Annotated in this window: 58 protein-coding genes and 1 pseudogene (1 of these 59 cut by a window edge); 11 read left to right on the forward strand and 48 right to left on the reverse strand. The window is 50.9% G+C overall.

Annotated features, from left to right (window positions below):
- Positions 1-135: 135 nt before the first annotated feature.
- The 4 genes from ACE5LO_RS00005 to ACE5LO_RS00020 are packed head-to-tail and all read right to left on the reverse strand — an operon-like array spanning position 136 to position 4,179.
- Positions 136-1,086, reverse strand: a complete 951-nt coding sequence (locus ACE5LO_RS00005) for a hydroxyacid dehydrogenase (protein WP_375518028.1) — start codon at positions 1,084-1,086, stop codon at positions 136-138.
- A 9-nt stretch (positions 1,087-1,095) separates the two neighbouring features.
- On the reverse strand, positions 1,096-2,151 hold the full coding sequence (locus ACE5LO_RS00010; RefSeq protein WP_375518029.1) for a tripartite tricarboxylate transporter substrate binding protein: 1,056 nt from the start codon (positions 2,149-2,151) through the stop codon (positions 1,096-1,098).
- 46 nt (positions 2,152-2,197) lie between these two features.
- Complete coding sequence (locus tag ACE5LO_RS00015; protein ID WP_375518030.1) at positions 2,198-3,721, reverse strand: tripartite tricarboxylate transporter permease; 1,524 nt, start codon at positions 3,719-3,721, stop codon at positions 2,198-2,200.
- Positions 3,712-4,179: a tripartite tricarboxylate transporter TctB family protein gene (locus ACE5LO_RS00020; RefSeq protein ID WP_375518031.1), complete on the reverse strand. Its 468-nt coding sequence runs from the start codon at positions 4,177-4,179 to the stop codon at positions 3,712-3,714. The genes ACE5LO_RS00015 and ACE5LO_RS00020 overlap by 10 nt, the downstream gene beginning before the upstream one ends.
- A 415-nt stretch (positions 4,180-4,594) precedes the next feature.
- Here ACE5LO_RS00020 and ACE5LO_RS00025 point away from each other — a divergent pair, with 415 nt between their 5' ends.
- Positions 4,595-5,848: a winged helix-turn-helix domain-containing protein gene (locus tag ACE5LO_RS00025; protein ID WP_375518032.1), complete on the forward strand. Its 1,254-nt coding sequence runs from the start codon at positions 4,595-4,597 to the stop codon at positions 5,846-5,848.
- 104 nt (positions 5,849-5,952) lie between these two features.
- Positions 5,953-6,894 (forward strand): glutaminase A, encoded by a 942-nt coding sequence (gene glsA / locus ACE5LO_RS00030; RefSeq protein ID WP_375518033.1) that lies wholly within the window; start codon positions 5,953-5,955, stop codon positions 6,892-6,894.
- 70 nt (positions 6,895-6,964) lie between these two features.
- Here the strand turns inward: glsA and ACE5LO_RS00035 are convergent, their stop codons facing one another.
- Positions 6,965-7,831 carry a VOC family protein gene (locus ACE5LO_RS00035; RefSeq protein WP_375518034.1) on the reverse strand — a complete coding sequence of 289 codons (867 nt, stop codon included), beginning with the start codon at positions 7,829-7,831 and terminating at the stop codon, positions 6,965-6,967.
- Positions 7,832-8,198: 367 nt separating this feature from the next.
- On the reverse strand, positions 8,199-8,786 hold the full coding sequence (locus tag ACE5LO_RS00040) for a TetR/AcrR family transcriptional regulator (protein WP_375518035.1): 588 nt from the start codon (positions 8,784-8,786) through the stop codon (positions 8,199-8,201).
- Between the two features lie 342 nt (positions 8,787-9,128).
- Here ACE5LO_RS00040 and ACE5LO_RS00045 point away from each other — a divergent pair, with 342 nt between their 5' ends.
- A complete protein-coding gene (locus tag ACE5LO_RS00045) occupies positions 9,129-9,293 on the forward strand; it encodes a hypothetical protein (RefSeq protein ID WP_375518504.1) in 165 nt (54 codons plus the stop codon).
- Positions 9,294-9,444: 151 nt separating this feature from the next.
- Positions 9,445-10,353, forward strand: coding sequence for an oxidoreductase (locus ACE5LO_RS00050; protein ID WP_375518036.1), 909 nt, complete (start codon positions 9,445-9,447; stop codon positions 10,351-10,353).
- A 220-nt stretch (positions 10,354-10,573) separates the two neighbouring features.
- Here the strand turns inward: ACE5LO_RS00050 and ACE5LO_RS00055 are convergent, their stop codons facing one another.
- From ACE5LO_RS00055 to ACE5LO_RS00140, 18 genes are all read right to left on the reverse strand, one after another.
- Positions 10,574-11,110, reverse strand: coding sequence for a (2Fe-2S)-binding protein (locus ACE5LO_RS00055; RefSeq protein WP_375518037.1), 537 nt, complete (start codon positions 11,108-11,110; stop codon positions 10,574-10,576).
- Positions 11,110-13,428 carry a xanthine dehydrogenase subunit D gene (pucD, locus tag ACE5LO_RS00060; protein ID WP_375518038.1) on the reverse strand — a complete coding sequence of 773 codons (2,319 nt, stop codon included), beginning with the start codon at positions 13,426-13,428 and terminating at the stop codon, positions 11,110-11,112. The genes ACE5LO_RS00055 and pucD overlap by 1 nt, the downstream gene beginning before the upstream one ends.
- A 17-nt stretch (positions 13,429-13,445) precedes the next feature.
- On the reverse strand, positions 13,446-14,318 hold the full coding sequence (locus ACE5LO_RS00065) for an FAD binding domain-containing protein (protein ID WP_375518039.1): 873 nt from the start codon (positions 14,316-14,318) through the stop codon (positions 13,446-13,448).
- Positions 14,315-14,953 (reverse strand): nucleotidyltransferase family protein, encoded by a 639-nt coding sequence (locus ACE5LO_RS00070; RefSeq protein WP_375518040.1) that lies wholly within the window; start codon positions 14,951-14,953, stop codon positions 14,315-14,317. The genes ACE5LO_RS00065 and ACE5LO_RS00070 overlap by 4 nt, the downstream gene beginning before the upstream one ends.
- Complete coding sequence (locus tag ACE5LO_RS00075) at positions 14,898-15,908, reverse strand: XdhC family protein (RefSeq protein WP_375518041.1); 1,011 nt, start codon at positions 15,906-15,908, stop codon at positions 14,898-14,900. Before ACE5LO_RS00075 ends, ACE5LO_RS00070 begins: the two co-directional genes overlap by 56 nt.
- Positions 15,909-15,946: 38 nt before the next feature.
- Positions 15,947-17,269: a 5'-deoxyadenosine deaminase gene (locus ACE5LO_RS00080; RefSeq protein ID WP_375518042.1), complete on the reverse strand. Its 1,323-nt coding sequence runs from the start codon at positions 17,267-17,269 to the stop codon at positions 15,947-15,949.
- Positions 17,270-17,305: 36 nt separating this feature from the next.
- Positions 17,306-18,544, reverse strand: a complete 1,239-nt coding sequence (gene pucG, locus ACE5LO_RS00085; protein WP_375518043.1) for a (S)-ureidoglycine--glyoxylate transaminase — start codon at positions 18,542-18,544, stop codon at positions 17,306-17,308.
- Positions 18,541-19,824 (reverse strand): M20 family metallo-hydrolase, encoded by a 1,284-nt coding sequence (locus tag ACE5LO_RS00090; RefSeq protein ID WP_375518044.1) that lies wholly within the window; start codon positions 19,822-19,824, stop codon positions 18,541-18,543. Before ACE5LO_RS00090 ends, pucG begins: the two co-directional genes overlap by 4 nt.
- Positions 19,817-21,226, reverse strand: coding sequence for an allantoinase (locus ACE5LO_RS00095; protein ID WP_375518045.1), 1,410 nt, complete (start codon positions 21,224-21,226; stop codon positions 19,817-19,819). The genes ACE5LO_RS00090 and ACE5LO_RS00095 overlap by 8 nt, the downstream gene beginning before the upstream one ends.
- Positions 21,227-21,426: 200 nt before the next feature.
- Positions 21,427-21,789 (reverse strand): hydroxyisourate hydrolase, encoded by a 363-nt coding sequence (uraH, locus tag ACE5LO_RS00100; protein WP_375518046.1) that lies wholly within the window; start codon positions 21,787-21,789, stop codon positions 21,427-21,429.
- Positions 21,789-22,316 carry a 2-oxo-4-hydroxy-4-carboxy-5-ureidoimidazoline decarboxylase gene (uraD, locus tag ACE5LO_RS00105; protein WP_375518047.1) on the reverse strand — a complete coding sequence of 176 codons (528 nt, stop codon included), beginning with the start codon at positions 22,314-22,316 and terminating at the stop codon, positions 21,789-21,791. The genes uraH and uraD overlap by 1 nt, the downstream gene beginning before the upstream one ends.
- Positions 22,317-22,449: 133 nt before the next feature.
- Entirely contained in the window at positions 22,450-24,060 is a 1,611-nt protein-coding gene (locus tag ACE5LO_RS00110) for a PucR family transcriptional regulator (RefSeq protein WP_375518048.1), read from the reverse strand.
- Between the two features lie 208 nt (positions 24,061-24,268).
- Positions 24,269-25,645: a class II fumarate hydratase gene (gene fumC, locus ACE5LO_RS00115; RefSeq protein WP_375518049.1), complete on the reverse strand. Its 1,377-nt coding sequence runs from the start codon at positions 25,643-25,645 to the stop codon at positions 24,269-24,271.
- Between the two features lie 158 nt (positions 25,646-25,803).
- Positions 25,804-26,523 (reverse strand): SDR family NAD(P)-dependent oxidoreductase, encoded by a 720-nt coding sequence (locus ACE5LO_RS00120; protein ID WP_375518050.1) that lies wholly within the window; start codon positions 26,521-26,523, stop codon positions 25,804-25,806.
- Between the two features lie 274 nt (positions 26,524-26,797).
- On the reverse strand, positions 26,798-27,811 hold the full coding sequence (locus ACE5LO_RS00125; RefSeq protein ID WP_375518051.1) for an aldose 1-epimerase: 1,014 nt from the start codon (positions 27,809-27,811) through the stop codon (positions 26,798-26,800).
- Positions 27,812-27,946: 135 nt separating this feature from the next.
- A complete protein-coding gene (locus ACE5LO_RS00130; protein WP_375518052.1) occupies positions 27,947-28,750 on the reverse strand; it encodes an MBL fold metallo-hydrolase in 804 nt (267 codons plus the stop codon).
- Between the two features lie 185 nt (positions 28,751-28,935).
- Positions 28,936-30,024, reverse strand: a complete 1,089-nt coding sequence (locus ACE5LO_RS00135; RefSeq protein WP_375518053.1) for an RNA-guided endonuclease InsQ/TnpB family protein — start codon at positions 30,022-30,024, stop codon at positions 28,936-28,938.
- A 248-nt stretch (positions 30,025-30,272) separates the two neighbouring features.
- Positions 30,273-30,554 (reverse strand): hypothetical protein, encoded by a 282-nt coding sequence (locus ACE5LO_RS00140; RefSeq protein ID WP_375518054.1) that lies wholly within the window; start codon positions 30,552-30,554, stop codon positions 30,273-30,275.
- A gap of 157 nt (positions 30,555-30,711) precedes the next feature.
- On the opposite strand from ACE5LO_RS00140, the gene ACE5LO_RS00145 reads away from it, so the two are divergent.
- Positions 30,712-31,944, forward strand: coding sequence for an aminopeptidase (locus ACE5LO_RS00145; RefSeq protein ID WP_375518055.1), 1,233 nt, complete (start codon positions 30,712-30,714; stop codon positions 31,942-31,944).
- Between the two features lie 86 nt (positions 31,945-32,030).
- On the opposite strand, the gene ACE5LO_RS00150 is transcribed toward ACE5LO_RS00145, so the two are convergent.
- From ACE5LO_RS00150 to ACE5LO_RS00205, 12 genes are all read right to left on the reverse strand, one after another.
- Positions 32,031-33,329, reverse strand: a complete 1,299-nt coding sequence (locus ACE5LO_RS00150; RefSeq protein ID WP_375518505.1) for a hemolysin family protein — start codon at positions 33,327-33,329, stop codon at positions 32,031-32,033.
- A 355-nt stretch (positions 33,330-33,684) separates the two neighbouring features.
- Entirely contained in the window at positions 33,685-34,071 is a 387-nt protein-coding gene (gene gerQ, locus ACE5LO_RS00155; RefSeq protein ID WP_375353151.1) for a spore coat protein GerQ, read from the reverse strand.
- Positions 34,072-34,389: 318 nt separating this feature from the next.
- Positions 34,390-34,812 (reverse strand): cell wall hydrolase, encoded by a 423-nt coding sequence (locus tag ACE5LO_RS00160; RefSeq protein WP_375352930.1) that lies wholly within the window; start codon positions 34,810-34,812, stop codon positions 34,390-34,392.
- A 228-nt stretch (positions 34,813-35,040) separates the two neighbouring features.
- Positions 35,041-35,448: a DUF2500 domain-containing protein gene (locus ACE5LO_RS00165; protein WP_375352926.1), complete on the reverse strand. Its 408-nt coding sequence runs from the start codon at positions 35,446-35,448 to the stop codon at positions 35,041-35,043.
- 192 nt (positions 35,449-35,640) lie between these two features.
- Positions 35,641-35,832, reverse strand: coding sequence for a hypothetical protein (locus tag ACE5LO_RS00170; protein ID WP_375518056.1), 192 nt, complete (start codon positions 35,830-35,832; stop codon positions 35,641-35,643).
- 149 nt (positions 35,833-35,981) lie between these two features.
- Entirely contained in the window at positions 35,982-37,247 is a 1,266-nt protein-coding gene (locus ACE5LO_RS00175; protein WP_375518057.1) for a WD40/YVTN/BNR-like repeat-containing protein, read from the reverse strand.
- A 136-nt stretch (positions 37,248-37,383) separates the two neighbouring features.
- Positions 37,384-38,010, reverse strand: a complete 627-nt coding sequence (locus tag ACE5LO_RS00180; RefSeq protein WP_375518058.1) for a LysE family translocator — start codon at positions 38,008-38,010, stop codon at positions 37,384-37,386.
- A gap of 46 nt (positions 38,011-38,056) precedes the next feature.
- The gene (locus ACE5LO_RS00185) at positions 38,057-39,139 is read right to left on the reverse strand and encodes a DUF3900 domain-containing protein (protein ID WP_375518059.1); all 1,083 of its coding nucleotides are present in this window, start codon (positions 39,137-39,139) and stop codon (positions 38,057-38,059) included.
- 91 nt (positions 39,140-39,230) lie between these two features.
- Complete coding sequence (locus ACE5LO_RS00190) at positions 39,231-40,220, reverse strand: DMT family transporter (RefSeq protein ID WP_375518060.1); 990 nt, start codon at positions 40,218-40,220, stop codon at positions 39,231-39,233.
- On the reverse strand, positions 40,217-40,885 hold the full coding sequence (locus ACE5LO_RS00195; protein WP_375518061.1) for a GntR family transcriptional regulator: 669 nt from the start codon (positions 40,883-40,885) through the stop codon (positions 40,217-40,219). The genes ACE5LO_RS00190 and ACE5LO_RS00195 overlap by 4 nt, the downstream gene beginning before the upstream one ends.
- Positions 40,886-41,077: 192 nt before the next feature.
- Positions 41,078-42,010 carry a tyrosine-type recombinase/integrase gene (locus ACE5LO_RS00200; protein ID WP_375518062.1) on the reverse strand — a complete coding sequence of 311 codons (933 nt, stop codon included), beginning with the start codon at positions 42,008-42,010 and terminating at the stop codon, positions 41,078-41,080.
- Between the two features lie 511 nt (positions 42,011-42,521).
- Positions 42,522-42,905 carry a MerR family transcriptional regulator gene (locus ACE5LO_RS00205; protein ID WP_375518063.1) on the reverse strand — a complete coding sequence of 128 codons (384 nt, stop codon included), beginning with the start codon at positions 42,903-42,905 and terminating at the stop codon, positions 42,522-42,524.
- A 249-nt stretch (positions 42,906-43,154) separates the two neighbouring features.
- On the opposite strand from ACE5LO_RS00205, the gene ACE5LO_RS00210 reads away from it, so the two are divergent.
- Both ACE5LO_RS00210 and paiA read left to right on the forward strand, forming a co-directional pair.
- A complete protein-coding gene (locus tag ACE5LO_RS00210; protein ID WP_375518064.1) occupies positions 43,155-43,607 on the forward strand; it encodes a MarR family winged helix-turn-helix transcriptional regulator in 453 nt (150 codons plus the stop codon).
- A 24-nt stretch (positions 43,608-43,631) separates the two neighbouring features.
- Positions 43,632-44,150, forward strand: a complete 519-nt coding sequence (paiA, locus tag ACE5LO_RS00215) for a spermidine/spermine N(1)-acetyltransferase (RefSeq protein ID WP_375518065.1) — start codon at positions 43,632-43,634, stop codon at positions 44,148-44,150.
- A gap of 327 nt (positions 44,151-44,477) precedes the next feature.
- On the opposite strand, the gene ACE5LO_RS00220 is transcribed toward paiA, so the two are convergent.
- The 3 genes from ACE5LO_RS00220 to ACE5LO_RS00230 all read right to left on the reverse strand — a co-directional run bounded on the left by ACE5LO_RS00220 (position 44,478) and on the right by ACE5LO_RS00230 (position 46,791).
- Positions 44,478-45,182, reverse strand: a complete 705-nt coding sequence (locus ACE5LO_RS00220) for an SDR family NAD(P)-dependent oxidoreductase (RefSeq protein WP_375518066.1) — start codon at positions 45,180-45,182, stop codon at positions 44,478-44,480.
- A gap of 42 nt (positions 45,183-45,224) precedes the next feature.
- Positions 45,225-45,806 carry a TetR/AcrR family transcriptional regulator gene (locus ACE5LO_RS00225; RefSeq protein WP_375518067.1) on the reverse strand — a complete coding sequence of 194 codons (582 nt, stop codon included), beginning with the start codon at positions 45,804-45,806 and terminating at the stop codon, positions 45,225-45,227.
- Positions 45,807-46,470: 664 nt separating this feature from the next.
- Complete coding sequence (locus tag ACE5LO_RS00230; RefSeq protein ID WP_375518068.1) at positions 46,471-46,791, reverse strand: iron-sulfur cluster biosynthesis family protein; 321 nt, start codon at positions 46,789-46,791, stop codon at positions 46,471-46,473.
- A gap of 162 nt (positions 46,792-46,953) precedes the next feature.
- Between ACE5LO_RS00230 and ACE5LO_RS00235 the strand changes: the two genes are divergently transcribed.
- Both ACE5LO_RS00235 and ACE5LO_RS00240 read left to right on the forward strand, forming a co-directional pair.
- Complete coding sequence (locus ACE5LO_RS00235) at positions 46,954-47,187, forward strand: DUF2249 domain-containing protein (protein ID WP_375518069.1); 234 nt, start codon at positions 46,954-46,956, stop codon at positions 47,185-47,187.
- 59 nt (positions 47,188-47,246) lie between these two features.
- Complete coding sequence (locus ACE5LO_RS00240; RefSeq protein ID WP_375518070.1) at positions 47,247-47,801, forward strand: DUF2249 domain-containing protein; 555 nt, start codon at positions 47,247-47,249, stop codon at positions 47,799-47,801.
- Positions 47,802-47,943: 142 nt separating this feature from the next.
- Here ACE5LO_RS00240 and ACE5LO_RS00245 read toward each other — a convergent pair whose 3' ends face one another.
- The 8 genes and pseudogenes from ACE5LO_RS00245 to ACE5LO_RS00280 form a co-directional block, all read right to left on the reverse strand.
- On the reverse strand, positions 47,944-48,309 hold the full coding sequence (locus tag ACE5LO_RS00245; protein ID WP_375518506.1) for an SDR family NAD(P)-dependent oxidoreductase: 366 nt from the start codon (positions 48,307-48,309) through the stop codon (positions 47,944-47,946).
- A gap of 84 nt (positions 48,310-48,393) precedes the next feature.
- Positions 48,394-49,461, reverse strand: coding sequence for an aldo/keto reductase (locus ACE5LO_RS00250; protein WP_375518071.1), 1,068 nt, complete (start codon positions 49,459-49,461; stop codon positions 48,394-48,396).
- A 175-nt stretch (positions 49,462-49,636) separates the two neighbouring features.
- A pseudogene (locus ACE5LO_RS00255) lies at positions 49,637-50,123 on the reverse strand (TetR/AcrR family transcriptional regulator).
- Positions 50,124-50,394: 271 nt separating this feature from the next.
- Entirely contained in the window at positions 50,395-50,757 is a 363-nt protein-coding gene (locus ACE5LO_RS00260) for a DUF488 domain-containing protein (protein ID WP_375518072.1), read from the reverse strand.
- A gap of 24 nt (positions 50,758-50,781) precedes the next feature.
- Complete coding sequence (locus tag ACE5LO_RS00265) at positions 50,782-51,759, reverse strand: multicopper oxidase domain-containing protein (RefSeq protein ID WP_375518073.1); 978 nt, start codon at positions 51,757-51,759, stop codon at positions 50,782-50,784.
- Positions 51,760-51,805: 46 nt separating this feature from the next.
- The gene (locus ACE5LO_RS00270) at positions 51,806-52,147 is read right to left on the reverse strand and encodes a cupin domain-containing protein (RefSeq protein WP_375518074.1); all 342 of its coding nucleotides are present in this window, start codon (positions 52,145-52,147) and stop codon (positions 51,806-51,808) included.
- Positions 52,148-52,165: 18 nt separating this feature from the next.
- Positions 52,166-52,483 carry a metal-sulfur cluster assembly factor gene (locus ACE5LO_RS00275; RefSeq protein ID WP_375518075.1) on the reverse strand — a complete coding sequence of 106 codons (318 nt, stop codon included), beginning with the start codon at positions 52,481-52,483 and terminating at the stop codon, positions 52,166-52,168.
- Between the two features lie 24 nt (positions 52,484-52,507).
- Positions 52,508-53,734 carry a cbb3-type cytochrome c oxidase subunit I gene (locus ACE5LO_RS00280; RefSeq protein WP_375518076.1) on the reverse strand — a complete coding sequence of 409 codons (1,227 nt, stop codon included), beginning with the start codon at positions 53,732-53,734 and terminating at the stop codon, positions 52,508-52,510.
- Between the two features lie 267 nt (positions 53,735-54,001).
- On the opposite strand from ACE5LO_RS00280, the gene ACE5LO_RS00285 reads away from it, so the two are divergent.
- Both ACE5LO_RS00285 and ACE5LO_RS00290 read left to right on the forward strand, forming a co-directional pair.
- Positions 54,002-54,535 carry a Crp/Fnr family transcriptional regulator gene (locus ACE5LO_RS00285; protein WP_375518077.1) on the forward strand — a complete coding sequence of 178 codons (534 nt, stop codon included), beginning with the start codon at positions 54,002-54,004 and terminating at the stop codon, positions 54,533-54,535.
- A 121-nt stretch (positions 54,536-54,656) separates the two neighbouring features.
- Positions 54,657-55,895, forward strand: coding sequence for an MDR family MFS transporter (locus ACE5LO_RS00290; RefSeq protein ID WP_375518078.1), 1,239 nt, complete (start codon positions 54,657-54,659; stop codon positions 55,893-55,895).
- Positions 55,896-55,924: 29 nt separating this feature from the next.
- On the opposite strand, the gene ACE5LO_RS00295 is transcribed toward ACE5LO_RS00290, so the two are convergent.
- Positions 55,925-56,860, reverse strand: partial view of an LTA synthase family protein gene (locus ACE5LO_RS00295; protein ID WP_375518079.1) — the 3' portion only. 471 nt of this gene lie beyond the right edge of the window; 936 of the gene's 1,407 nt are visible here — the last part of the coding sequence; the start codon falls outside the window, past its right edge; the stop codon is at positions 55,925-55,927.

Consider the following 56,860-nt stretch of genomic DNA (forward strand, 5'->3'; position numbering starts at 1 on the left):
TCGACTACGGCACTTTAAAGGGTAAAGTTACCGGGTGGATTTGAACCACCTAGATGGTGCGACTGTGAGGCGCACAAAAAATCCAATCCCCGAAAATGGAATTGGATCTTGTCGCATTTGAAAATGATCTGTTTGTCAAACAACCCTGCACAGAGACCGAATGCCTTGCAGTTCTTTCAGTAATTCAGAAGCAACAAGCGTAGAAGTACGATGGTTCGCTTCCTCTGTCAGCCCGGCTACATGCGGCGTAATTATACAGTTTTCCAGAGAAAGCAGCGGATGATCGGGGGCCGGAGGCTCAACGGACAACACATCAAGCATGGCCCCGGCAATCCTCTTGTGCAGCAACGCTTCATACAGCGCCTGTTCATCAACGACACCGCCCCGTGATGTATTGATCATATACGCGTGCGGCTGCATCTGCTCGATCGCCGCTTGATGGATAAGCCCTTTCGTTTCCGGCAGAAGCGGAATATGCAGGCTTATAAAATCAGAGCTTTGCAGCACCTCCTCCATAGCAGCCAGCCGAATCCCGGATTCAGCAGCCGCAAAATCGTATGCGGACAACTTTGGATCGCTGCCCACCACCTTCATACCGAGCGCGTTGGCCCGTACTGCTGTGCGATGGCCGATCTCGCCAATTCCGATGAGACCGAGTGTTTTGCCTGCGACCTCATGACCACCAAAGCGCTTGCGGTCCCAGTTTCCTGCTTTTACATCGTCAGATGCCGCCAGCAGCGGGCGCGTGAACGTAAAGATGGCGGCAATCACATATTCAGCTACAGATGATGCGTTGGCGTTCTTCGCACGGAGGACTGCGATTCCCCGCCGTTTTGCCTCGTCCAAGTCAATATTGTCCAAGCCCACTCCCAGTCTGCCAATGACAGCCCTTTTCTCCATGCCAGCTAACAGGGAAGCATCCACCTGCGTCTGATTACGCACGATTAGAGCCTGCGCCGAGGCTGCAGCTTCTTCCAGCCGCTCACGGTCAGCCCAGAGTCCCGGATCGTACTGCACTTCATGCCCGCTGTCCTGCAGGATACGCAAACCCGAGTCCGTTATATGTTCCGCAATGACGATCTTCATACTTGCCCCCTATTTCCGCAGCCCCAGCTTAGCCGCCAGCTCGGTGTAATAATCCGTTTCTTTCTGCAAAAATTGCTCATATTCCTGCTGATTTAAATAAGAGGGCTGCAGCTTCAAAGTCTTCAGCTTCGCGATAAAATCGGGGTCCTCAGCCAGCTCGGCCAGTGCTTCATTCCACTTTTTCACAACCTCATCCGGCGTCCCTTGTGCCATACTCACACCGGTCCACCAAAATGCGGACAGATTTTCAATTCCTTGTTCCCTGGCTGTCGGCACATTCGGGAAATAGGGGCTTCTTTCCTCACCCGAAACGGCGAGTATTTTCAGCTTTCCGGCCTCGGCCATGGCAGACACTTCACTTACCGGATGCACAGCCAGCACCGCATTGCCTCCTGCCACGAGCGGGATCGACTCTGCTGTCCCTTTTGTAACGATCATGCGGGTTTTAGAGATGTCCACACCGATTTCATTCAGCCACTCCGCAACAGCAAAGGAAGAGAAACCCGCGACGCCGGAGGTCGTCCAGGTCAGCTGCTCCGGATTGGCCTTCACCCACTCGGAAAATTCCTGAAAACTCTGCCACTGCGCATCCCCCTTCACCGTAAACGCCGGAACATCCTGCACGATCCGGGATACAAAAATCTGATCCTCCGCCTTGACAGGCGGGTTCGTATACCCGGCCGCCATCATGGAGGCAAGCGAAACCACATTGGCCATCACCGTATAACCGTCCGGCTGAGCTTGCTTCAGCGCATACTGCGCTCCCGTCGCACCTCCGCCTCCCGGCTTGTTGACCACATTAACCGGCTGTCCCCATTTCTCGCTCAGTTTTTCCGCCACTGCTCTCGCCACCAGATCCACGCCCCCGCCTGCCGCGTAAGGAACCACATATTCAATCGCTCTTTGTGGATAACCAGCCGAACTGCCTTCCGCGCTTTGCGCGCCTTCTGCGTTGCGCTCCGGCTGCTGCCCTGCTCCACAGCCCGCCAGCAGCAGTGATACTGCTGCCAAGCCTGTTAACAATATGCCGATTTTTTTCGTCACCGATGTTGTTTTCTTCATCATGTCTGTTCTCCCTCACAAGTTAATCTTATCGTCCATAACCAATATTTCAAAAATCCAGCGCTTCCGCCCCTTCTTCCTGCACTCTCCTTCTCGTCCGTCCCACCAGCCAGATGGATACCAGGAACAGGACAGCTGTTATGATAAGGAAGGTAAGCGCGAGCGGACGAGTTACGAAAATGGAAAAGCTGCCACCTGACATGGATAACGCCTGTGTGAACGACTGTTCCATCAGCGGTCCCAGAATAAAGCACAGAATGAGCGGCATCACTGGCCAGTCAAACTTGTGCATAAAGTAGCCGAGCACCCCAAAAACAACCGCAACTCCGACGTCAAAAAGACTATTGCGCACCGTATAAGCTCCGATGATGCTGAGCATCAGAATGATGGGGGCCATGATGCCAAAAGGAACACGCGTCAACCGTGCCCACAACCCCACCAGCGGCAGATTAAGGAGCAGAAGCACGATGTTGCCGATCACCATGCTGGCGATGACGGTCCAGATGAATCCGCCTTTTTGCTCAAACAGGAGCGGTCCGGGAGCCACCCCGTAGATCATCAATCCGGCCAGCAGCACGGCAAGCGGCGGAGATGAAGGAATGCCCAGCGCAAAAAGCGGAATAAAGCCGGCAGAGCTGGTTGCATTGTTGGCCGCCTCCGGTGCCGCCACGCCTTCAATCGCCCCGCGCCCAAACAGGTGGCGTCTCTTCGAAAACCGCTTCACCACATCATAGGACAGAAATGAAGTGATGGCCGCCGATATGCCCGGCAGCAGCCCCAGGACAAAGCCGATCACGCTGCCCGCCGCAATCGCGCCCGAGCTCTGGCGCAGATCGCTGCGTGAAGGATAGACACTGCCGATCCGGTCGGAGGAGACGGCTGTTTTCTTTTCCTCCATGCTTCGTAACACCTCCGTGATCGCAAACAGCCCAATAATGATGCTGATCATCTCGAAGCCGCCGGACAGGCTGCCGAGTCCGAAGGTGAAGCGAAACATGCCGGTGGAGCTGCCCAGGCCAACCATCGAGAGGAGAAAGCCGAACAAACCCATAATGAGCGATTTCAGCAATGAACCGCCCGTCAAGCCGGATGTCACCGCCAGCGCCAGCAGCATGACGCTGAACAGCTCCGGTGGTCCGAGCTTAATGGCCTGCTCTGCCAGGACCGGCGCAAAGAATACCAATCCTAATACGCCAATAATGCCTGCAATAAAGGAAGAAATCGCTGCAATGCCAAGCGCAGGCCCACCTCTGCCCTGGACCGCCAGCGGATAACCGTCAAGACAGGTCGGCACGGAGGATGCTTCACCGGGAATGTTCAGCAGTATGGCCGTCGTTGAGCCTCCATACATCGCGCCATAATAAATACCGGCAAGCATGATGATCGCCTGGGCAGGCTCAAGCACTGCGGTGAGCGGCAGCAGAATCGCTATGGCGGAGGTAGGGCCGAGCCCAGGCAATACACCCACAAAAGTCCCGATCAGCGCACCAATGGCTGCCATGAGCAGATTCATGGGCGTAAGCGCGTCCGCAAATCCATAAAGCAGAGCTGCAGCGGACTCAATCATAACCATACCCCCATCCATCTGCCGACTGGCAAAGGTGTCATGAGCCAGGTGATAAAGATAAAGTAAAGCGCGCCGGTCAGAAGAACAGCTATCAGTGCAGCCGACCACCACCGCATGGCGCCGATCCAGCGAAACAGCACCAATGAGCATACCAGAGTTGCAGCCGTGTAGCCGACGAATGTCATCAGAAAAAGGTATGCAAATAGCAAAGCAGGTACAGCCGCCAGCATAACAGCCGTTCTCCCTGTGGGAAACGGCTTGACTATTGCATGTGCAGCACTGCCTTTCACCGTTAACGCAATACCAGACAAAACAAGTCCGGCTCCGATCAAAAAGGGAAATACGTGATCCCCAATCCATAGCCCTGCTTTGTATTGAAGCAGCTTTACCGCTTCTGCCAGAGCTGCTGCACCGAGCAATACCGCTAAAGCTCCGGCTGTCCGGTCCGCTTTTTTACTCATCATGCTGTCTCATCCCTCTCCCCCTTGAATCTTGGAACAAAAAAAGAGACACGGGAAAAGCGAGCACATGTGGCCCTTCTCTTCCAATGTCTCCGGTTTGTCCGGTCGAACTTGAATTCCGATATTTTTCATGCGATTAATATGTTTATCATATTAACCATGAGACACAACCAAGTCAACCGTGGATTTTTGCAAATACATAAAGATTCAGAAAACAAGGCTATTTACTGCCGCCGCCGCGCTCCTGAAGATTTGGCAGCGGTTTTTTATCACACAAATAGTTCATATCGTAAATTATAAATCCAATGAATTCTCTTTCTTTGGTTTCATTCTCCTCTCCCAAGCAGTATACTAATTTGTAAATTATGGATTTGACAAACACATACATCTAACTTCGATAAAGGAGAATGCAGCTTCCATGCCACCCATCAAAACAAATCGTAAAGCTTTACGCAGGTATCTTCTTCATACCCAACATCTGCTGCCGAACCCATTCTCTTTGCCCGTTCCGAAAACACCTTCCTCACAAACCGTGCTGGACATGCTTCGTTCACTGGCAGCCTTACAATTGGACCCGGTATCTGCCGTAGCCCCCAATCAGCACCTCGTACTGGCAGCCCGTCTTCCGGGGTATCGGCCGGAAATGCTCGAAGAGCTGCTGGCGGAGCATAAAGTATTCGAGTATGTGTCTAACGCGGCCTGTGTAATGCCGATGGAGGATTATCCCCTTTATGAGCCTGTCCGTGAACGGAAACGCACAGCTCTTCAAGACAGATTGACAGAAATGGAAGCGGTCGTACAAGCCGTGCTTGCCCGATTGCAAGCTGAGGGGCCCCTGCCCTCCCGTGCTTTTCAATCAGCAGCCAAGGTGACGGGGTATTGGGAAAATCCGAACAACATTCCGAAGACCAAGGATACGTCCCATGCCCTGACCCTGCTGGTGGATGCAGGCATTGTGCGTGTCGTCGGGAGAAAAGGTACGGAACGTTTCTTTGCATTGACTGATATGACCGTGCCTGATGAGCTGTTGCAGCAAGCGGCTACGGCTGATCCGGCAGCCATCCGCAGCGAACTGCTGAACAAGTACATCCAGGCTTACCGAGTGTTCGACGTGCAAGATCCGCGCCTTGGCTGGGTTAAATCCACCGTGTCCGAGCGAAAAAGCTGGATCGAATCACGACTTCAAACCGGACAACTTGCGGCTCTGGAGATTGAGGGCGTAACGAGGCCGTATTACATGCCAGCCGCCGATGTGCAGATGCTGCAGGAGCTTTCCGGCCAATACGCTGCCGATGAAAACGGCGGTTGTCCAGTGATCTTTTTGCCGCCTCTGGACAACCTGTTATGGCGCAGGGAACGCCTGGCTGACCTGTTCAACTTTCACTATAGATGGGAAATTTATACCCCGGCCGTGAAACGGCGCTATGGCTACTACGCGATGCCAATTCTGTATGGGGATGAGCTGATCGGCAGAATCGACCCCCGGCTTGACCGCAAAACCGGCATATTAACCGTTCCCCTTTTGCAGTTGAACGAGCATATTCAGATCACGGACGAGCTGATTGAAGCATTGCGCAGCGGATTGGTGCGTTTTGCGACTTCTTTTCAGGCAGACCATATCATTGTGGAAAAAACAGAACCGGCCCGCTTGAAAGAAACCCTGTCCATATAACGTGTTTCATGCTTGTTGTAAAGGGGATATGGAAAGTACAATCATACTGAAGATACACGCAGAGCAGGATATATAGAAGATACTGTTCAGAACAGGAGGACATCATGTACAGCTACGAATGGGAGCAGCTTCAAACCAAGCTGCCGCAATGGGTGGAGGAAAGCCGCAAACAGCATGTTCACGGCCAGGTCGCCGCTTATATTCCCGAGCTGTCCAAGGCCCCGAAGGAGGCGCTTGGCATTACAATTATGGATGGCAGAGGACATACCATCACTTCCGGTGACTGTGGCTGTATTTTTACGCTACAGAGCATTTCCAAAGTATTTACCCTCATCCTGGCCTTGATGGATAACGGTGAGCGCCTCGTGTTCTCCAAAGTCGGCATGGAACCGACAGGAGACCGTTTTAACTCCATGCTGAAGCTGGAGCTGGTGGAGCCCGGCATTCCGTTTAACCCGTTCATCAACGCAGGGGCTATCGCCGTTTCTTCCCTGATTGCAGGCAACAGCATTGAGGAAAGATATGCGCGGATTTTGCAATTTTTCAGATTGCTCGCTCATAATGACCGGATGGACTTCGACCAGGGCGTATACGAATCGGAATCGGCCACAGGTCACCTGAACCGCTCGCTCGCTTATTTTCTGATGGAAAAAGGGATTTTAAGAGGCAAGGTCGAGGATGTGCTGGAGGTGTACTTCCGCCATTGCGCGGTCAACGCCACCTGCGCCGATCTTGCCCGCATGGGCCTTGTTCTCGCCTATAACGGTTATGATCCCATCCGGAATGAGCAACTGATCCCGCGCCGTTATGTGCAGATTGCCAAGACGTTCATGACCACCTGCGGAATGTACGATGCATCAGGCCATTTTGCCATTCAGGTAGGACTGCCTGCCAAAAGCGGCGTGTCGGGCGGCATCCTGACGATGGTTCCCGGACGTTACGGCATCGGCGTTGTCGGCCCAGCTCTGAACCGGATGGGCAATAGCACGACAGGTGTGCACCTGCTGGAGACACTGTCGGGGGAGCTGGACTGGAGCATGTTCTAGCAGTTCCAGCAAAAAAGTATCCCTTCGACCCTATCAATCCGGTTGAGGGATACTTTTTGTTTACATGGATTTAGCTGTTGGATTTAACCTCCAGCTTCATCCCGATATTAAATGGATCTTTTATAAACAGGGCGCCATCACGTTGTGTAATGGAATAACCGCTCTCCGTTAAACGGGTGACGACTGCATCCAGCTCCTTTTGATCAGGCAGCCGCAATGTAAAATAGTCAATTCCCGCAGCATTTTCGGGCACTGGCGGTACGCCAACTCCCGCCCACGTGTTCAATCCGATATGGTGGTGATAGCCGCCAGCCGAGATGAACAAAGCCATGGAGCCGTAGAAGGCTGTAATATCGAAACCCAACAAGTTGACATAAAATTGCTCCGCATCCTTCAAATCCGATACGTGAAAATGAACGTGCCCAATAACCGTGCCCGCAGGCAGACCTGTCCACTGCAAATGCTCGGAGGCCGCCAGCAGCCCCTCTACATCCACAGGATCGGTGCCCATCACATAATGCCCTCTGCTGTCGCGCTCCCAGGTTTCACGGGGCCGGTCAGCATAGATTTCTATTCCGTTATTATCCGGATCGCTCAGGTACAAAGCTTCGCTGACAATATGGTCCCCCTGCCCCACCGGCACATTATGGCGGATCAGGTTGCGGACGGCCAGACCGAGCGATGCACGATCAGGGACGAGGATAGCAAAATGGTACAAGCCAGCTCCGGAACGCTCCGGCAGAACAAGCGCGTCCTCGATTTCCCGGAGAATCAGCAGCGGTGTAACCCCATCGGCCGTCATTTCAGCCAGGCGTCCCTCCTGTTTCAGCACTTTGAGCCCGATCACCTCGGTGTAAAACGTAATGGAACGCTCCAGATTTTTTATTTTCAGACTGACCAGCCCAATATCCGTTGCCGGATGAATTTGTGATTTCATTGTTCTCCCTGCTTTCATATGGTTTACATAATTTTATTTACGTAAATTCAAAAACACTTTAATTTTTCACAAAGACACTTAAAGTATCTCTGTGCTATAAAATTACAACCTTACTATTAGAAAGTCAATTGTTTTTTGTTACACCGTTAGGATGAACAGCGAGAAACGGTTTGCCCGTCTCATCAACCGTCGCGAGCAGCTTGACTTCGCGACGCTTTCCCGTGGTTGGAACGACTCGTTGCTTCCTGCGAAGAAATCAGATTTTCCGAATCGCTTGATCACCCCGAATCATGGATTTATTCTCGAACAGTAGTGATATGGATAGACACAAAGAAAGGACAGACGCGCCGCCTGTACGCGACACTAGCTATTGCCCTATTACGGGTGCTAAACCAGCAGCAACGACCGCCAAAACATCTCGCGCCATGTCTTCAGCCGATCTATATTGCGGATGTCTACTCCACTCGACGGCCGATCCAAATATGCCCCAGCTTGCTATCAGGGCGGCAGTCTCCACCGTCTCTCGTGAAACGGAGGGTTCCGATTGTTCACTTAACCAGGTAAATAGCAGGTCATATAGTTCCTTTTGCATCGCGGCCTCAAATAAGGGTTCATACTGACGATCAGCCAGGGTCAAATACGGACGAGTACAGAAAAGAAAATCGAAAACAATTAAAATAAGCGTTCGCAGGCTCCCTGTATCGGATAAAGCCACATTAGGCAGCTCATCCTTTAGCTTCTTTTGAAATTTATCTCTCATCCAGCTCTCAAGAAATGCGAATTTATCTTCAAAATGCGCATAGAACGTGGAGCGGTTTATGGTCGCGTAGGCCGTAATATCTTGTACGGTAATGGAAGAGATATTATTCTTCCTCTGCTCAAGCAATTCCATAAAAGCTTGCATCAACAGTTGGCGTGTCCGTTTCACACGTGGATCGTTTGTATTGGTGGACATGTTACGCTTCTCCCTCTCCCTCAGGTTATATTGGTTAGCGTGCGCTTTAGGAAAGCTAAAGAACAACAAATAAGCACGTGTGTTGTATAAGCCACGAATGCGCTTGTTTAATGGTTGTATAGCCCAGACTGCTTAGATAAGATTAGCACAGACAGTGTAGATTATACTACACTGTCGGGTCAATCGTTGGTCCAAATTGATCGTTAGCTTAGCGAAATCATATACCTGATAAACCAAGGGAGGAAGATTTAAAATGGAAAACAATCCAGTAAGTAAATACGCAGGCAAGAAAGTAGTGATCACGGGGGAAGCAGCGGGCTCGGCCTCACGACAGCGAAGCTTCTGGCGGATGAAGGAGCACACGTTCTGATCACCGGCCGTACCCAGGCCAAGCTTGATTCAGCTCGTGAAAAACTTGGCAACAACGCAGTCGCATTCCTTGCATTCGACGCGACATACACAACCGGAGCCGAGTTCCCCCTGGACGGAGGCGGCTCTCAGATCTAAGATCGTGTCTTGGATCGAAGCCACATAATCAGGTAACACTGAGCTCAAGCAATTGAATTGTCCAGTAAACCGTGATTCACGGTTTACTGGACAAACATCGGAATTCTTGTACAGCTAGTTTTTGGATTGAACAGAGGAAGGACGAAACCACATGACAACACTATGGACAGAAAACCACATGCCAGATCAGACTGGACGAGTGGCCATTGTAACCGGAGCAAACAGCGGGATTGGTTGGGAAGCGGCGCGGGCGTTAGCCAGCAAAGGGGCGACGGTCATTATGGCCTGCCGCAGTATCGCCAAAGCCAAGCCTGCCGCTGACCAGATTAAAGCACCTAAGCTGCCGGGTAAGGTCGTAGTAATGGCGCTCGATCTGGGCGATCTGGCATCCATCCGCGCTTTTGCGACGGCCTTTCGTCAGGGCTACCAGCGGCTTGATCTTCTGATCAACAATGCTGGCGTGGCACATCCGCCTTACAGGAAGACGACGCAGGGTTTCGAGCAGCAATTTGGAATCAATCATCTGGGGCACTTTGCGCTGACCGGTTTACTGCTGGATCGACTCAACGCGACGCCGGGCGCACGCATTGTGACCGTAAGCAGTATTTCACATCGGTCGGGAATCATCCACTTTGATGACTTGAACTTGGAACGGAATTACAAGCCAGCGCGCGGCTATGCTCAGAGCAAGCTGGCCAATCTGCTGTTCACCTATGAGCTGCAGCGTCGACTTGCTACCACAGGCCAATCAACGCTGGCAGTAGCTGTGCATCCGGGCTGGTCAGCGACCAATGCGCTGCGGCATTCCAGCTTCATGCGACGCCTGAATCCGATTTTCGCGCAGCCCCCGAAAATGGGCGTATTGCCGACCCTTTATGCGGCAACTGCGCCAGGTGTCCGGGGTGGAGATTTCTTTGGGCCAAGCAATCTCGAATTACGCGGCTACCCCAAGAAGGTCGATTCGAGCGCGCACTCGCATGATGAAGCAGTCGCGCGGCGGTTGTGGACGGTTTCCGAGGAGATGACACAAGTGAAGTATGCGCTCGCGCCCGGTATTTGATGAAGATTTACCCGTGAAGAAGAAGGCTCTCTGATTCCGATCATAGGGCCAAGTCACACTTATGATGAGCGTTTGACTGGACATCGCATCAGCCAAGTTGAGTTTTAGTACGGATAAGGTTAGACAGGTCCTCGCCTTTGAACAAAATCTATGAATTTGCTTCATTTATAAATCTATTGAAACATCTTTTGGATTTAGAGACTTGCTCTTCCGCTTTGAGCTATGATTCCAGGCTTGATGCTGCCCGTCTGCTGCACAGCTCTGCCGCCTTCTGCACAGAACGGACGATGCCGCCGTAGCCTGTGCAGCGGCAGAGATTGCCGCACAGCGCTGTCTCGATCTCCTCCTGTGAAGGCGCAGGATTGTGGTCCAGTAGCGCTTTGGTTGAAATGATCATGCCCGGAGTGCAGTAACCGCATTGAAATCCGCCCTCTTCCACAAACGCCTTCTGAATCGGATGAAGATTGCCCAGCCTGTCATCTTGATCCCGCAGTTGCTCATCCTCTGGCCCCAAACCTTCAATGGTCGTAATCTGACAGCCCTCGCATTGGTAGGCCATCAGCAGACAGGCGTTGGCTGGCTGCCCGTCAAGCAGCACCATGCAGGCTCCGCAGCGCCCCACTTCACAGGAAATTTTCGTGCCCGTCATGTTCAAGTCCATCCGCAAAATATCCAGCAACCTTCTTGCCGGAGGAACCTGCAGCTCGGTGGGCGCTCCGTTAATCACGGCATGCCACTTATAAGTTTGCTCGTTCATCAGCGCTCCGCTCCTTCCTTGGCGGCCAGCTCAACGGGACGAAGCAGCAGCTCCCGGTTCACCGGCAGTCTGTTGACCCACACGCCTGTTGCCTGCTGAATAGCGGCTGCGATGGCCGGGGCCAGAGCAACGGAACCCACCTCACCGACACCCCGTGGCCCGTATGGATCCCCTTCAGGCAAATCCTGAATCGCTTCAACCTCCAGTGACGTATGGATATCGCTGATCGTCGGAATAAGGTACGTATCCAGATTCGGTGTCAGGTAACGGCCGCCAGCCATAACCGCATCTTCAGTCAGCGTGAAGCCGAGCGCCATAACGCTGCCCCCTTCAATTTGCCCAAGGTAACCCATCGGATTGATGACTGGGCCCGCTGCCACCACATGCTTCGTATCGAGCAGCTTCACCTCTCCGCTCAGCGTGTTCACTTCCACCTCGGTGATTACGGCTGCATAAGTATACAAATAATGACCGCCGACGACATCATCCGGCGTAGTCGGATAATCAAATTGGGTATCAAATATAAGCTCTTCATCGGCAGCAGCTGCAATTTGGGCATAGGTGACAAGCGGATTACCGCCGGGTTCCTTGTTGAAGCTGCCATCCGCTCCATGTTCCGCAGGCATTTCCCACACTCCCCCCGGCCCGGTAACCAGATGTTCCTCCGGAACGCCGCTGAGTGCGGAGGCGATGGTCTTGATTTTGCTTATAAAAGGAGCTTTCAGTCTTTGCAGCGCCATCCATGCCATCGTCGTGGACCTTGATGCCGTGCTGGATCCGCTGTGCGGCACCTTGTCCGTATCCCCGATGACAATGCTGAGATCCGCTGATGTACAAGCAAAAATATCCATGAGCATGATTTCAAGGGTTGCAACAAGCCCTTGCCCGAATTCCTCGTAGCTGAAGGCTGCTGCAATTTTGCCCACCGCTGTCAGCGACAGCCTGCCTCCGGCCGGATCGGGTATACCGTAGCCGAGCCCCGCACCGTGCATAGCGATCGCTGCTCCAACTCCTTTTTTGATCCAGGGCGGATGATCCTGCAGCTCCGGGCTGTGCTTGCGCTGCCAAAGCTCCAATTTCTCGACTGCTTCCCATACCTGTGCCAATCCTTCGGTCTGCAGGATGCGCTGTCCGAGCGGACCGGGGTCCGAGCTTGCGCGTAGATTGATGCGGCGGAATTTCCATGGATCCATGCCTAGCTTCGCAGCCAGCCGGTCCATCTGCCCTTCCATCGCGAAAATCGCCTGATTGCCGCCGAAGCCCCTGAATTCCCCGGATACCCCGTTGTTCGTATAGACGGATACCCCTTCAACATCTACATGCGGGATATTATAGGGGCCCATGCTGTGCTCTGTCGCAAAATTCAGCACCGGCGCCCCCAGGGTGGCATAGGCTCCGGTATCCGCCGTAATCCTGACCTGGTGCGCAATCAGCCTGCCGTCAGCGTCGGTTCCCGTCCGCATCTCGATTTTCATGGGATGGCGTTTTAACCCAGCTCGAACGGATTCCTTGCGCGAGTTGTGCATTTTGACCGGACGTTTGCAACGGAGCGCCAGCAATGAGCCGTAAGGCTGCACATTCAGCTCATCCTTGCCGCCGAACGAGCCGCCGATGGGGCTGGAGACAACACGGATCGACTCCTCTGGCATGTCAAGAATCCGGGACAGCTGCATTCTGTCTTTATAGCCGTGCTGTGTGGCGGCATATACAGTCAGGCGGCCATCCGCTTCCGGTACGAACAGGCCACCCTCGGTTTCCATATACGTGTGCATCTGGCGCGGAGTCCAATAAGTCTCCTCAACGATGTAAGCGCAGGAATGGAACGCTTCTTCCACTGAGCCTCTTTTCACTTCCGTCTGATGCAGAATGTTGCCTTGTGGGTGCAGATGGATCGCATCCGGCGCAAGGGCCGCCTCAGGGGAATCCATCACTGGCAGCTCTTCGTATTCCACGGCGATCAGCTCCAGCGCGGCTGCGGCGATTTGCGGGCTTTCGGCAGCAACGGCGGCTATGGCATCTCCAGTGTAACGCACCACAGTATCACAAAATACCGGCTGATCCGGCGTGGCGATGCCAAACAGATTTAACCCTGGCACATCACGGTGGGTCAGGACGGCATGTACTCCTTCAAGTCGTTCCGCCATGGATGTGTCCAGCGAAAGAATGCGCGCATGCGGATACATGCTGCGCAGCACGCGTCCGTATAACATGCCGGGAAGAGACAGGTCTGTTAAATACTGTAGCTTTCCCGCCACCTTATCCGGACCGTCCGGGCGTTGATACCAGCGCTTACCGCTGTTTTCACGATTCAGCAGCATGTGTTCACTTCCTTTCCCTAATCATGACTTGCAAGCTTATACAGCGCTGCGGCCAGCAGATTGCCTGCTGTCATGGCACGGTATTCCGCCGTAGCAAATGCGTCTGTGAAGGTTACAAATTCATCTTTTACCGTCCTGGCGAGAAGCGAAAGATCCGTGAGCCCCTTGTGCAGCAAAACCTCGGAACGGGCAAGTCTCATGGCGATACCTGATCCTCCACCTGCCGCCACATGTACATTGCTCCAGCCTCCGATACTGTCAGGCCTGCCCATAAACGCCACGGTCACCAACGAAGGGGTGAACGCTTCACGTCTGCCGATTTTACGAAAAAACACGACTTCATCACCGGATGGTAAGGGGATAAGCACCCGCTGAAGAATGAACCCCTGACATTGTGTGCCCTGACGGACCATTTGCAGCCAATCTTCGGTGGCGATCCGGACAGTTCCGTCTTCGGTATGCCACTCAAGCTGTGCCCGCAAGACGAGCAGGACAGGAATGGAATCTCCGACACCTGACGCAATATTACCCCCGAGGGTGGCGGTCGTCCGAATCGAAGGAGCACCGATCTGCCGTGCCGCTTCCGCCAGCAGCGGGGCGTTTGCAGCCACAAGCGGGCTGCGGCAGCATTCGGCCAGACTTGTCATCGCCCCAATGGACAGCATGCCGTCCTCCAGGCTTATTCCATACATGGCACGAATGCCATGCAGCGATACGATTTGCTGTGGCAAAGGAGCAGTTTCTCCCTCCCATTGGGTGCGCAAAAGGGTTCCGCCCGCAACGTAGCAGGAGGTTCCTTCTGCGGAGCTTTTCCAATGCAGCGCTTCCCCGACAGCTGCAGGAAGCCGAACAGCGGGCAGCGCACGATTTGCAAAACTTCCATTGCTCATGTTCCTTCAGCCTCCTTCGTTCTAATGAAATTGAAATCCTCAGGCGTATCTGCGTCGAGAAAAATAACTGGATGCATCGAAATCCTGATTCCCTGCGCGGAGGAGCCGTTAATCAAAGCCCCTGCCCCCTGGTCGCCTTCGAGAGACTGCAGCCTGCCGAACAAGCTGCTGGCCAGCAGCACAGGCGGTTTCGCCTTTCCTTGGTCGGAGGCTGCGACATAATCCACCTGCCGATTCGATGCAAAACGCTCCAGCAGTGTGTTGATATGCTCGCTCCTTACGAAAGGCTGGTCGGCGAGCAGGATCATCGCAGCGTCATATTGGAGAGCTTCCGCGGTTTGGAGGCCGCATCTAAGCGAATGAGCGAGCCCTTTGTCCGCATCGGGACAAGCGATATAGCGGCTTCGCTCCGGCGCAGTCTGGACGCCATGTGCCGTTTGCAGCTGTGCCGTTTGCAGCCATATTGGCGGCCGTTCCGTTCGCCCGATGACCAGAATGGTATCGAGTTGGGAAGCAGCCGCTGCTTGCACGACGCGGGCAGCCAGACTGCCTCCGTCCGCCAGTGGCAGGGCAAGCTTGTCACGTCCCATGCGCGTGCTGCTTCCGGCTGCGAGCACTATTCCGGCTGACTTCATAACGCGCTGCTCCTTTCGGCTGCACAAGCTGCTTTTCCCGCCGTACGGCGATCAGCTCGGCCGCAATACTGACGGCGATCTCCTCCGGTCCGTCCGCGCCAATGGCGAGCCCGACTGGTGAGTGCAGAGCCATTGGCAGGGCCAGTTCCTGGGTCAGCCGTGCCGTGCGGTCCCTGGAGCCCATAATGCCGAGATAGGCGCACTCGGCATTATGCAGCAGGGCGAGAAATTCCTTCTCCCGCTGGAATTGGTGGCTCATCAACAGCACATAATCGCTGCTGATAATGTCCAGCAGGGCGAAGAGTTCAGCCGGAAATCCGTAAACCAGCTCCGCTCCCGGAAACCGGTCCGCTGTCAGCATCGCCTTCCGCCAGTCCGCAACCGTAACCCGAAATCCGATGCTCGCAGCGAGACGGCATACTGGCATCGCGTCTTCTCCGGCGCCAAACAGGATGAGGCGCGGCTTCCCTTCGTAAGCCCGTGAATATACCTTCGGCCAAGGGGAGGCCTCCTGCAGTTCTGCCGTTCCGTCCAGCTCATATTCCGCCGTTCCGGAGTCCCAGTCATAACGGCGTGTCAGCATGATACGCTCTCCTGCAAGGAAGCGGAGATGCATCTCATGCATCACCTGTTCAAGCTCTCCGGTTACAGGCTCCAGCACAATATGCAGCAAGCCTCCGCAGCCGATATTTTCACCCCAGGAAAAGTCATCCTCCGGCCGCATGTCATAAGGGACCCGTTCGATTTTTCCGGAGCGAAGCACCATTTCCCCCCATGCCAAGAGGTCACTCTCCAGACATCCCGGGCTGATGCTGCCCCAGATGGAGCCCTGCTCGCCCAGCAGCATCAAAGCTCCCTCTTTGCGGTAAGCATGCCCGTCAACGTATACGACGGTAGCCAGCACCTTGCGTTCCTCACTGTTCGCTGCCGCTGCACATAAGTCTGCCATTTCCATCGCATACTCCTCCTCTGCCAGTTCGGGCTTGCTCTCAGCTACATGGTTTTCACCAAACGCGCGATTGATTTATCCGCTTCCTTCAATACAATGGAACGGTCCATCGTCATGACTTTGCGGTTCTCAAAAACGATATTCCCGTCGACCATGACCGTATCTACATTGCTTCTGGTCGCGGAATACACAACACGGGAATAAATATCCACGTCATAAGATGGGTACGTATGGTAGTCCTCCAGATCGAGCAGCACCATGTCGGCCTTCTTGCCAACCTCCAGGCTCCCGATCTCGCGGCTCATGCCCAGCACCTCCGCCCCTCCCATGGTCGCCATACGCAGCACGGTGCGTGCATCCATTGCCGTTGGTCCTTGCGGCACCTTATGAATGAGCGCCGTCAGCCGCATTTCCTGAAACATGTCGAGATTATTATTGCAGGGAGCCCCGTCAGCGCCGATGCCAACATGAATCTGCCGATTTAACAGATCCGGAATCTCGGCAATGCCTGACGCCAGCTTCAAATTTGAGCCCGGACAATGGGTGACCTTGACGCCCCGTTTGCGAATGATCTCCTTCTCTTCCTCACTAAGCCAGATGCAATGGGCCAAAATGAGTCTGGAATGCGCCAGCCCGATATGATCGAGGTACACGATATTGCGCATCCCCCGCTCCGCTTCCACCAGCGCGATTTCGCCGCGATTTTCCGAGGCGTGTGTATGCACTCTGACATGGTACTTGGCCGACAGGTCCCGCACCTGCTTCAGCAGTGACTCTGTACAGGACACGACAAAGCGCGGGCTGAACGCATACTGGATTCTGCCGCCGCCGAAGCCGTTCCATTTCTCCAGCAGATCGACACTCTCACGGATGGAATCCTCCGTCTTTTCGCGCAGTGGTACAGGGACCTCATCCCCGTGATCCATCATCACCTTGCCTGAAATGGCGCGAATCCCGCTCTGGGCAATCGCCTGAAAGGCTGATTCCGTGTGATGCACCGTCTCCATATCAAGCACGGTTGTCGTTCCGCTGGCGAGCAGTTCCCCGATGCCCAGCAAAGCGGAATAGTAGACCGATTCCTCGTCGTGGGCCGCCTCGAGCGGCCAGATTCTTTTGCGCAGCCAATCCATCAGCTCCATATCATCGGCACGCCCGCGAAACAGGGTTTGGCAGAGGTGAATATGCGTCTGCACAAAGCCGGGCAGCAAAACCTTTCCTTTCGCGTCGATGATACGGTCAGCATCCTGCTGAAGCTCCGTCCCGATCTCCGTAATCAAGCCGTTTTCAACATACAGGTCCCCGACAAAAACATCTTCATCCGCGTTCATGGAAACGATTTGTGCGCCTTTAATCAAAATACTTGCCATGCTGTTGTCCCCCTTATGAATAACCAGCGGCGTCCGTCATTGTCCGGTGTACACATCCAGTGCCGCCTGCACCGCCTCACCAGCCGGAAGCCGGAAGCCACAGCGCAGCAGAACAGCCTCCAGCGCGCCGAGCACTTGCAGCACATTCGTTTGACGGCAGCTGAAGCCCATCGTGCCAATCCGCCAGATCCGTCCCTTGAGCGGCCCGAACGAGCTGGCAATCTCGATGCCGAATTGATGCAGCAGCATGGAACGCACCTGCTCACCGTCAATGCCTTCGGGAATGAGCGGGCACGTTACGACCGGCAGCTTACTAGCCTGATCCCCATACAGCTGCAGCCCCATCGTCTGCAGACCGGCTGTCAGCGCCAGCTCATTGATGCGATGCCTTGTAAAACGCTCCTCCAGCCCCTCAGCCAGCACAATGCGAAGCCCTTCATGAAGCGCGTACAGCATGCTGGTCGCCTCGGTATGATGATTCAGGCGCATCGGACCCCAATAATCCTGCAGCTGGCTGAGATCAAAATAGTTGCTGCGGATCGAATCGGACACCGGACGTACAGCAGCTTCGCCAGCCACCGGATCAGCCAGCCCGCGTTCAATCCGTTTACGGCTCAGCAGCTGCTGCTCTACACGACTGTTATAAGTAATTGGCGCCATCCCGGAAGGGACGGAGAGACATTTCTGTGTGCCTCCGATCACCGCGTCCAGCATCCATTGGTCCGTTTCTACCGGTGTACCGCCGATCGTAGCCACAGCATCAACGACGAGCAGAATGTCCAGTTCCCTGCAAGCTTTGCCGATCTCATTCAGGGGCTGCATCTGTCCCGTGGACGTTTCCCCGTGCACGATAGCGACAAGCTGCGGCTTATGCCGGTGGATGGCCTGAATGACGATTTCCGGATCAAATACCGTTCCCCACTCCGTCTCCATGACGCTGACTTCGGCCCCGCAGCGCTCCGCAATTTCCGCCAGCAGATGACCGAAGCGCCCGAAGATCGGCACCAGCACCCTGTCCCCTGGCCGGATCAGGCTGACTAACACGGCTTCAAGCCCTGATCTGGAGGTGCCGTCCACGGGAAAACACCACTCATTGCCGGTGCGGAACACTTCCCTCAGCATGGACATCGTTTCGTTCATCAAGCCTGTGAACTCGGGATCGAATTGACCCAGCACCGGAAAGGACATCGCTCTCAGCACGCGCGGGTCCGCCTCCACGGGGCCGGGCGTCATTATCGTTCGCAATGAAGGGGACAGTTCTCTGTAAGTACTCATAAATCTACACTCCCGTAGCCGAATTGATATAGGATATCTGAAAGGATTTTAAAACCGTTCTTTAAAGCTTCAGGCTCTGTATATTCTGCAGGGTTGTGGCTGATTCCGTGACGGCTCGGGACAAAAATCATGCCTGTCGGACAAATGGCGCTCAGCATCTGCGCATCATGGCCTGCCCCGCTTGGCATCACGTTGCTGGCCAGCCCGCGCTCCCCACAAATGTGCTCCAGTTCCCGCACAATCCGGTCATGCATCGGCACCGCTGCCGCTCGCAGTCTTTCCACAGCGGTAAACCGCACTCCCTCGGTATCCGCGATCTGTGCGAAGCACTGTAAAAGCTCATCCGCGAACTTTTGCAGCACAGCATCATGCGGATGGCGGATATCCAATGTAAAAGTAACGCCCCCCGCAACAACATTAGATACTCCCGGAGAAGCATGCAGCGAGCCAACCGTCGCCACGAGTGGATCTCCTTCCCGCAGCGCCGCTTCCCTCGTCAAGGCGATCATCTGCCCGGCGGCAGCCAGCGTATCCTTCCGCCACCGCATCGGGGTGGTGCCCGCATGATTCGCTTCACCCTGCAATTGAATCTCATAGCGGTGCTGGCCCACAATGGCGGATACAATCCCTGCCTGCAAGCCTGTTCTTTCCAGCACAAAACCCTGTTCAATGTGAAGCTCCACATAAGCGTGCGGCTCCAGCGAAGGGGCTCTGTACAAGCAGTCCGGACCGAATCCGCATCGTTTTGCTGCCTCCAGCAGCGTGACGCCATCCTTGTCGGCATGGTGTCCGTCAGACTCCCAACTGCGCAAGCCAGCGATGCTGCCCGAGCCCCAATAGGTTACGGGGAAGCGGCTTCCCTCTTCCTCGCAGAGGGACAGGGCGAGCAATGTCCGCTTTGGCGGACCATACGCCGTATGCAAATACGATAAAGTCAAAGCCGCCGCCACCACCCCGAGGGCTCCGTCGAACCTTCCGCCGTTGACGACGGTATCGATATGCGAGCCTGCGGCGACCGGCGGAAGCGAAGGATCGGTTCCCTGCAGTCTGCCTGCAAGATTGCCGGTCTGGTCAAAGTCTGCCTCAAGCCCTTCCTGCTCCATCCATTGCCTTAGCGCCTGCTGAGCCTCCAGCCACGCATCGCTGTACAGCAGGCGGGTAACTCCTCCTTCCGGATCTTTTCCGAACTGCGAAAGCCAATCCAGCATTTCCGGCAATCGATCACAGTACTGCTCCAGCAATTGCGCAGCCTCTTCAGCAGGCCTCACCATGTCATGCATATGCCGTTCCCCGCTCGTAAACACCGCTTTGCTTACCAGGAATGAAGATCCCCTTGCACCCTTGAGCTTGAGCCACACCTGTGCCGTGTTCATATACTTGATGCCCTCTGCAGAAGGTTGCAGCTATCGAATGAGAAAATGCATACCCGATATAAGGACTCTGCTTGTGGCGATACAGCAGGTTCTCAGGCTGCAATACAAACCCGCTGCTGAAATCAATCAATGCAAAATCCGCATCCTTACCAACCTCAATCGAGCCCTTGCGGTAAGCAAGCCCCGTTCTGCGAGCTGGTGTGGCAGCAGTAGCTTCAGCAATACACTGCAAATCAACTCCACGCTTGATATATCCTTCCTCGATCATCATGTTCAGCGTGCTTTGTGCGCCCGAAATTCCGCCCCATATCTCGAAATTATTGTCCGACAGCTTCATTTCAGGCGGACATGGCGAATGATCTGAGGCAATGATATCAATGGAGCCCCTGCGAAAAGCTTCCCACATCAGCTCTCTGTTGTCGCGGTCCCGCAGTGGAGGAGCACATTTGGCCACCGCACCGATACGCACCGCATCCTCATCGGTAAGGCTTAGATAGTGGGGGCAGGTTTCCGCCGTGACATCCAAGCCTTCCGCCTTGGCGGCATCGATAAGCTCAAGCGCCTGCACACTGCTGATATGCACAAAATGCAGGGCACAGCCTGTTTGCCTTGCATACAGCAAAGCCCGGTTTACCGCTTCCACTTCAGCAATCACCGGCCTCGAAGCAAGATATGCCCGCATATCTATACTGTCCTGGGAGCGCAGACGTGCAGCCATCTCCTGCGTAATGGCGTCACTCTCTGCATGAAGCGCCAGCAGCCCGCCCAGTCCGGCGATTTCACGCATGCCTTCCAGCAGGGTCAGATCGTCAGCTCTTGTAAAAATGTCTTCCCCCTCGCCGCCCGGCTCGGACATGAAAGCCTTGAAGCCAACCGCTCCTCTTGCGGCCAGCCCGGCCAGCTCATCCTTGTTGCCGGGAACAAGCCCTCCCCACAAGGCATAATCAACATAAGAGGAGCTCTCCGCATGCTGCAGCTTGAGATCGAAAGCTTTGGCGCTGACGGTCGGCGGAACCCCGTTCAGCGGCATATCCACGTAGGTCGTGACCCCTCCGGCGGCGAGTGAGGCAGAGCCGGTGGCAAAACCCTCCCAGGAGCCCAAGCCCGGTTCATTAAAATGTACATGAATGTCGATCGCCCCTGGCATCACGGTTAACCCGGCCGCTTCATACACCTGCCCCGCATCCGTGTCAGGAATGGTGCCGATGGCTGTGATTACTCCGTCTTTTACGGCGATATCCGTCTCCTTGCAGCCGTCAGGCAGGACGACGGTACCTCCCTTGAGAATGAGATCATATTTCGGAGACATCCGTTCTCCCCCTTATAGTGCGTGTTCAAAAAGTCAGGTTTTCAGCACCGAGAAGGTTGAATGAAGCTAGGGACTGAGGAGCGGAGCGTACTTGGGTACGTGAGCACCGGAAGTCCCGGCTGAATTCAAGATTCGATGTCGAGTTCGCTTCCTGACTTCCTTCGTGATCAAAAGATGACTTTTTGAACTACCTCTTAAAATCAGCTTCCTCGATAAGTACTGTAACCTCCCGGCGCAACGAGCAGCGGAATATGATAATGCTGCTCTGCATCGGCAATGCGGAACCGGATCGGGATGATATCCCACAACGGCTGTTCTGAGATCCCGGAGTTATAGACCTGTTTCAGATAAACTCCAGCTCCGAATCTCAGCTCATATAGGCCTGGCACAACTTCCGGGCCTTCCAGCAGAGGAGACACGGAGCGCCCGTTTTCGTTCGTCAAGCTTTCAGCCACCAACTCCCACGTGTTATCCCCGGTTATGCAGTACAGCTCAATTTGCATCCCTGCTGCCGGCTTTCCCCGCCCGGTATCCAGTACATGGGTTGTAATCCGTCCCGCCATCAAGACCCATTCACCCCTTGATGCTTATTGAGCCAATCCTCCAGCCTGAAGCCGGCAATCCGTAACACCTGTTCTACAGCTGTTCTCCGTTCTTCCTTTTCGGAATGATGAATGCGCCGCTTGGCCGCTTCAATAATGGTTGCCGGTGTGTGCCCTTTTACAGCCAGAATAAATGGAAAAGCAAACTTCTCCGTATAACGCCGATTCAACTCTGTCAGATCCTCATATTGCGCCGGAGACAGGGAATCCAGCCCCGCCCCTGCCTGCTCCATTACCGAATCGGGACTCATGGCCATTCTGGTTCCCAGATCGGGATGGCTGTGCAGCAGCTGCAGCACCGCTTCCGGCTCCGCCTGTTCCACAATCGTCTTCATCTCTTCGAACATATGTGAAGGAGACATAAAGGGCCTCTTCTCCCATGCTTGCTCCGCAATCCACGGCGAATGCTCAAAAAGAGTGCCGAAAGCAGCTGCAAACTGTGCAAGATCAAGGCTGTTAATGTACTCCGTCACCGCCGTATCGCTCATTGTCCTGCCTCCCATGCTGCTTGATTAAACGTAATTGTAAAACCCGCTCTCTCACACGACAATGTTAATAACGCATTATTGTCACTTAAACTAACATTATGAAAAAAATTTGGTCATCGTGCATGAAGCCATGTTATTCGCCCCGCTTTTGATCAGCTGATTGCAGGAATTTACGAAATGTGAATGCCATCTTCAATTTCAAAAGGTCATTATTCTTCTTGAAATCCATCTGCAGCAGGCCCGCGATCTTATCCATTCGGTAAGTTACCGTATTCCTGTGCACGTAGAGGCGTTTGGCCGCTTCATTGATGAGCCCGTCATGCTCTATAAAAGCTTCCAGCGTAAGCATCAGCATATGATTTGCTTCCCCGTCGTGCAGCAGTGGTTCCAGCAGCTTGTCGCAGTAATTGGACATCACCTCCGCAGGCACATGCTGATACACGTATGCAAACTCCAGCGTATCAAATTGCAGCGCCGTATCCTCCATGCCGAACCTGATCGCAAGCTTGCGCGTCTCCAGACATTCCTGGTACGCTTCCCGGAGCTGGGCAAGCCCGGGCTTCATTTTGCTGATCCAGAACCGGGGCTCGGGTTCATTTTTGGCACGCTGGCTTTCGATAATATCGCTGAACCTGCTGGACAGAAACTTCACCAGCCGCTCCCCGCTGTCTTTGCTCGCCGGGCAGCTATAGATGGATAATATTCCTTGATCGACATGAAAATGATGGGCAGAGCTCAGTTGCATAAGCGGATTGTATTGCAGCTCCCTGTGAATTTGCTTCAGCAGCTTTTGGGAGGACAAAGCCGCAGGCTCCAGGGTGGTAAGCACACATTGGTAAGCTCCCTCCGCAAGGGAGACTCCTTTACCTGCAGTATAGCTGCCGAGATCGGAGGAACTGATTTTGCCGTTCAAATACTGCATCATGACCGTCTTCATCTCATCCTGAACTGTCGGGTGAATGTGCTCTCTGTAGGTCAAATCCATGTAATAAGCCAGCACCTCCGCAGCCTGCTGGTACAGCCCTTCCTCAGATCTGGGTGAATGGGGAGATTCCGTGAACACAAGCAGAAAACCGTACTCCTCCTCCTGCTGTCTGATGGGCAGGCGGTGACAGAGACCGGCACGCCATTTGGTCTTGGAATACATCGGCTTCCACGGCCACCCCTGCATCAGACCGGGCTGCGCACCTTCATCGGTGTTGGCGAACAGAACATGCCCTCTTGATCCGATCACAGCGAGGCGGCATCCAAGCACCTCAGAAAGCCCAGCGAACACATTGGGGTCCGTGCCTTTTCTCAGGGCGAATTGCATCAATCGCTTTTGCCTGTCGACAATGGACTGCAAGGCCTTGGTGCTGCGTTCATACTCGGCGCGAAACAGGGCATCTATCTGATCGGAAAACGTAAATTGAAAAGGAAGTTCAAGCAGCGGAAACTTCAGCCGGTCCGCTTCCTCAATGACCTGCTCGGGAATATGCTGCCAGAAGCGGCCCAGCTTGACGCCAAGTCCCGCACAGCCCCGTTCGTCCAGCCGCTGCAGCAGCCGCATGACCCCCTCCTGGCTATCTTTAAAAATGAAGCCTGTTGTAAACAGCATTTCACCGTTTTTTATCCAGTCCGCTATATCGGGTGCATCCATAACATTGACCGACTTCATCATTCTCATTGTTCCCTCAGAGCCGGCTACCAGCTTCGCTTCGGAGAGGGGATAAATGCTTAAAGCTTCTTTTACCGTCAGTCGCATGATGATACCTCCCTTTTAATTATCGTGTTATGTTATATATCCATTTTTAGTTTGTTAGTTATTATAACATCCTCTCTCGAGAAAAAACTGACATGAGCTCTTGAATTTTTTTCACACAAAAAAACCGTGTCACCTCTTACGGATGCACGGTTTTTAGCTTCTTCGTCATATGCTTGGCTCTCGTCCGAGCCAGAGGTTCATTCGTGAATTAAATCATTTTGGCCGGATCGACATACTGGTCAAACTGCTCTTCGGTTAACAATCCGGTCTTAAGAGCGGCTTCCTTCAATGACAGTCCCTCTGCATGAGCAAGCTTCGCGATTTTGGCCGCATTTTCATATCCGATGTAAGGATTCAATGCGGTGACAAGCATGAGCGAGTTATGCAGGTTATGCTCGATTTTCGCCATATTCGGCTCAATGCCAACCGCGCAGTTGTCATTAAAGGCAACGATGGAATCGGCCAGCAGATACACCGATTGCAGGAAATTGTAAATGATGACAGGCTTGAACACATTGAGCTCAAAATTACCCTGGCTGGCCGCAAAGCCGATCGCCGCATCATTGCCCATCACCTGCGTAACGACCATCGTTAACGCTTCACTTTGAGTAGGGTTAACTTTGCCCGGCATAATGGAGCTTCCCGGTTCATTGGCCGGAATCGTGATTTCGCCAAGGCCGCTGCGCGGTCCGCTTGCGAGCCAGCGCACATCGTTGGCGATTTTCATCAAATCGGCGGCCAGTGCCTTCACGGCCCCATGAACCGCTACGACCTCATCATGGCTGGTGAGGGCATGAAACTTGTTCGGCGCCGATGTAAACGTTTTGCCTGTGAAACCGGAAATCTCGGCGGATGTCATCGCCCCGAACTCCGGATGGGCGTTAATTCCGGTGCCCACAGCCGTTCCGCCAATGGCCAGTTCTTTCATGTATTCGACCGTATCGGTGATCATGCGGGCACTCTTGTCCAGCATCGCCTCCCAGCCGCTGATTTCTTGACCGAGGGTTAACGGGGTGGCGTCCTGCAGGTGTGTGCGGCCGATTTTGATGATGTCCTTGAACTGCTCTGACTTGCTGTGGAACGTCTCTTTCAGCTTGGCTATGGCAGGCAGCAGATGATCCTCTACAGCGAGCACACCTGCAACGTGCAGGGCCGTCGGAAACGTATCGTTGGAGCTTTGCGACATATTCACATCATCATTGGGATGCAGACGCTCTTCTTTGCCGTTCTGTTCCAGCCACTGGCTGCCAAGGCGGGCAATGACTTCGTTCACGTTCATATTCGACTGTGTGCCGCTTCCGGTCTGCCATACGACCAGTGGAAAATGATCATTCAGCTTGCCAGTCAAAATTTCATCTGCAGCATATACGATCGCATCCTGCTTGTCCGCCGATAGCTTGCCCAACTGGTGGTTGCTGATCGCTGCGCTCTTCTTGAGTACTGCAAAGGCATAAATGACCTCTATGGGCATTTTTTCCGTGCCGATCGGGAAATTCTCCTTGCTGCGCTGGGTTTGAGCACCCCAAAGACGGTCCGCGGGAACTTTGATTTCACCAATGGTATCTTTTTCAATCCGGTATTCCACTGCAATTCCTCCCTCATCGTATGTACTGCATGTTCTCTCAAAATTTATGACTTCCTGTCACATTATACCGCATCTACGATCAATCTTCACCGTTTTTTGCAAGCGCTTTTTTGTATAAGAATTAAGTTTACATAATTATTGATATGTAAACTTAGATATCATGCATTCTCATCAAGCATCGCCGGAATGTTGATTTCTTTCACACAGGATGCTCTGGAGAGATGAATGACACATTTGACCAGTGAAACGATATCCTGTAATGGAATTTGTGTCCCCTGATAAGCTGACAAAACTTTCTCCACCCCGTCTTTATAAGGAACCTGGGTTGCAATTTCTCCCGGATTGATAACGGTTACCCCGATACCATACTTTTTCACATGCTCCCTTAAAGAGTTGCCGATACCGCGCAGTCCAAACTTGGAAGCCGTAAATGACACCTGGGTAAAATGATTGTTCTCAAGCCCGGCAGTCGAACCGATCAAGATGATTTTTGCGTTATCCGATTTTCTCAGATTGGGCAGCAGCTTTTGAATACAATTAATGGCGGATACGATATTAACATTTAGAATATTAACGATTTCAGCAGTATCATCCTGCTCAAAGTCATAGTCTTCCCTGAAGCCATTGCTCTCCCATATCCCAACGTTATAAATAAGCACATCTAGAGCAGTGTCATTGAATGCATCGGCAATCTTATTACCCGCTTCGACCGAAGTCAGATCTGCTTTGATCCAATATCTGTTGACTCCATCATCAAGCTGCAACGTCTCTGGACGGCTTCTGGAAACGATCCAGACATGGTCTCCCGCCTCGGGCAATTCTTTGACGAAGGATTCCCCCAGCCCTTTACTGGCTCCGAAAATTATAAAGTTTCGCATCCTATCTCCCCTCACACTACAAGTCTGCTATTCTTCCCCCTCTAGGCTACCAAAAAATTGTTATTATCCTAGATTGAATAATATGAAAATGGGCTGCCCCAAACGAAAACCATACGGTTCGGGACAGCCCATGGCTCACATTCAGCCAAGCGGGTGAATTTCCGGATATTGAGCCTACCAAACGGTCTCGTCTACAGCTCTTTCCACATCCTGCGCCCGCAGCCCGCTTGAAGCAACGCCTTCATTGCTGCCTCTTCCTTCCCAACTCTCAACTTCATCGGGAATCCGGATAAATGCAGTACAGGCTGGCGCTTTGTTCGAACCGTTCACCTGGCGATAATTGGACCAGGCCTGCTTCCTCTGGTGCAATATTGCTCAGGTTAGGAGCGTTGACCCTGTTCATTTGTGGTTCAGGACAGATAAATGAACGGCTTGCGCGGTTGTTCCAAATCATCCAGTGCTTGTAGGAAGTGCCGACATCATATACCAGTTTGACCCCTGTCCGAAGATCCGTAAGCTCCATATAATTGCGCCCATTTTGCGGAACAGCCGTGTAATGGTTGTCCATAGCCGCAAAATACGGGTTAACACCTTCCGTCTTCATGGCCTGTTCTTCTTCAGACAGCGGCAGCAGCCTGCCGGTTGGCAAGGAGCGCTCATTCAGTTCAATACGTTCGCCAATGGTAATCTTGATCCGGTAATCGTCAGGCGTGCTGCCGGCAGCAAAGGGTGCGTTAATGGCGGTATGAAACGCAAACAGGTTAGGCATCGCTTCCGTTCCCTCATTCACAATAGAATACTGTTGGTGCAGGCCAGTACCGTCCAGGTTATAACGCAGATAGACCGTGAATTTAAACGGAAGGTACCGATACATCGGATGTTGTTCATCTACCTTTTGACTGATCAATACATAGCTTTCCACATCGGTCGTGCCGGAGGCGACGACTTTCCATGGCACGTTATGCAGAAAGCCGTGCAGGTGATTATGTGTCGCTTGCTCATTGATCGGCAGCTCATACACGGTTCCTTTCCAAGGGAATTTACCATCCTCGTAACGGTTTGGCGGAAAGAGAAAAGGAATTCCGTATACCGAAGGATTGGTGATGAAGTCATTCATTGCATTTTCGTCCGGCTCCCGTAAAAAGCGGTATCCTCGCTCCGTATCCCGGAACGCCACCAGATTTCCGCCATATTCCGGAATCAACACGGCCTCGTACGTTCCGAACTTCAACCAAATTGCGTCCAGGCCATTAAACGGCTCTTGATAAACAGTGTGCTCGATAGACATGTGAAACCTCCTTGAAAATATGTATCCTGTTCTATAAACTTATGAAAACGCTAATATGTCTGTCGGCAAGACTATACCACGCTCTGTGCAAAAATTCCATTGCAAAAAGAAAACGGCCCTCCCAGGCCGCTTGATTCAGACATATTTGCCTTCCTTCGGCACCGCCATTTCCTCGAAATGCTCTGCCATCTGCTGCAGCTGGCGATCCAGTTCGGCCCCCTTCATGACAGGACCGTGACCTGTTACAACAGTGGCAGGGCGATGCTTCGCAATCAGCTCAACCGAACGCCTGGCGGCAGCCCAATCGGTAGTGAAATAAGTCGGCGGGCCATGGATCTCCCCTGCCTGCTGTACGACGGCCAGAGCCGATTCCTGTTTCACACTGATCATAGCATCCCCGGAAACGAGCATCCGATCCGCCGGCCGGAGAAGAGATACATGTCCGGGCGTATGCCCGGGTGTATGAAGCCAGCTCCAGCCTGGTGCCCCCGGTACGGTGCCGTCGGCAGGGAGCGGCTCCACACGATCATCCAGATCGATTGCTTCATTCGGGTACAGAAAGGATACGCCTGCCAGCAAGCCGCCTCCTACAGAGGGGTCTGCTGGAAGATAATCCTGCCACCCCGTGAGATAAGGAAGCTCCAGCGGGTGCGCGTACACCGGAGAACCCCAATGCTGGATCAGGCCGATTACTGTGCCTACATGGTCAAAATGGCCGTGTGTCAGGATGATTGCCGACGGCGGCCCGGGGTATCTGGCTTCAGCAACCGCGATAATGGCGTCTTGAAATCCGGGCATACCGGTATCCACCAATACCCAGCCACGGCGGCCCGGCTCACCTATAAACACCGTATTCACAAATAATGTTCGCAGCTTCAGAATGTCTGGAGCAGCCTCTTCCGTTGCTGTCAATCCATCGAAGATCAGGGAATCTGTCATATGCAAGGAACCTCCAGTATACACGGAAATATCTCAGGTGAATGCTCCCACCGCCTGAAGAGGCGGGGGCTTCTTGTTTCAATGATCGCTGCCTTTCCATAGGAAAGGTCTAACTGGATCTCCACAAGCGTTCGATGCGGCACGCATCCCGTTCGGGGCAAACCCTCCCTACGGTCTTCGGTCCATCACGCTACGATGTTCAAAGCCCGCTGCAAAATGACCTGGGCCGAAACGATGTCCCTGTCCTGCACCAGTCCGCATGCTTCGCATTCATGAAGCCGGATCGCCAACGTTTTGGGAACATCCGCACCGCATACGCAGGTTTGCGATGTGCCGTGGGCGGGCACTTGTACGAGTCGCTTCCCCTGTTTTGCGGCTTTATACGACAGATACGTGATGAACATTCGCCATCCGGCATCTAAGATGCTTTTGGACAGCCGGCGATTGCGGATCATGTTCTTCACTTTCAGTTGCTCCACCGCAATCAGGTCATGTCCCTGAACGATGCGATGCGATTGTTTGTGCAAAAAATCTTTGCGCTGCCGCGCCACTTTCTGGTGGATGTTCGCGACTTTCCGTTTGGCCTTCTGCCGGTTGCGGGAACCGCGCGCTTTGCGGGATAGCCGCCGCTGGGCGCGTCTGAGCCGCTTCTCCGCTCTTCGCAGATACCGTGGGTTGTCCACCTTCGTCTCATCGGACAGCGCCGCAAACGTGCGTAGCCCGACGTCGATGCCCACGGCTGTTTCCGCCGTCTGGCCTGCTTCCGCTGCCTCTATGTTCACGCCGATCCCCGCGATCCACCCGTCTGCATGCCGTTTCACGTTGATTTGGGTCACCTTCGCCCGGTCGAACGGACGGTGTGTCCGCATGCGGACAAAGCCGATTTTGGACAGATAGACGTATCCATCCCGGGCGAAAGTCTTGTCTACCGCACCCGGCTGAGGGTACGTGAAGGGGAGATATCGGTCGGCTGACTTATAGTGAGGAAAGCCCGCATCGCCGCGAAAGAACCGCTGATAGGCATCATCCAAACGCCGCAGGCAATCTTGCAGCACTTGCGAATGAACTTCTTTATACTCGGGAAATTCCTTCTTGAAGGCGGGCAATCCATTCTGCTGCTTGGCGTAGGTTACGGTTTTGCCCTCTTGGTTGTAGACGGTATCCCGTTGCTCCTTCGCCCGATTGTAAAGCTTCCGGCACAAGATCAACGTTCGAATCATGCGTTCTTCCTGTTCGGGGGTCGGGTAGAGGCGAAATTGATACGTGATTTGCACGAAGGGTCACCGCCTTAATAAGAACGTATATTCCCATCATACCACACAAACATTCGACTAGGAAAGCACGCGCCTCATACAATAAACAAGTGCATAGGCTTCGCCTAACCGAGAATTCATCCCCTACCTGCAGAGGAAGGGGACTTCTCACGGAAAGATGTTAAACACCTAATGGTGTTCCCGTACCCTTGTCATCATATGATGTCCAGCCTAAAGATAGTCCAACAATCTGCCTGCATAGCCTCTCTTTATTCCTGAAGAGAGGCTTGAGCCGCCTCCAGCAACAGATCGAACAGATCATCGTCTTCCTCCAGCCTCGCGTCAACAGCCAGCATCTCCTCCTCGTTGCGCAATCCTTCAGCAAAATGGAGGCTATAGTCCCAATCCTTTCCCTTCTTGCTATAGAGCAGAACTTCATACGAGGATTGATTGCCCGCGAGCGTGAAAATAACCTGGCCCATATAAACGCCATCCTCGCCCCTTTTCATTGCTGCCTGTTTAATTTGAACCTCTTGTGATAATTCTGTCATGCCCATCATCTCCCCATATGTAAAAATGCTCTGTTTGCAAAGGCTTGTCCGTTATACAACGGCGGCTGATTTGTGAACCTTATCTTTCCATTGTACAATAGAAAAGATACATACGATACAGCGAAAGCGTATCATCCTTTAAAACGGAGGAATGAACATGTCAAACTTTCAGCAAAAGCTGCAAAAATATGCCGAACTGGCCGTCCGCATTGGAGTCAATGTACAACAGGGCCAAACACTTGTCGTGCATGCGCCGATTTCGGCTGCCGAATTTGTCCGGCTTATCGTTAAAGAAGCCTATGCAGCGGGCTCCAACCTGGTCAAGGTAAATTGGAGTGACGAGACAGTTACGCGCCTGCAGTATGAAATGGCACCTGATGAGACGTTCGAGATTCCGCCAAAATGGTATGCCGCGGAAATGACCGAGCTGGTCGAAAATGGGGGAGCCGTGCTGCATGTGCTTGCAGAAGATCCTGATCTGCTGGCAGGCATCCCTTCCAGCCGCATTCAGGCGTCGCAACGCGTCCGGGCTACCGCATTGGCCAAATACCGCGCCTACCAGATGGCGGACAAGTTCAGCTGGTCAATTGTTGCCGTGCCTTCCGCCGCATGGGCCGCGAAGGTGTTCCCGGACGCTCCAGCCGCAGAGCAGGTGGACAAGCTGTGGGATGCCATTTTTAATACCGTGCGTCTGAGTGAGCCTGATCCGGTGGCGGCCTGGAACGATCATCTGCAAAACCTGCAATCCAAGTCGGATGTGCTTAACAGCAAGAACTATCATAAGCTGCACTATACCGCGCCCGGCACGGACCTGACCATCGAGCTGCCTGAAGGTCATATATGGGCGCAAGGGGACAGCATTAACGCACAGGGACATAGTTATGTAGCCAACATGCCGACAGAGGAAGTATTTACAGCTCCGCTCAAAACCGGCGTAAACGGCAAAGTCCACAGCACCAAACCGCTCAGCTACGGCGGCAATATTATCGACAATTTCACCCTTACCTTTGAGAATGGCCGCATTGTGGACGTGCAGGCACAAACCGGGCTGGAAACGCTGCAGCACCTGATTGAAATGGATGAGGGGGCCCATTATTTAGGCGAGGTGGCCCTGGTGCCGCACCATTCCCCCATCTCGGAGAGCAACATTTTGTTTTACAACACCCTGTTTGATGAAAATGCCTCCAATCATCTCGCAATCGGCACGGCGTATTCCTTCTGTCTGAAGGGTGGCAAGGACATGACGCAGGAGCAGCTGGCCGAGCACGGCCTGAACCACAGTCTGACCCATGTCGATTTTATGATCGGCTCTGCAGACATGGACATCGATGGCATCACACATGACGGACAACGTGAGCCTGTTTTCCGCAAGGGCAACTGGGCATTTTAACTCAACAAAGTAAATTGAACAACCAAAAAGGAGTACCCTGCGTCATTTGATACGGCTGCAGGGTACTCCTTTTCTGCGGGGGCCGATCAGGCCCCCGCTTCTTCAATAATAACCTCTTCTTTCATAAGCCGGACACGTGAGATCCGTTTATTCTCCGTCTCTTCCACCATAATCAGGAAGCCATTATGGGCAACAGATTGTCCCGGCTGGGGAGGAATGGCTTCAATATGCGAGTACATCCACCCTCCGACCGTATCGAGATCCTCGCTGCTCAGTTCAAGACCGAAATGGTCGTTGAACTCTTCAATCAGCATCATGCCGTCGATGGAGAATTCTTCTTCCCCGATCTGCTCCAGCACTGGCCGCTCCTGATCAAATTCATCCTGAATTTCACCCACGATTTCTTCCATAATGTCTTCAAGGGTGACGAGGCCGGAGGTCCCGCCATATTCGTCGATCAGGATCGCAATTTGCGTCTTGCTGCGCTGCATCTTTTTCAGCAAATCGCTGATCTGTGTCGACTCGGGAACAGCCAGGATCGGCCTGATCATCGTGCGGGTATCCAAAGTATCCGCCCGCAGCAGATCCTTGATATGAATGAACCCGATAATATGATCCTTGTCTTCCCCGCAGATCGGATAGCGGGTTCGCATGCTGTCCAGAGCGATGGCCAAGTTCTCTTCTGTCGAAAAATGACTGTACAGACAGATCATTTCCGTTCGCGGAATCATAATCTCACGCGCCGTGGTTGTCGAAAAATCAAATATATTATCAACAAGCGCCAATTCTGTGTTATCAATTAGTCCGCTTTTATTGCTTTCTTTCATCAGTATGCGGATTTCCTCTTCGGTATGAGCGGATCCATCATATTCAGATACCGGCTCGGTCCGGAATAACCGCAGCAGTCGGTTGGCCAGGCCGTTCAGTACCCAGATAAATGGATACATGATCTTATAAAACCATGTCATCAAGACGGCCGAGTGTAATGTAATCTTTTCTGCATTGCGGATGGCGATCGTCTTTGGAGCCAATTCACCAAGCACAATATGAAGAATGGTAATCAGGATAAAAGCAATGACAACGGCGGTTCCGTGTACATAGACGGGTCCAAGACCCGCAGACGCAAACAGCGGCTCAATCAGGCCAGCAATGGCGGGTTCGCCGATCCATCCCAATCCCAGGGATGCCAGGGTGATGCCCAACTGACAAGCGGATAAATAAGCGTCCAGATTATGAATCATGTTTGAGGCATAAGCAGCCCTCTTGTTGCCGGTATCCATCAGCATATCGATCCGGCTCCCCCTGACCTTGACCATGGCAAACTCAGCGGATACAAAAAAGCCGTTAAGCAGTACCAAAAAGAGGACTGCCACCAAATTCAAAATTATGGGTAAAGGATCACTACTCAATAAATTTCCCTATCCGTCCTCGTTGCAGACAGACAGGAGCACCTCCTTCGATTGGTTTGTACTGTACTGTGATTGAATCCAAGACTCAGCTTCAACTTCCCAACGGGCTCACTCCTCTTCTCATAAGTAAATTCTTATATTACATTATATAGTTATAGACTACACAACGAAATAGCCAGCTATGACTGCAAACACGGAAGATAACCCGATTTTATGCAGATTTTAGCTGATATCCGGTATTTTGAGGCCGAAAAGCCCGATTTTGCTCCAAAACGACAGTTAACCCTCTGCTCAGCAGAGGGTTCGTACATCATATGAGAGGAAAAATGATTTATCTCGACGTTGTCGGAGGATTGCCCATGACTCCGGGATACTGATAGACGAGCGGCTCGTTAAAGGTGGCATAGTCGAGGTTCACCATTAATAGCATAATCCGCATGCCTGACGGGTCGCTGATAATAATATGATCACGGCCGGCGGCTTCCACTTTTCCTTTGAAAATTTTGGCGTTCCAGTCTTTATTGTTCTCATAGGTCATATAAAAAGTACCTGTTTTTCCAAGATTCAAACGCAAAATGTTCTCGATGTAGGATTGTTCAAACTGCGGCGCCTGTACGACGGTTCCTGTCGGGGTCATCATGCTTCCGCTGTTAACCTGTGGCGGAACCATGCCTTGACCTGTAACGTTCATGCCCATGTTCGTTCCCATCGGCATCATCCCGGCTTGGGGCATCATCTGCACGGGTGCGGCATTGGATGCAAATCTGTACGGATCCGTGAACCCCCCCTCATATGCATATGGCGGATAAAATTGAGACATCATTGAATACCCTCCCTGAATATGTTCTTTCTTCCAAAAATGCGTGTTCAAAAAGTCAGGTTTTCAGCACCGAGAAGGTTGAATGAAGCTAGGGACTGAGGAGCGGAGCGTACTTGGGGTACGTGAGCACCGGAAGGCCCGGCTGAATTCAAGATTCGATGTCGAGTCCGCTTCCTGACTTCCTTCGTGATCAAAAGATGACTTTTTGAACTACCTCTAATAAACTGCAGGACAGTCAGCTGCTGACGGGTTATAGAAGCAATGAGCTTTAAAACGGCCTGAGTGGCTTTGGTTATACCATGTTCCGGGACAGCCGCCAGCAGGCCTGAAAAACCATAAAGCGTTGGAAGCCGGCCAAATTTTTTCTCCGTTGATGACCCGCCGGGCAAGCCGGATATCCCGTTCACGAGCCCTTTGATAAAAATACCCCTTCTGTGTTGCTTCAAAGCCGCCAGGGCTCTGAAAAACCATCTGCTTCATCTGCCGGATATCCCTGAAATCGAGGCAGTTGCCGAGAATGCGGTTCACGCCGACATTGCCGACCATCAGCATTCCCTGCTCCCCTTCGCCCTCGGCTTCCGCTCTCATCAGGCGGCCCAGCAGCTTGACGTCCTCTGAATTGGATTTGATGACAGCCACCCAATCCCCTCCTTGCTTCTGATTACATACTATATCGTATTGTGCATCCGCCTATTAGGTGACTTGTTCGGATACAAAAAAATACCTTTCCGAAACTTCTCGTTCCGGAAAGGTATAGTCCTCCGTGAAGGCATTTACCTCAATATAACGACTCCTTTCTATATTATGAAACCTTCCAGGCGGCCGCAGAAACAAGAATGAGCGATGGATTGCACGTTCCTGCTGCGCTCACCCGGACACCATGCCTCCGGTGCCCATGGAATGGGGACGATGGTCGCGCTCAAACCCGATATACCTGGTCCCCTGGAAGGTCAGCCTGCCCGAATCCCCCTCCGAGCACATCCCGTACTGCTCCCCGTTCACTTTAAACTCGAGTCTGTCCCCGCTCTCTACTTCAAAGGTTAAATAATACAATGTAGTCGTAGCAGGGGACGAATCGTCCAGCTGTCTTTGCTGTATATACATTCGTCTGGAGGCGATGCGGGAGCTTACCGTCAGCACCGGCTCTGTCCGGTTCCGCTTCCAGCCCAAAATTTCCTTCCCGGCCGACAAAATGATAATTCCAAGTATCATGACAAAAAAGACAGGAAATACGGTTCCCATCAAATCAAACATCCATAGTGATTCGAACCCCACAGAATGATCCCCCTTTACGAAGTAGAGAGCTGTTCTTCCTTCTCCCCATGTATATGCCCGAGCGGCAAATACTTGACCACGCCTGGCCCCGACTTTTACCAGCAACAGCAAAAGCCTCTCCGAAACAGCGTTCGGGAGGCTTCAGCCAAATTTGTATTTGAAATGGGGCCATGCAGCTCATGCTGTAGCACCTTAAGCGTGAACCTGCCGCAGATACCATTGGGTTTCATCGCTTTCTGCCTCCATCCGGTTTTGCTCTGCATAATGCTCAGCACAGCGTCTGCAATCATCTTCAGTCGTACATTCACTTGCATCGATACAGGTGTAGCAGAATTGAAGCAGATATGCGGTCATGTTCGGCTCGACATTCGGATTAGCTTTCAAGGGGATCACTCCTCAAGTTCTTTATGTACCCATTATAACAACAGGAGCTCGATAATATTGTGATTATTTTCACATATAAAACAAAAATTGAAGCACTACAAATTGAAAAACAAGCAGACGGCAATCACCGCTGCTTGTCCTCGTGTCTGCTATAAAACTCTCCAGGTACGGCCGCCGTCTGTCGTCTGCATCAGCAGCGATTTACGGTCCTCCGCTTTTTCAATCAATAGCCAACCCACTCGGGATGAGGCAAATCTGATTTTTACCAGCTCAGGATACTTGGCCAGCATGTCCGACAAAATCCTGTTGGGCGCAAAGCGCGTCCAGGTACGGCCTCCATCCGCCGTATAATGAACCGCCCCATTCAGCAGAATCCAGCCTTCCCTTCGGTTCAGAAAGGTTGGGACGGCTGCGCCCTCCGGATGCTCGGGCACAGCCAAAGGCATGAAGGAAAAGTCCCAGTTCAAGCCACTATCCGATGTGAAGTAGCCGCTGTATTGTGTTTTCCCGGATGTAGAGCATTTTAGCGGCAGCCAGCCGGAAAGATCGATCGCATCCGCAAACTGCGGCTTGCTGCCGGCATCTGCACTGCACGCCGCAGGCGTGTCCAGATCAGAGGAGGAGGACCAGGTCTTTCCTTCATCCTTTGTCACATACAGGGCCGGTGATCCTTCAAAATTCAAGGTAACCATCCCTTCACCGTTTTGCCTGAAGCGAATTCCGGTTACCTTGCCGGTCAGAGGCAGCACGGGAAGACGGCTGTCTTCGGCCAAATCGCCAGAATTCTGCATATACATGGCCCAGGTTGCGCCGCTGTCCTTCGTGTGATACAAAATCTTCTGTTCCCTGGTTTCGTTGGCGAAGCCAGACGCCATAATCCAGCCGGTAGACGGGTTCGAAAAAAACAGGGCGCTTACGGTTCCACCGCTTGGCAATGCGGTGAGATTCCAGGTGGTCCCTCCGTTATTCGTCCGCAGTACAATCGTTGAAGTCCGGTCCCAGGTTTGGCGTACGATCCATCCATGGTTTGCGTCCGTAAACCAAATCTCCTTGCCGTATTCCAGCTCTCCGGGAAAAGGAATATTCTCGGATGGAGAGATGTTCGTCCACGTTTCTCCCTGGTCATGGGTATAGTAGATGCGCAGTGCATTGCGTGTCACGCCCCAGGCAATCCCGCTGGTGCTGTCAAACAAATGAAAATCCGTCAATCTCGTTTGAATTTGATATTTGGTCGTATCTTCCCCTGTCTTGGCCGGCACAGCCGGTACGACAGTAATCATCTGTCCATCTTCAATATCCTGTGCATCCGTCATCGCTGGCTTGTCCTTTTCTTCAGCCGGCTCTGACGTGCAGGAAATCAGCATCATGCTGGTCAGCAGGAGCCCGGCAAGCGGCCTGCACCAACGCATTTTCATTTCATTAGTCCCTCCAGTTGCCGCCGGTTTTAAAACTGCAAACACAAGATTGGTGTTTCTGAATCTACTATTATATCATAACAAGCACGCAATCTCATCCGCCGGACTTCTTGTAGGACACTGCCCGGATTGACTGTTATGCTTTCGTAGTGATCAGTTTAATCCCAAGAAGCACAAAAATAGCAGATGCCCCACAGGCAAGCCATTCGTTAAATCGATCGCTATGCAGCAGTCTGCGGTTAAATACGCCGGCAAAATACCCGAGCAACCCGAAGATGATGGCGGTAAGCACCATAAACACAACGCCGAGCACAATCATCTGCAGAGGTACATATCCATAACTGTAATTGACAAACTGGGGCAGAAAAGCAAGAAAGAAAATGGCAACCTTCGGATTCAGAACATTCATGGTCATCCCTTTGAACAGGAGCCTGAAGCCCTGCTGTTTGGAAGCACCCGCCAAAACACTCCGGTCCTTGCGGTGAATAAAGGATTGATAGGCCAGATAAAAGAGATAACATGCCCCAGCTACTTTAAATACAGTAAACACGGTGGCCGAGGTCTGTACAATAATCGATAAACCCAATGCCGCTGCCAGCGTATGTACAGTATTGCCAAGACTGAGGCCAATGGCCGTCATGACCCCTGCCTTGCGTCCGTTCGTTATGCCCTGTGTAACCGTGAAAATCAGGTCAGGACCCGGAACCAAAATCAATAATACCGACGCGCCGATAAAGAGCATCATGGCAGATAATGAGAACAACGGGTTTCCTCCTTTAAAAAATATGGTGTACGGGCCAATCAGCTTTTCACATAATCTCCGCTTCCTCTTCTCTCTTCTGCAGCAGCCGCTCAGCCACTTCCGCAAACGACTCCGGCTGTAGCAGCTCGACTGGCGAAAAGCCTTTGTCAAACGTAAAGGAGTCCCCTTCAATAATGAGTGCATACCGATCATGCAGCTTTGCAATATGCAGCTTGCCGCCGAAGTCGGACAGCAGACCACGCACGGTCGTATCGTCAAGCTTGAAGCGGATTTCAATCTCCGGCTTGAGTTCCACGATACGCTGGGCCGCCTCGACAACCTGAACAGGCTCCCATTTTTCCTGCAAATCACGCTTCTCGCTGGACGCCCACAGCTCCAGGTCACGTTCTTCTTGCTGTCTCGCCTCGCTCTCCGCATCCGGCCACTTGGTCTCGACGTAGTCCTGTACAAAGCTCATGACATGCTCATTCACAATCTCTGGCATGGACTGCTCATAGGTCACAAATTTCAGGAAATCCTCAAAATAGCGTGCATGGGAGGATTGGTGAATCTTGAGCTCCCACTCATCTACCATGCCTTCTTCGATCATATAAGGATACATAATAGATTTCATGTTGCGGGCGGAAATGGCCATTTCCACCTCGCTGATGAGGCTGCTCTCGGAAATGCGCGCAATTTTCGGTTCAAAGTCGCATTTCAACACGAAAATAAACGGATCATCTGAATGGGTGTTCATGATGGCCTGCACGACAATCAGCGCACCACCCCGTACAGCGCTTGTATCAAGGTACATACGGACCAGATCATCGCAGGCATTTTTAAAATCTTCCTTGTCCCTTGCCGCACGCAGACGGGCAAACATGTTAAAGTTGGGGTTGCTGCTCAAATCATGCTCCAGCTCTACGATAAAGCGACCGATTTTGGTCGGAGCCTGCTCTGTGCTCGGATTTTTCTCCACCTTGCGTTTGCTGATCCGCGCGAATTCTCCGTCAAGAAATTTCTTGACATCGCTCTCTTCGTAATCATAATCGTCCATCGTGGCGTAATGCTTGTATGTTTTGCCGCCCTGTCCATCCTTGCCGTCAACCTGGATGACAAAAAAAGATAGAAATTCAACTGTAAAGTTCATAGCATCAATTAAGCTCCTTTTTCAGGCATGTACCGCGTAATTATATCACCTGGCGGGAAAAAGGAACAGCGTTCAAGAAGGAGCCTTGGGCTTAATTCGATGGTCCTGCCGATTCCGTGCGGACGGATCCTGTCTTCCTGGCCGCTTTAGGAAGTGTGGCGAAGGAGTGAATGATCATACCCCCGACGACGAGGATCAGACCGACCCAGCCTGTCATTGCGGGCAAAGGCGCAGACAGCACTATAACTTCTGCGATCAAGGCAAAAACGACCTCCAGCGATTGCGTCGCTTCCACTCCGGCCAGCCGCTGCGGGCTGCTGCGGACCATTTGGGTTGCCTGAAAAAACAGCACCGTGGCCGCCACACCGGAGAAAACGGCAACAAGCAACGAGTTATACAGCTGGCCTGCACTTGGAGGTCCGGACGTAATCCATGCATACAGGGACAGCAGCAGCCAGAACGGCAGGCTGCACAACGTCATGGCCAGCACACGCTGGGGAGCATCAAGCCGTCCGCCGCTGATTTGCATCAGCCTTCGGTTCCCTGCAGGGTATGCGGCACAGGCGACGATAATCAGCAGTACTCCCAGCAGCAATTCACGGCCGGTTATATTTGCCGTATGACCCGCCTGAACAAGAACTATACCCAATAAGATGATGAGAGATGTGTATAAAGCGGCAACGGGGATAGAGGATTTGAAGGCGGCGACCAGTCCCTGCTTCCTCCAGCCTTCCTCAAGTACGGGGGCAATCATCAAGCCGATGACGATGGTAAGCTGCCATGTGGCCGCGACCAGCCAACCAGGACCATATACGGAAGCAAAACAAATAGGAGCATAGAACAACACAAAGCCGATAAAGCTCCACAGCATCCATGCCCACGGATTGCTTCTGATTTCTCTAAGAACGGGCTTAATCCCGCCGCGCAAGGCCACGAGCCCAAGCAGCAGCGGAAGCATCATCTCATATCGCAAGGAAGCGCTCCAGGCCCAGCTGCCCCCTTCCAGATTCATAATCCGGTTCAGAATAAAAGTGAACGCAAAGAAAAAGGCTGCTAAAATCCCGATCCACAGCGGCTTCATTTGCTCCCCCCCTTCTGCCCGGCCAACAGCGCCCCCAATGTTAACCAGTTCTGTTCCGTCAGTTCCCCGGCCTTTTGTGCATTTCCCTCCCTGGCCGCTGAAATAATCTCTTTATGATCCTCCACCGAGTGAAAGCCGGTAATGGATGAAAATTTTGCCAGCGAGATGCGGCGCACTTTCGGGAGAATCCGGTCCAGCGCATCCTGCAGCTCCGGATTGGCAGCCGCTTCAATAAAAATGGAGTGAAACCGTGTATCCTCCTCCAATGCGGCTGCAGCGTCCTGCTGCTGCAAAGCCATGAGCAGCCTTTCATTGGCAGCCTTCAAACGCTCAAGATGCTCCTGGTCCAGATGCTTGCAGCCCAATCTGGCGGCAAGCCCGAACAAGGAAGCCACAACGACGAAAGCGTGGGTCGCATCCTCCTCACGGAGTGGCGCTACTTTAGTTACCGATCCTGGAAAGGACTGGATCAGCCCTTCATCCTCCAGCCGCTTCAAAGCTTCACGTACAGGCGTCCGACTGACGCCGAAGGAATCGGCCAGCTTGGCGTCATGAATCCGCTCCTCCGGAGCAAGCTCAAGCGAGACTATAGCTTCTTTTAACAACATATACACCTGATCTCTTAACGACATACGATTCACTTTGGCAATATGTAATTTATCCATAAAACCAATATATCGCATATTGATTTTTCGAACAAGATGAAAAACTTGATTTGGAAAGAAACAAGGACTTCCCACGTGAGGTTGAACTATAAAAAGCGCCGCATACCTATCAGAGTAGCGGCGCTTCATCGTTTGTTTTCCAGTCCATCTTGTATCACATTTTTAGTTTACATAATAATATTTATGAAACTACTATGAGGGGAGGTGTACATTCAACAAATTCATTGCTGTCTCTTTCTCCCGGTTGGTCACATGTGTGTAAATAGTCGTTGTCTGAATCGACGAGTGACCCAGCAGCTCTTGCACCGTTCTCAGGTCAGCCCCTTTGCGCAGCAGCATCGTGGCAAACGTATGCCGCAGCTTATGGCTCGAAAAAGCTGTTCGCTGAACAGTTCCTTTTTTCACCTGGTACTGCTCGAACGTTTCATAAGCGATCTGCTGAATGGAACGAATGGCCAGCCGCCGGCCTTTTTGCGAGACGAATAAGGCTTGTTCCTTGCTGCGCCAGGGCTGAAGCCGGGTACTCACCGCCTCCTGCAACACGCGGACCACCTCGGCCGGAACTGGCAGGGTCCGCCATTTGCGTCCTTTGCCAAATACGCTCAGCTCCCGGCGTTCCGGATTAAAATCCCCTACATTAAGCGCATGAACTTCACCGACACGCAGCCCCATATACACCATCAGCAAAAATATGGCCTGATTTCGGCTCGCATATTTCCCGGTTACAGATAATAGAAACGGCTGAATGTCGTTTTCATCCAAATAGACGGGCGATCTGTTCTTTTCGGTCTTGGCCTTCTTGATGCCAGCCGCCGGGTTGTTCGTGCTTAGCTCGAATTCCTGCAAAGCTTTGAAGAAGCTGTTGACGGCAGCATGCTTCCGGTTGCGTGTGCTGTCTCCCGCGCCGTTCTCTCTCGCTTGCGACAGATACGCCATGACATGAATCTTTTTCACCAGCTGTAAAGGCTTTTCATTCAAGGAATGGAGGAACTGGTACACATCGCTTATATAATTTTTTTGCGTATGGGCCGTAAAGCCGCTATCCTTCATCCAAATTCGAAAGGCCTGCAGCTCTTCTTCATAGATTTCTTCGATGATGGAGTGATCTGTTTTTGATTTCGGCAACTTTTTTCTCCCTTTCATCTATTGGAAACTGTTTCTACCCACACAGTGTATAGGAAGTCGGGATAATAATGCAAGTTTTTAATTTACATAATTTTAATTATGTATTTTAAATCTCTCTGATTTTATCGGGTAAGTGATCTTCCTTAACAAATAAAATCGAAATAAACAAAAACAGCGTATAATTTATGTTATACGCAATTATTTATTGTTGTTTTTCCCTTAAAATCGGCGCTGATTACCATAATAACAATGGCCGGAACGATGATGTGCGCGTTCTGGCCATTGTTTTACTTTATTCCGCTATCTTGTATGGACTTTCCGTGTTCCTGCGTCCTCTTTTCAGTCCTGTGCCACGATTCGCAAACCGCGACTCTTAATGCCCAGCCCGAGCGCTGCTTGTACAAGCTCTCTCCCCATTTCCTCCGTAACCTTCGGGTACATCATCGTATTGCCTGCAACCTTGTCTGAACACCAGGTCAACCTGATCAGGAGCATAAAAGTAATGTTCGGATTATCTCTTGGAAGCTGGAATGACCGATAGCGGCTCTCCGCTTTGCAGCTTGTATTCGATCGTCTCCCAAATTTTCTGCAAATCGCTTTGCTGCCTTTTGATCTTCTCCTGATAGCAACGCAGCATCTCTCTCATTTCCTCATCCATCACCATGTTATTGTCTCTGTAAAGCCCCAGAAAAGGACGAATTTCTTCAAGAGACATTCCTGTTTTCCTTAAGCATTTGATGACTAAAATAATTTCTTTATCCTGATCGTTGTAGATACGATGCCTGTTTTTCTTTCTTTGGATCTGGGTGAGCAGCCCGATTTTTTCATAATATCGCAGAGCATCTTCGGTCGTATCGCATAAGTACATCATCTCTTTCATTGTATAACTGTTCATTCCAATACCGCTCTCCTCTTTGCTGAAATTATAGAGCTATTTTACAACCTGGAGCCAACACCAGGTCAAGGGAATCGGGAATCAGCATCATCATGTATTCTTCCACAATCCGTCATCTAAAAAAACATAGCTCATTTTATTTGGCCTTATTATCCTTGTTTTTATTGCAAACTCAACAAAATTAGGATAAAGTTAATGCATGTCGTTTTTATTGCATTTGCAACAAAATATATGTAAATGAGGTTAGCTATGAGGGAAATTCTGAGGGAAATTGGAATGATCGCAAGGGCATTGGATTCTATAAGCAATATAGAATTTAAAGAACATGACCTTACCAAAGGGCAGTACTTGTATCTTGTCCGAATCTGTGAACATCCCGGAATCATTCAGGAAAAGTTGGCTGAAATGATTAAAGTAGACCGGACAACCGCAGCCCGGGCCATAAAAAAACTTGAAATGAATGATTTTATCGAAAAGAAAGATGATGAACATAACAAAAAAATTAATAAGCTCTTTCCAACAGAAAAAGGGAAACATGTGTTTCCCTATATAAAAAGAGAAAATGAGCATTCAAATCGTGTCGCATTAGCGGGATTATCCGAAAGTGAAGCAGAAACCATTTTCAGTCTTCTGCAAAGAGTAAGAAAAAACATAGAAAAAGATTGGGAATTTGTAAAAAAAGGAAATAAGAGAACGTATTGATTATTAAAGGAGAGACCTATTCTAATGACCATAACAATAAAAAAGTGCAGCCATGAAGATTTACAATTACTCCAAGAAATAAGTATAGAAACATTCAACGATACATTTAAAGATCAGAATTCACCTGATCATATGAGAGCCTATTTGGAAAGAGCGTTTAACTCTAAACAGTTGGAAAAGGAATTGTCCAATAACGCTTCGGAATTCTTTTTCATTTGTTCCCATGAACAACTTGCAGGATATTTAAAGGTAAATATGAATGATGCCCAATCCGAAAACATGGGTGATGAGTCACTTGAGATCGAGCGGATTTACATAAAGAACAAATTCCAAAAGCATGGGCTGGGCAAATATCTGCTAAATAAAGCTGCGGAAATTGCGCTGGAACATAATAAAAAGAAAATCTGGCTGGGCGTATGGAAAAAAAATGAAAATGCCATTGCTTTTTATAAGAAGATGGGGTTTGTGCAAACAGGAGCCCACTCTTTCTATATGGGTGATGATGAACAAATAGATTTTATAATGACCAAAACACTCATATAACATTTCCCCGAAACGATATTCAGCTAACGGTGAACATACGGCATCAGGATATAATAAGTTTAGAACGTTACATCAATAGGGCGAATGCGATAGTTCAATGATCCATGCAAAAGAAGCAATCCCACCGTTTTGCAAAGGCCGGTGGGATTGCTTCTTTTTCTCGCTTACTCTCTTTGTTTATGGTTAATGCTTATAGCCATTTTCAATGATATGCCATGAACTGGAATGTCATTAGGGATTAACGGATGGGTTCGAATCACCTCTTGTATAGAAAGGGCGTTCAAAGACGTGGAAGTAGATCAGATGTTGTACTCGTAATTATTAAAATCAGTATTCTGCTAGAGTGCCGTCGTAATTAATCACTTGTCCATTATGATTTTCATCATCCAAAACAAAGCTTACGATTAATTCCGCAGCCTGAGCAGGTGTTTTTACAAAATCTCCCGTAATATGCCCATTCAAATCCGTCGAAACCGCCCCTGGCATCACTGCAAAAATCTCCACAGGTATGCTCTCCTGCGCAAAACTCATTGCCCAAGATTTTGTCATTACATTCAAAGGTGCCTTGGCTGTTTGGTAGGCAAACGCATTGAAGTAAGGTAGTGGCTCAATAGGTATACTGATATTTTCAATAGTGCCCTTGTTGGCGATCAATAATGGTAGCAAGCCTTTAGAAAGTGCAAAAGGACCGATAAAGTCAACTTGATGGGTTGCCTGTAGTTCTTCAACCGTAAACTCCCAGCCAGGTTTATGCATATCGCCTGGAATACCCGCATTATTAACCAAGAGCGTCAACTCTGGGTAATTCTGCTTAATTGTTATCACTGCGTTATCAATACTCTCTAAGTCGGCAACGTCCAACAGCACCAACTTCGCATCACCAAATTTTCGGAGGGCAGTTACTGCCGTTTCTCCTCGCTTCTGATCACGCGCCCCAACTAAAACACGATACCCCACTTCTAACAACTGCTTCGCAATCTCAAATCCAATACCTTTATTCGCACCAGTTACTAATGCTGTCTTTGTCATCATTCATTCTCCTTTTTTTCTACATACTGTTGATAACGGGCAATCTTATTGCAAAATTCCAGACATAATGAGATTCCAAACGACATCATATTCCTGTTGAATGGTTGGTATTAGCCATTCTCGACTGTGAAGCGGGTGATGAAATCGGATGGTTGACAGATAGATTCCACGGGCAATATCTTCTGCTATTCCTTCTTTAAACTCGTGATTGCTTATCCCTGCTTCTACAATTTTGGTGATGCTACTGATGATATGATTAACAAATTCATTAGCAATATCATCTGATTCTTCAGCAATTTCAGTATAGATGGCAAACATCTCAGGGTCTTGTTGTGCTTTGGTATGTTTGATCCGGATTAAAGTATCCATCCATATACGTAAACGCTCACTGGCAGAGCATTCTAGTTGGAATGTCTTGTCCAAAGGTTCAGTGATGACATGAAACCAGCGTTTTACAACCGCAAGACGTAAAGCCGATTTACTTGGAAAATGACGATAAATGGTTCCATGTGTGACATTTAATGATCGCGCCACATCAACTACACTCGTCTTCTCTGGTCCAAACCGACGAAGAACATCTTCCGTCGCATCTAAAATGGTTTCTTTTGTTAGAAGTGAATCTGCCATTAATTAACCTCCTTATTAAGATAAATTAAGTATACTCCAATAAAATTCAAAATACAAATAACATAATTTGATTTTTGTTATTTGATAAAAATATGTCAGAATGGAAAAGGAAAGTTCCCGAAAGATCAGAAACTTCCCTTTAACATATGATTCTCGAAATTATGCACTAAAAGTATTAAAAGTATGTTGGTACATTTGTGTCCTTTTAGATGTGTTGGTTGGTGGGCCGAAGTCGTCTACAACAATTAAAAAGCACCAAAACCGGATGGACTTTGGTAACCGTTGCTGAAGATCTTCGAGCAGCTTCACAATTTGCGACTGGATGAAACGTCAAGCGCCAAGAGCGGCTCGTCACGAACAATGAATCGGGGTTCAACCGCCAGCGCGCGGGCGGCCGAAAATTCATGCGGATAGCGGTTGGTGAATGAGACATCAAGCCCGAGATAGCGCCATATCCATTAACGGTAATTGCTCTGTAAACCATTTAGGTTGTTTTCTAGACACAAAGCATTCGACACGTATTATTTTGGATAGGTGGATTGCTTGCAGCCACCGTGGTTCAACACCATTCCATACCGGGTCTCTCTAACGTTCAAAGCCTTTTTTTCATTTGCTCTATCATCCAAACGTAGGCCTCGGGAAACATCGCGAACTTTAAAATCGCCTAGGCGCGCATATTCCTTAATCGCACATTGCTGCTGTATAACGTAGAATCGCTGGACAATTTGAAGGACGGATAGTTTTCTTCTGCTTGCAAACGCAGCTTTTCTTCAAACTGCGGTTTTTGCTGGGGATCTACGAGGAACGTAAACGGCTCAGTCTGAAAAGTGATATCCGTATTATTAGGCCCACCAACGATCAGTACAACAATAACACCATTACAACCGCAGTCCTCTGTATCAATAAAAAGCTTAAAGCATCCAGGGCGGTTTCCAAGGCTATCCTTTAGCTTATCTCTGGTTAGATCATTCATTTCGATATGCATGCAATTCCCACTCCTAGGTTCAGTTACTGAGTATTATAGCAGATTTCCTTTTTGCGTCTGACCTTGAGTTTGCATTTAGTGAGTCTAATCACAGGGGTGAATCTCCGCAAATTTTATAATCAGGTTGTGAATGAAATTACAAAAAACCAGGAGGAATCAACTATGAATCAATATGCCGCAATGATTAACGCTACAGAGTACCCGCCAAAATTCAAGCACAAGGTCATTTTTGATACTTTTTCCGCCCTGCCGCCGTCCAAAGCGATGCTGCTGGTGAACGACCACGATCCGCTCCCTCTCCGCTATCAGTTTGAAGCGATGCACCCCAATGAATTCACATGGGAGTACATTGAAGAGGGGCCTGACATTTTTCAGGTCAAAATCGGCAAAGTCTAAAAAGCCTGTGAGAAGTGAAATTTCGTTAAAGCCCCAGGCCGACCGGAGGGATACACGGTATGAAACAGGAACAATTTAACATCGTAGAACTGGATGTAAGAGCGCATTTGCGCAATAAAAGCGATCCGTTTCAGATCATTATGGACGCGGTCAAAAAACTGGATAAAAACGACATGTTTATTCTCCACGCTACGATCAAACCCGCTCCATTGATCACGCTTCTAAAGATGAAGGGTTTTGTAAGTAAAACAGAGAGAAAAGCGCAGGATCATTGGGTGGTCACCCTTGTGCGGAAAGAGAACAGGCAATGGCTTGATGAAGCCGACCACAGCATGGCAATGAATATTGATACAGAAAAGGTTCCGAGACAAGAATCATCGGATACCGAGACAATTCCGCATATCATTGAACTGGATAACCGGGGGCTGGAGCCCCCACAACCCATGGTTAGAACACTGTCCGTCTTGGAACGAAGCCGTCCAGGGGATGAGATCTGGATTCATAATGACCGTGTACCGGTGTTCTTGATGGAGGAACTCACTAACCTCGGTTATTCCTATACGGTGGAAGAAGAGACAGATGGCACGGCAAAGGTGAAAATTATGAAATGGTAAAAGCGCATCAGGGACGGATTGCTGTTCTTCTATTCGGGGTGCCGCCAACATTTTAACGAAAACATACGCTAAGCCTTCAGATGTGACCGGCTTAGCGTTTTACCAATCCCGCCCGCTGCTCCGGTGATAAGTACAGTTTTGCTCATCTTGTAAGCTGTGGGTATATAGCAGCTACACCACCGGCGAGAGCACTTTGGAGCTTGCGGCTTGGTTCATCAGCAAGAATTTCAAAGCTGTCGGACTCTATTCCATCAATAGCAATTTTTGCGATTTCCGCAGGATTGGACTTGGGAGCTTCAACGCTTGACGTCATGTCTGTCTCCATATAGCCCACATGCAAGCCAGCTACTCTTACATTTTGAGGATACAGTTTTAAGCGCAACTCGTTCGTCATTGCCCACTCTGCCGCCTTTGCAGCCGAATAAGCGCCTTCACTCCCCTCCATACTGAACCATGATAATGCGGAAAGAATATTCAGTATTGATCCTCCCCCATTATTTATAAGAATAGCTTTACAGGAATTGCACCGGGAATGTCAATGGACTCCGGATTTCTTGCACCAGCATACACCTTAGCCCCTCTGGATAGAAGTTCAAGGGTAAGATGGCGGCCAAAACCTCGGTTTGCTCCGGATTCTTCGCTTCTCTGCTTGTAACCAACCGGGAGTCCATCCTTTTTCCATCGCATCCAGGGTTACGCCTGGTGGAACAATCGCATCGATCGCATCCAGTATATCCGTGCTTAATCGGATGTCACTACCCTTTAATGTTTCCCGGAGCTGCTCGATCGTCCTAGCCCCAACAATTGCTGAAGTAATGGAAGGATGAGCTTGCGTGAATGCCATGGCAAGATGCGGTAAAGTCAATCCCGCTTCATCTGCAAGTGTTTGAAGTTTGGCTATGGCTTCAAACTTGGACCGATTTTCTTCCCGATTAGGGTCAACAATGGATTGCAAGTTTCCTGCAAAGGTGGCTGCTCTTGAATTGGAGGAGACTGCTTCCCCAAAACGATATTTACCAGTTAATAGACCACCCGAAAGTGGGCTCCAAACCAAAACGCCCATTCCGTATTTCGCTGTGGCAGCAAGCAAATCGAATTCGATACTGCGGTTTAAAATGGAATACGGGGATTGTTCAGAGACAAAACGTGCTACATTTTTGCGTTCGCTGGTCCATTGAGCCTCTGTAACTTGCCAGGCTTGAAAATTGGATGTGCCAATGTAGCGAATTTTCCCTTCACTGACCAGATCCGTAAGTACACTAAGCGTTTCTTCAATATCGGTATTAAGGTCAGGCAGATGTAGTTGATACAGATCGATATAATCGGTTTGCAGCCTTCTCAAACTATCTTCTACTGCTCGTTTTATCCAATATTTTGAATTTCCAGATTGATTTAGTCCACTGCCCATGGGATGTCCACCCTTAGTTGCCAGAATGACATCCTGTCTGCGACCTTTTAGAATTTCACCTAAAATTGCTTCTGATTCACCACTTGAATAAACATCCGCAGTATCGATTAGGTTAATTCCTCCAGCAAGAGCTTCATCCAGAATGGGTGCAGCCTCTTTCGCCGTATTATTCCCCCAAAAACCAAATGTACCAGTACCTAATACAAAACTGCTTACTTTAAGACCTGTACGACCTAATACACGATATTCCATGTTCACTCAATCCCTTCTTTGTATTAAGTAGTTTTTTCAAAATCCCTGGCCTCCTATTTAAAGGGTTAAGCGACGATGATTGAGAACGTTCATTCTAAAATACACACAAATTATTACTCCCGTAGTTGAGAATAGCTTTAGGCAGAAGGCAGAATCACTCATACAAATAAATTCATCATCCTTCTAAAAGTTTCATCGATATATTGGCTATGCGGTGAAATTTTTCTTTGGCAACTGAGGTTCTTGCCATTACCCTTAACCCAAGCCATACATTATGCAGATATTCCGCCAATTCCCCGGCATCATAATCTGAGCTGAAATCACCGTCCCGCTGCCCCCAAAGAATAATTTCCTTGAGCTGCTGCTCTGCTATTGTGAACGCTTTAGTGGACTTTGTATCCACATCGGCATCGCGCGTTGCCAATTCCACCGCCGAATTCACCATTAAGCAGCCGGAAGGTAAGTCCTCTTCTCCACGAATCATGAAGCCAAAAATAATCCGTAGAGCTTCCGGTGCAGTCTTGGAGCTTTTAACTTCTGCGATGGATTCCCATTTGCTCGACCAGATCAGTCATGGATGTCTTCTCGTAACCCTGTTCCCAAAAAAGCTTCATCGCTTTATCCAATACCACGTTCTCTTCAAATTCCTTGCTTCTCGCCATTCCATCTCCCTCCCGTCATCAATATAACATATCGGGAACGATCAGTAAAGAATTGATTATCATTTCCTTGAGTACGATAGTATCCGCTTAGTGAAAGCCTGCGTCTCGCTTGAGGGGCCACACCAAGTTTATAATCGGCTGTCGTTTTCTCAACTCCTCCAGTTTCCTAGTCCATCACTGTTTGGAGATTAGAGTATGTAAATGCCAATTCAAACCTAAAAAACTGTACCCGGGCCAGATGGGGCGGTACAGTTTCTTTAGCGAACAGTCATTAAAGCTCCGGTTTGGTATCTTGAAGTACTTGTTTGAGAATCAGCGCATGATTGCACTGCTCATCTTTTGCCGCATAAAGCAGGGTAACCGTATGATTCTCAGCCCATTCACGCAGCTGCCGTAAATAAGGCTGAGCAGATGCCCCCTGCAATTCTTCCATATAACGGCTGCTAAACTCCGTAAACTTATCTGGATCATGTCCAAACCATCTGCGCAGCTCGCCGCTTGGAGCCACTTCCTTCATCCATGTCGTAAGCTGTGCCCGCCGTTTATCGATCCCGCGCGGCCACAGCCGATCCACCAGCACCCGGATCTGATCGTCCGGGTCAGACCGGTCATATATTCTTTTGATTACAAACATAACAACCTCCGCTTGCGCAAACGCTCATTCTTGAAGCTGGCGGGTAACCGACAAAGTTGCTGTGGCCCCTCTGTCCGCATCGTTGAATTGGTGAGTCACGATCATGTACTCTCCTTCTTCATTCACCTCAGTCTCAATGACCGCCCCGCCGCCTGCCGGGAGAAGTACGGTTTGCATCCCTTGCAGCACATTCTGCGGATTTCCATCCAGGTATACCCGGTCCATAATAGCCCCTACGATATGAAACGAGCTGACATGATTTGGCCCTGTATTTACAACATAAAAACGTACTCTATCCCCGGCTTTGGCCGTAAAAGGCTGATCCTTCATCGCTTCCGTGCTGCCGTTGAACACCACATGTGTCGGTTCCCCTTCACTAAAGGCTTGCAGATCATTTTCCTTGTAAAATTCGCTTTGTACGATCGTATACTCCCGATCAACGATCTTATCGGTCGGATATCCCTCCGCCGGTTCAACGATAATCATACCATACATGCCGTTGGCCAGATGCTGCAGCACCGGTTTGGTGCCGCAATGATACATAAATACGCCGGGATGGTCCGCTTTATATTTGAAGGTCCCATCCTCTCCGGGGTTCACGTCAATAAAATGCTTGGAGGGTGCCGCTTGAACGGCATGCATATCCATGGAATGCGGCAGATTCGGGTCCAGATTGCGCAGGGTCAGATGAATTGTATCTCCTTCCTTCACCCGCAATACCGGTCCGGGCACGGTACCGTTGAACGTCCACGCATGATAGGTGTAACCTTTGGCAATTTCGATAGCAGTTACCTGGGCGGTCAGGTCGACATACACCTGGTTGCCTTCTTTCCGGATCACCGGCTTTACCGGAGGCTGATCAAGTTTTTCCTTCGGCAGTGCTGGTTGAGTGATCTCCTTTGGTGCAGACGATTCTTGTGATGGGCCGGATTCACAACCGGTCATAGCCAGAACAGCGAACACCGCAATTATGATGAATAGATTGAACCAGTGCCTGAACATAGGCATCTTCCTTTCGTACGGAACACTGCTTTCTTCAAATACGTGTTCAAATATTCTGCGCATATCGTTCATCCGGTATATCATTCAGCATAACGTAGAGGACCGCTGATTCGGCTCCCGTGTTGTGGAATGAGAACTCTTCTTCTCCTTCGCAATGGACAGCGTCACCTTTTACGATGTCTGTATCGCTGCCGTCGATAGTGAGCGTCCCTCCCCCTTCCAGCACGGTCAGGTACAAATGGCTGCCGGGATGACGGTGAGGTGGAAGCTGCTGTCCGGGCCGGAAGCTGAGCGTAAACACGACGCTTTGACCATGCCTGAACAAGATTTTTTTCATAAAATGCTCTTCATTAAACTGCTGATATTCCTTTTTGCTTATCTTCTCCATATCCTTATCCTCCCTGATTTAAAGATAGCCCAGCCATTCCTTGGCTTCGTCGGACATTTGCTCCGGACTCCACTGTGGCTCCCATACCACCTGCACCTGAACGTCACGTATTCCTGGAAGTCCGGCAATTGCTCGTTTTACCCCGCCAACCAGCATGTCATGCATCGGGCAGCCGGGTGTGGTCAGGGTCATGGTGATTTTTGCGGTCCCTTCTGTACACTCCACACCGTAAATCAATCCCAAATCCACGATGCTGATGCCAAGCTCCGGATCATATACCTCCTTCAACGTAGCCATGATTTCTGCGAACATTTCCGTTTTATCATGCAAGCCCATGATGTATTCCTCCCTTGCCTTTCGTTATTTTGTAAACACACGCGCTATTACACTCATATAGATCAAGGCCGCAATGGACAGCGCACTCCCGGCCGCGCCCACCAATACCCCTTGTCCCGATCCCATGCCAATCAGAAGCAGCAGCAGGCAGAAAGCCAATACCGCAAGACTCGTATGAATCGGCCGTTCCAGCAAAAGCTGACCCATGGTCGGAACTTTGATCTTGCCCACCTGCGGGCCATATTTATGTGTCCACCACAAAAAAGGAACGATTTTGGACAAATAACCCATAATGGTGATCCCAACCCATCCGTATAAATAACTCCAAACGATCATTACAATGAAGGAATGAGGAAGCTGATCCGGGATAAGCGTATAGGATACGGACGCAATTACTGCCTCGGCCGCCAGCAGCCTTGCAGCCCATATCGCCCAGGTAACTCCCGCGCCGGGATCAGGCTTATGGCGGACGGCATACATCTGCTGCACATGACAGCAATACAGAACCAATGCCCCTGCCAGCAAAAGAAAGGCAATAGATTTGACGAAGCCCCAGTCTGTCATAAAACCAAGAACACCACACCACACAGCAGCATTCCACAATAGAATGATAACTTTTTGCAACCGCTCAGAATAATGATGGGCCAATAAAAACATGGGCAGCAGCTTGTAGCTGAAACCAATGATCAGCAGCCCGAACCATCCGGTCATGCCAAGCCATACATGGGCCCCGAACAAACGGTCGTGAACTATTCCAAGCCAATTGAAATGAAAATCCATGCCCAGCAGCATGCCGCTCATTCCCGTAAGTCCCAAATAACAGACTGCGCTGGCTGCACATAGGGTAACCGGATTCCAGCGGTGGCTCTTCCATAAAGTGACTCCAATGTTCCACAAAAACAGCATAATGCCCAGAAATGCCGCCGTTGCGCAAATGGCAGTCCACCCGGCATGGGCCGTACGAAATGCGAACAACAGACCTGCCGTGCCTGAAGTAAACAGCCCGTACTGGACAAAACCAAGCTTTTCGCTATAAATGGCTGATTGAAGAACAACGGGAACCAGCTGATAAATCGCACCCATCGCGATCATGGTCGCCCAGCCCAGAACCAACAGGTGCACCATATACCAGCCGTCCGGAGTCCGGGGATAGTCAGTAATCCAGCCTGCAAAGTCCAGCAATGTCAAAACATGATACAGCACAAAACTGATCATACCCGTAACGATAAAAGAAAAAGGAAGCTTGAACATACGAGTATTCACCCCGTCCTAAGTAAGATTCAGGAAATCTGTACCCTCCTTTTGAGAATGGTTTTCATCTGTTAAGAGTATTGTAAAAGCTGCAAGAACCACACATTGTGATTGCAGTCACAACATGCCTTATGGGAGGGGTTAAATGCCGAGATCCAAATCTGTCACTTGGAGGCGGAATGTGAGGACTGCTATAATAATTCTGATCCAATAAAATGTAATATGGAAATCTCAGCATTTCGTTGGGGTACATGTGGAGGTATAATTATGATTTTACAAAAAGGCGAGACTCTGTTCAGACAAGGTGAATCGGGGTCTCTGTATCATCTGAAAAGCGGCATGTTAAAAATTGTGCGCATTCACCCCGACGGTACGCAATTGCTGGTAAACGTCATTGTGCCGAGCGAAACGATTCCTCATCATTCCCTGATCAGCCCCAACCCGTATTTTGGATCGGCAATCGCGCTGGTGAAAAGCGAGGTGGATGTCCTTCCCCGCTCAGACTGGTATCGTGAACTTGAAGAGGACCCGGAGCGCTGCCGTGCCATCGCTCTGCAATTGCAGGACAAGCTGCGCATGATGCAGCAGCGTATTGATCAGTTAACCGAGGTATCTCCCGCTGAAAGGCTGCTGAAGCTGCAAGCGTGGATTCAGCCTTATATCGCACCGTCCACATTGACGGATGTTCTGACCCAGGATGAAATCGGCCAATTCATCGGCCTGCGCAGGGAAACGATTAACCGGCTGCTCCGCAGTCAAATCAGAACCGGTGAAGCTCCAAATACGTCCGGTAAAAGGTGAAATGCAGCAATTGAAACTTACACTTTTTCTTCTCCTTTTCTTGCCCTAGAATGAGAACATCGTTCCACGACCGATCAAAGAAGCATCACGGCAAGTACATATTAAAAAGGAGAACTAAAAGATGGCACACACGATTCGACAGATTCATCCTCTCGCTTGGACGATCATTATCGGCACCTTGTTCGGCAGACTTGTAACGTCCATGAGCATTCCCTTTCTCTCCATTTATTTAACGCAGGTTCTGGGGGCTACGCCTTCGCAGACTGGTGTCACGGTTGCCGTCAGCTCGCTTGCCGGAGTGCTTGTCAGCTTTTACGGCGGATACATATCTGACCGTATTGGACGCAAGATCGTTATGCTGGTCTCCATATTCGGGTGGGCGGCCGTGTTTGTCGGCTTTTCCACCGCCGAGCATCTGCTGATGTTTTTTATTTTCAATACGTTGAACGGACTGGCCCGCGCTTTCTTTGAGCCGACGGCACGGGCCATGCTGTCCGACATTACACCGCCGGAGCACAAGTTGCTTGTATTTAACCTGCGCTATGCCGCGATCAACATGGGGGTCGTGTTTGGTCCGCTGATCGGACTGCAGCTGGGTACGGCACAATCGACATTCCCTTTTCTGGTCGCCGCGCTCGTATATACGGCTTATGGAGCTGTCCTGTTTTTCCAGTTCTCCCTGCACCGTTCCGCCCTGACCCGTCGTACGGACACAAGTCCTCCGAAGCTGGTTGAGGCTTTGCGGATTACGGGCAGCGACCGCGTCTTTTTGCCCGTACTGATCGGCACCGTTTTTTGCGTGCTGGGCTATGGACATTTCGAATCAACGCTGGCGCAGTATCTGATCTTGAACACCGACTTTGCCGACGGAGCGAAAGTGTTCTCTTATATGCTTTCTTTAAATGCGGTAACCGTGCTGGTTGTGCAGTTTCCGATCGTGCGGCTGATGCGCAATCTGCCTCCACTCGTTCCACTGATGCTTGGCAATCTATGTGTTGCAGCGAGCTTTCTGCTTTTTGGCATCGCGGAAGGCATCGCATTGATGATGATCGGTGTTGTGGTGTTTACGGTCGGAGAAGTGATGATGTTTACGATGATGGACATGCTGGTGGACCGGATTGCCAAGCCGGAGTTGAAGGGAACGTATTTCGGCACCATCGGCTTCAACCACTTCGGCAACGTATTGGCCCCGGTCCTGGGCGGATTACTGCTTGATCAATTTGGCGCCACGAACGGCCTGACCGTATTTATTCCACTGACGCTCATGACCATCGCCGGCCTTCCCTTCCTGTATATCGCACACCGGCGTCTTGCCAGACGTGAACGGGCTGCTGCCGCGGAACAAGCGCCGGCCCTATAAGAAAAACGTATATCATAAGAAAACGTCTATCAAAATTCGCTGCGCTCGGGAAGCTCCTTGACATACTTGTCCGAAAGCTTCATCCATTTCCTGATATACTTATACTCGGACTGGTAAGGCGATAAATCCTTGACCGGCTGCAGCGTTCGGAGCGATACCGCCTTACCGTCCGTAAAACCTTTTTTGCCTGCGATGAACAAAATCTCATTGTTAAAAAACGATCCTGTTGGCAAATAATAACGGATACCGATAATGTTGCGGTCTATGTTCATCAGATCATGCCCGAAGGCGGTAAACCCTTCCTGTGCCAGGTCAATGCCCATAATGTTCGCCACGGTCGGCAAAATATCCACCTGTCCCCCCACCTGTTCAACCACCCGCCCGGATTGGCCGGGAAGATGGATCATCAGGGGCACGTTGAACCTGGTGATATGACGGTGGTACGGAATGTCAAGCGCCTGGCTGACCTCCTTGGCCTTGAATTTTTTGCGGTTCAGTCCGAAATGGTCTCCGTACACAACGACAACGCTTTTCTCCCATAAACCGTTCTTTTTCAGACCGTCGATAAAAGTACCTAACGCATAATCCGCATAGTTCACGGCCGTCAGGTAGTCTCCAAGCGGCTGGCCTTTCAGACGCGCTGGCAGCTTTAGCCGTTTGCTTGCGTCAGGCACCGTGAAGGGGGCATGGCTGGAGGCGGTAATGAGCTGGGCATAAAATGGTTTCCATCTGTACTGCAGTGCTGTCAGCTTGTTCAAGCCCACCCGGAAAAGCTCTTCATCGGAAGCGCCGAAGCGGTTGAAGTTTTGCTTGTGGAAATAAGGCTTGTCATAATACTTATCGAAATTCAAAGCCTTGTACAGCTCGTCACGATTCCAGAACGTAATATTGTTGACGTGAAAAGTGCTGGCCGTATACCCCTGCTTGTGCATCAGCCGTGCCAGACTCGGCAGCTTTTTGTCGCT

The organism is Paenibacillus medicaginis, from assembly GCF_042138635.1.
Taxonomy (GTDB): Bacteria; Bacillota; Bacilli; order Paenibacillales; family Paenibacillaceae; genus Paenibacillus; species Paenibacillus medicaginis.

Excerpts from the sequence above, each read along its gene's own strand:
- ACE5LO_RS00005 (WP_375518028.1), bottom strand. The coding sequence starts at position 1,086 with ATGAAGATCGTCATTGCGGAACATATAACGGACTCGGGTTTGCGTATC.
- ACE5LO_RS00010 (WP_375518029.1), bottom strand. The coding sequence starts at position 2,151 with ATGATGAAGAAAACAACATCGGTGACGAAAAAAATCGGCATATTGTTA.
- ACE5LO_RS00015 (WP_375518030.1), bottom strand. The coding sequence starts at position 3,721 with ATGGTTATGATTGAGTCCGCTGCAGCTCTGCTTTATGGATTTGCGGAC.
- ACE5LO_RS00020 (WP_375518031.1), bottom strand. The coding sequence starts at position 4,179 with ATGATGAGTAAAAAAGCGGACCGGACAGCCGGAGCTTTAGCGGTATTG.
- ACE5LO_RS00025 (WP_375518032.1), top strand. The coding sequence starts at position 4,595 with ATGCCACCCATCAAAACAAATCGTAAAGCTTTACGCAGGTATCTTCTT.
- glsA (WP_375518033.1), top strand. The coding sequence starts at position 5,953 with ATGTACAGCTACGAATGGGAGCAGCTTCAAACCAAGCTGCCGCAATGG.
- ACE5LO_RS00035 (WP_375518034.1), bottom strand. The coding sequence starts at position 7,831 with ATGAAATCACAAATTCATCCGGCAACGGATATTGGGCTGGTCAGTCTG.
- ACE5LO_RS00040 (WP_375518035.1), bottom strand. The coding sequence starts at position 8,786 with ATGTCCACCAATACAAACGATCCACGTGTGAAACGGACACGCCAACTG.
- ACE5LO_RS00050 (WP_375518036.1), top strand. The coding sequence starts at position 9,445 with ATGACAACACTATGGACAGAAAACCACATGCCAGATCAGACTGGACGA.
- ACE5LO_RS00055 (WP_375518037.1), bottom strand. The coding sequence starts at position 11,110 with ATGAACGAGCAAACTTATAAGTGGCATGCCGTGATTAACGGAGCGCCC.
- pucD (WP_375518038.1), bottom strand. The coding sequence starts at position 13,428 with ATGCTGCTGAATCGTGAAAACAGCGGTAAGCGCTGGTATCAACGCCCG.
- ACE5LO_RS00065 (WP_375518039.1), bottom strand. The coding sequence starts at position 14,318 with ATGAGCAATGGAAGTTTTGCAAATCGTGCGCTGCCCGCTGTTCGGCTT.
- ACE5LO_RS00070 (WP_375518040.1), bottom strand. The coding sequence starts at position 14,953 with ATGAAGTCAGCCGGAATAGTGCTCGCAGCCGGAAGCAGCACGCGCATG.
- ACE5LO_RS00075 (WP_375518041.1), bottom strand. The coding sequence starts at position 15,908 with ATGGAAATGGCAGACTTATGTGCAGCGGCAGCGAACAGTGAGGAACGC.
- ACE5LO_RS00080 (WP_375518042.1), bottom strand. The coding sequence starts at position 17,269 with ATGGCAAGTATTTTGATTAAAGGCGCACAAATCGTTTCCATGAACGCG.
- pucG (WP_375518043.1), bottom strand. The coding sequence starts at position 18,544 with ATGAGTACTTACAGAGAACTGTCCCCTTCATTGCGAACGATAATGACG.
- ACE5LO_RS00090 (WP_375518044.1), bottom strand. The coding sequence starts at position 19,824 with ATGCATGACATGGTGAGGCCTGCTGAAGAGGCTGCGCAATTGCTGGAG.
- ACE5LO_RS00095 (WP_375518045.1), bottom strand. The coding sequence starts at position 21,226 with ATGTCTCCGAAATATGATCTCATTCTCAAGGGAGGTACCGTCGTCCTG.
- uraH (WP_375518046.1), bottom strand. The coding sequence starts at position 21,789 with ATGGCGGGACGGATTACAACCCATGTACTGGATACCGGGCGGGGAAAG.
- uraD (WP_375518047.1), bottom strand. The coding sequence starts at position 22,316 with ATGAGCGATACGGCGGTGACGGAGTACATTAACAGCCTTGATCTTGCA.
- ACE5LO_RS00110 (WP_375518048.1), bottom strand. The coding sequence starts at position 24,060 with ATGCGACTGACGGTAAAAGAAGCTTTAAGCATTTATCCCCTCTCCGAA.
- ACE5LO_RS00120 (WP_375518050.1), bottom strand. The coding sequence starts at position 26,523 with ATGCGAAACTTTATAATTTTCGGAGCCAGTAAAGGGCTGGGGGAATCC.
- ACE5LO_RS00125 (WP_375518051.1), bottom strand. The coding sequence starts at position 27,811 with ATGTCTATCGAGCACACTGTTTATCAAGAGCCGTTTAATGGCCTGGAC.
- ACE5LO_RS00130 (WP_375518052.1), bottom strand. The coding sequence starts at position 28,750 with ATGACAGATTCCCTGATCTTCGATGGATTGACAGCAACGGAAGAGGCT.
- ACE5LO_RS00140 (WP_375518054.1), bottom strand. The coding sequence starts at position 30,554 with ATGACAGAATTATCACAAGAGGTTCAAATTAAACAGGCAGCAATGAAA.
- ACE5LO_RS00145 (WP_375518055.1), top strand. The coding sequence starts at position 30,712 with ATGTCAAACTTTCAGCAAAAGCTGCAAAAATATGCCGAACTGGCCGTC.
- gerQ (WP_375353151.1), bottom strand. The coding sequence starts at position 34,071 with ATGATGCCGATGGGAACGAACATGGGCATGAACGTTACAGGTCAAGGC.
- ACE5LO_RS00175 (WP_375518057.1), bottom strand. The coding sequence starts at position 37,247 with ATGAAAATGCGTTGGTGCAGGCCGCTTGCCGGGCTCCTGCTGACCAGC.
- ACE5LO_RS00185 (WP_375518059.1), bottom strand. The coding sequence starts at position 39,139 with ATGAACTTTACAGTTGAATTTCTATCTTTTTTTGTCATCCAGGTTGAC.
- ACE5LO_RS00190 (WP_375518060.1), bottom strand. The coding sequence starts at position 40,220 with ATGAAGCCGCTGTGGATCGGGATTTTAGCAGCCTTTTTCTTTGCGTTC.
- ACE5LO_RS00195 (WP_375518061.1), bottom strand. The coding sequence starts at position 40,885 with ATGGATAAATTACATATTGCCAAAGTGAATCGTATGTCGTTAAGAGAT.
- ACE5LO_RS00205 (WP_375518063.1), bottom strand. The coding sequence starts at position 42,905 with ATGAACAGTTATACAATGAAAGAGATGATGTACTTATGCGATACGACC.
- ACE5LO_RS00210 (WP_375518064.1), top strand. The coding sequence starts at position 43,155 with ATGAGGGAAATTCTGAGGGAAATTGGAATGATCGCAAGGGCATTGGAT.
- paiA (WP_375518065.1), top strand. The coding sequence starts at position 43,632 with ATGACCATAACAATAAAAAAGTGCAGCCATGAAGATTTACAATTACTC.
- ACE5LO_RS00220 (WP_375518066.1), bottom strand. The coding sequence starts at position 45,182 with ATGATGACAAAGACAGCATTAGTAACTGGTGCGAATAAAGGTATTGGA.
- ACE5LO_RS00225 (WP_375518067.1), bottom strand. The coding sequence starts at position 45,806 with ATGGCAGATTCACTTCTAACAAAAGAAACCATTTTAGATGCGACGGAA.
- ACE5LO_RS00230 (WP_375518068.1), bottom strand. The coding sequence starts at position 46,791 with ATGCATATCGAAATGAATGATCTAACCAGAGATAAGCTAAAGGATAGC.
- ACE5LO_RS00235 (WP_375518069.1), top strand. The coding sequence starts at position 46,954 with ATGAATCAATATGCCGCAATGATTAACGCTACAGAGTACCCGCCAAAA.
- ACE5LO_RS00240 (WP_375518070.1), top strand. The coding sequence starts at position 47,247 with ATGAAACAGGAACAATTTAACATCGTAGAACTGGATGTAAGAGCGCAT.
- ACE5LO_RS00250 (WP_375518071.1), bottom strand. The coding sequence starts at position 49,461 with ATGGAATATCGTGTATTAGGTCGTACAGGTCTTAAAGTAAGCAGTTTT.
- ACE5LO_RS00260 (WP_375518072.1), bottom strand. The coding sequence starts at position 50,757 with ATGTTTGTAATCAAAAGAATATATGACCGGTCTGACCCGGACGATCAG.
- ACE5LO_RS00265 (WP_375518073.1), bottom strand. The coding sequence starts at position 51,759 with ATGTTCAGGCACTGGTTCAATCTATTCATCATAATTGCGGTGTTCGCT.
- ACE5LO_RS00270 (WP_375518074.1), bottom strand. The coding sequence starts at position 52,147 with ATGGAGAAGATAAGCAAAAAGGAATATCAGCAGTTTAATGAAGAGCAT.
- ACE5LO_RS00275 (WP_375518075.1), bottom strand. The coding sequence starts at position 52,483 with ATGGGCTTGCATGATAAAACGGAAATGTTCGCAGAAATCATGGCTACG.
- ACE5LO_RS00280 (WP_375518076.1), bottom strand. The coding sequence starts at position 53,734 with ATGTTCAAGCTTCCTTTTTCTTTTATCGTTACGGGTATGATCAGTTTT.
- ACE5LO_RS00285 (WP_375518077.1), top strand. The coding sequence starts at position 54,002 with ATGATTTTACAAAAAGGCGAGACTCTGTTCAGACAAGGTGAATCGGGG.
- ACE5LO_RS00290 (WP_375518078.1), top strand. The coding sequence starts at position 54,657 with ATGGCACACACGATTCGACAGATTCATCCTCTCGCTTGGACGATCATT.